Annotated in this window: 50 protein-coding genes and 1 pseudogene; 26 read left to right on the forward strand and 25 right to left on the reverse strand. The window is 70.3% G+C overall.

Annotation, left to right across the window (positions count from 1 at the left end):
* Window positions 1–932, forward strand: a 932-nt coding sequence (sbnA, locus tag ACFVFQ_RS27210; protein ID WP_383420631.1) for a 2,3-diaminopropionate biosynthesis protein SbnA, incomplete at its 5' end; no start/stop codon positions are given.
* Between the two features lie 259 nt (window positions 933–1,191).
* Here the strand turns inward: sbnA and ACFVFQ_RS27215 are convergent.
* Window positions 1,192–2,523 carry a TrmH family RNA methyltransferase gene (locus ACFVFQ_RS27215; protein WP_383420633.1) on the reverse strand — a complete coding sequence of 444 codons (1,332 nt, stop codon included), beginning with the start codon at window positions 2,521–2,523 and terminating at the stop codon, window positions 1,192–1,194.
* A 31-nt stretch (window positions 2,524–2,554) separates the two neighbouring features.
* The gene (locus ACFVFQ_RS27220) at window positions 2,555–4,525 is read right to left on the reverse strand and encodes a LamG-like jellyroll fold domain-containing protein (protein WP_383420635.1); all 1,971 of its coding nucleotides are present in this window, start codon (window positions 4,523–4,525) and stop codon (window positions 2,555–2,557) included.
* Between the two features lie 278 nt (window positions 4,526–4,803).
* Here ACFVFQ_RS27220 and ACFVFQ_RS27225 point away from each other — a divergent pair.
* From ACFVFQ_RS27225 to ACFVFQ_RS27235, 3 genes and pseudogenes are all read left to right on the forward strand, one after another.
* Window positions 4,804–5,623: pseudogene (locus tag ACFVFQ_RS27225) on the forward strand (methyltransferase domain-containing protein).
* A gap of 323 nt (window positions 5,624–5,946) precedes the next feature.
* Window positions 5,947–6,651 (forward strand): DUF2470 domain-containing protein, encoded by a 705-nt coding sequence (locus ACFVFQ_RS27230; RefSeq protein ID WP_383420637.1) that lies wholly within the window; start codon window positions 5,947–5,949, stop codon window positions 6,649–6,651.
* Between the two features lie 559 nt (window positions 6,652–7,210).
* Window positions 7,211–7,420, forward strand: a complete 210-nt coding sequence (locus tag ACFVFQ_RS27235) for a hypothetical protein (protein ID WP_383420640.1) — start codon at window positions 7,211–7,213, stop codon at window positions 7,418–7,420.
* Between the two features lie 53 nt (window positions 7,421–7,473).
* On the opposite strand, the gene ACFVFQ_RS27240 is transcribed toward ACFVFQ_RS27235, so the two are convergent.
* On the reverse strand, window positions 7,474–8,187 hold the full coding sequence (locus tag ACFVFQ_RS27240) for a B3/4 domain-containing protein (RefSeq protein WP_383420642.1): 714 nt from the start codon (window positions 8,185–8,187) through the stop codon (window positions 7,474–7,476).
* A gap of 133 nt (window positions 8,188–8,320) precedes the next feature.
* The gene (locus tag ACFVFQ_RS27245; protein WP_383420644.1) at window positions 8,321–9,157 is read right to left on the reverse strand and encodes an EamA family transporter; all 837 of its coding nucleotides are present in this window, start codon (window positions 9,155–9,157) and stop codon (window positions 8,321–8,323) included.
* Between the two features lie 118 nt (window positions 9,158–9,275).
* Between ACFVFQ_RS27245 and ACFVFQ_RS27250 the strand changes: the two genes are divergently transcribed.
* Complete coding sequence (locus ACFVFQ_RS27250) at window positions 9,276–9,860, forward strand: helix-turn-helix domain-containing protein (RefSeq protein ID WP_383420646.1); 585 nt, start codon at window positions 9,276–9,278, stop codon at window positions 9,858–9,860.
* A 483-nt stretch (window positions 9,861–10,343) separates the two neighbouring features.
* Window positions 10,344–10,805, forward strand: a complete 462-nt coding sequence (locus ACFVFQ_RS27255; protein ID WP_383420648.1) for a VOC family protein — start codon at window positions 10,344–10,346, stop codon at window positions 10,803–10,805.
* 84 nt (window positions 10,806–10,889) lie between these two features.
* On the opposite strand, the gene ACFVFQ_RS27260 is transcribed toward ACFVFQ_RS27255, so the two are convergent.
* From ACFVFQ_RS27260 to ACFVFQ_RS27270, 3 genes are all read right to left on the reverse strand, one after another.
* Window positions 10,890–11,363 (reverse strand): flavodoxin family protein, encoded by a 474-nt coding sequence (locus tag ACFVFQ_RS27260; protein WP_383420650.1) that lies wholly within the window; start codon window positions 11,361–11,363, stop codon window positions 10,890–10,892.
* 90 nt (window positions 11,364–11,453) lie between these two features.
* Window positions 11,454–12,695, reverse strand: coding sequence for an NAD(P)/FAD-dependent oxidoreductase (locus ACFVFQ_RS27265; RefSeq protein WP_383420652.1), 1,242 nt, complete (start codon window positions 12,693–12,695; stop codon window positions 11,454–11,456).
* Window positions 12,696–12,747: 52 nt separating this feature from the next.
* Window positions 12,748–13,305: a DinB family protein gene (locus ACFVFQ_RS27270; protein WP_383420654.1), complete on the reverse strand. Its 558-nt coding sequence runs from the start codon at window positions 13,303–13,305 to the stop codon at window positions 12,748–12,750.
* A 236-nt stretch (window positions 13,306–13,541) separates the two neighbouring features.
* Between ACFVFQ_RS27270 and ACFVFQ_RS27275 the strand changes: the two genes are divergently transcribed.
* The gene (locus ACFVFQ_RS27275) at window positions 13,542–14,804 is read left to right on the forward strand and encodes an MFS transporter (RefSeq protein WP_383420656.1); all 1,263 of its coding nucleotides are present in this window, start codon (window positions 13,542–13,544) and stop codon (window positions 14,802–14,804) included.
* Between the two features lie 32 nt (window positions 14,805–14,836).
* Here the strand turns inward: ACFVFQ_RS27275 and ACFVFQ_RS27280 are convergent, their stop codons facing one another.
* Window positions 14,837–16,018, reverse strand: a complete 1,182-nt coding sequence (locus ACFVFQ_RS27280; protein WP_383420658.1) for an FAD-dependent monooxygenase — start codon at window positions 16,016–16,018, stop codon at window positions 14,837–14,839.
* Between the two features lie 340 nt (window positions 16,019–16,358).
* Between ACFVFQ_RS27280 and ACFVFQ_RS27285 the strand changes: the two genes are divergently transcribed.
* Window positions 16,359–17,378, forward strand: a complete 1,020-nt coding sequence (locus tag ACFVFQ_RS27285; RefSeq protein WP_383420659.1) for an alpha/beta hydrolase — start codon at window positions 16,359–16,361, stop codon at window positions 17,376–17,378.
* Window positions 17,379–17,548: 170 nt separating this feature from the next.
* Here ACFVFQ_RS27285 and ACFVFQ_RS27290 read toward each other — a convergent pair whose 3' ends face one another.
* The 3 genes from ACFVFQ_RS27290 to ACFVFQ_RS27300 form a co-directional block, all read right to left on the reverse strand.
* The gene (locus ACFVFQ_RS27290) at window positions 17,549–18,289 is read right to left on the reverse strand and encodes a class I SAM-dependent methyltransferase (protein WP_383420661.1); all 741 of its coding nucleotides are present in this window, start codon (window positions 18,287–18,289) and stop codon (window positions 17,549–17,551) included.
* A 137-nt stretch (window positions 18,290–18,426) separates the two neighbouring features.
* Complete coding sequence (locus ACFVFQ_RS27295; RefSeq protein ID WP_383420662.1) at window positions 18,427–19,248, reverse strand: class I SAM-dependent methyltransferase; 822 nt, start codon at window positions 19,246–19,248, stop codon at window positions 18,427–18,429.
* A gap of 113 nt (window positions 19,249–19,361) precedes the next feature.
* Window positions 19,362–19,964: a TetR/AcrR family transcriptional regulator gene (locus ACFVFQ_RS27300; RefSeq protein WP_383420663.1), complete on the reverse strand. Its 603-nt coding sequence runs from the start codon at window positions 19,962–19,964 to the stop codon at window positions 19,362–19,364.
* Window positions 19,965–20,177: 213 nt separating this feature from the next.
* On the opposite strand from ACFVFQ_RS27300, the gene ACFVFQ_RS27305 reads away from it, so the two are divergent.
* Together ACFVFQ_RS27305 and ACFVFQ_RS27310 are read left to right on the forward strand one after the other, a co-directional pair.
* On the forward strand, window positions 20,178–21,026 hold the full coding sequence (locus tag ACFVFQ_RS27305) for an alpha/beta fold hydrolase (RefSeq protein WP_383420665.1): 849 nt from the start codon (window positions 20,178–20,180) through the stop codon (window positions 21,024–21,026).
* A 200-nt stretch (window positions 21,027–21,226) separates the two neighbouring features.
* The gene (locus ACFVFQ_RS27310; RefSeq protein WP_383420667.1) at window positions 21,227–21,610 is read left to right on the forward strand and encodes a VOC family protein; all 384 of its coding nucleotides are present in this window, start codon (window positions 21,227–21,229) and stop codon (window positions 21,608–21,610) included.
* A gap of 110 nt (window positions 21,611–21,720) precedes the next feature.
* On the opposite strand, the gene ACFVFQ_RS27315 is transcribed toward ACFVFQ_RS27310, so the two are convergent.
* The 4 genes from ACFVFQ_RS27315 to ACFVFQ_RS27330 form a co-directional block, all read right to left on the reverse strand.
* Window positions 21,721–22,656: a LysR substrate-binding domain-containing protein gene (locus tag ACFVFQ_RS27315; protein ID WP_383420668.1), complete on the reverse strand. Its 936-nt coding sequence runs from the start codon at window positions 22,654–22,656 to the stop codon at window positions 21,721–21,723.
* A 168-nt stretch (window positions 22,657–22,824) separates the two neighbouring features.
* The gene (locus tag ACFVFQ_RS27320; protein WP_383420669.1) at window positions 22,825–23,037 is read right to left on the reverse strand and encodes a hypothetical protein; all 213 of its coding nucleotides are present in this window, start codon (window positions 23,035–23,037) and stop codon (window positions 22,825–22,827) included.
* Between the two features lie 160 nt (window positions 23,038–23,197).
* Complete coding sequence (locus ACFVFQ_RS27325) at window positions 23,198–24,400, reverse strand: DUF418 domain-containing protein (RefSeq protein ID WP_383420671.1); 1,203 nt, start codon at window positions 24,398–24,400, stop codon at window positions 23,198–23,200.
* Window positions 24,401–24,655: 255 nt separating this feature from the next.
* Window positions 24,656–25,417, reverse strand: a complete 762-nt coding sequence (locus tag ACFVFQ_RS27330) for a TioE family transcriptional regulator (protein WP_383420673.1) — start codon at window positions 25,415–25,417, stop codon at window positions 24,656–24,658.
* Window positions 25,418–25,475: 58 nt separating this feature from the next.
* On the opposite strand from ACFVFQ_RS27330, the gene ACFVFQ_RS27335 reads away from it, so the two are divergent.
* Window positions 25,476–26,687: an erythromycin esterase family protein gene (locus tag ACFVFQ_RS27335; RefSeq protein ID WP_383420675.1), complete on the forward strand. Its 1,212-nt coding sequence runs from the start codon at window positions 25,476–25,478 to the stop codon at window positions 26,685–26,687.
* 60 nt (window positions 26,688–26,747) lie between these two features.
* Here ACFVFQ_RS27335 and ACFVFQ_RS27340 read toward each other — a convergent pair whose 3' ends face one another.
* A complete protein-coding gene (locus ACFVFQ_RS27340) occupies window positions 26,748–27,986 on the reverse strand; it encodes a cytochrome P450 (protein ID WP_383420676.1) in 1,239 nt (412 codons plus the stop codon).
* 279 nt (window positions 27,987–28,265) lie between these two features.
* On the opposite strand from ACFVFQ_RS27340, the gene ACFVFQ_RS27345 reads away from it, so the two are divergent.
* Window positions 28,266–28,832 (forward strand): methyltransferase family protein, encoded by a 567-nt coding sequence (locus tag ACFVFQ_RS27345; RefSeq protein ID WP_383420678.1) that lies wholly within the window; start codon window positions 28,266–28,268, stop codon window positions 28,830–28,832.
* A gap of 106 nt (window positions 28,833–28,938) precedes the next feature.
* Here ACFVFQ_RS27345 and ACFVFQ_RS27350 read toward each other — a convergent pair whose 3' ends face one another.
* Window positions 28,939–29,502, reverse strand: coding sequence for a CGNR zinc finger domain-containing protein (locus tag ACFVFQ_RS27350; protein WP_383420680.1), 564 nt, complete (start codon window positions 29,500–29,502; stop codon window positions 28,939–28,941).
* A gap of 94 nt (window positions 29,503–29,596) precedes the next feature.
* On the opposite strand from ACFVFQ_RS27350, the gene ACFVFQ_RS27355 reads away from it, so the two are divergent.
* Window positions 29,597–30,289 (forward strand): haloacid dehalogenase type II, encoded by a 693-nt coding sequence (locus tag ACFVFQ_RS27355; protein ID WP_383420682.1) that lies wholly within the window; start codon window positions 29,597–29,599, stop codon window positions 30,287–30,289.
* A 17-nt stretch (window positions 30,290–30,306) separates the two neighbouring features.
* On the opposite strand, the gene ACFVFQ_RS27360 is transcribed toward ACFVFQ_RS27355, so the two are convergent.
* The 3 genes from ACFVFQ_RS27360 to ACFVFQ_RS27370 all read right to left on the reverse strand — a co-directional run bounded on the left by ACFVFQ_RS27360 (window position 30,307) and on the right by ACFVFQ_RS27370 (window position 32,589).
* Window positions 30,307–31,134, reverse strand: a complete 828-nt coding sequence (locus ACFVFQ_RS27360) for an SAM-dependent methyltransferase (RefSeq protein WP_383420684.1) — start codon at window positions 31,132–31,134, stop codon at window positions 30,307–30,309.
* 138 nt (window positions 31,135–31,272) lie between these two features.
* Window positions 31,273–31,671, reverse strand: a complete 399-nt coding sequence (locus ACFVFQ_RS27365) for a GNAT family N-acetyltransferase (protein ID WP_383420686.1) — start codon at window positions 31,669–31,671, stop codon at window positions 31,273–31,275.
* 54 nt (window positions 31,672–31,725) lie between these two features.
* Window positions 31,726–32,589, reverse strand: a complete 864-nt coding sequence (locus ACFVFQ_RS27370) for an LLM class flavin-dependent oxidoreductase (RefSeq protein WP_383420688.1) — start codon at window positions 32,587–32,589, stop codon at window positions 31,726–31,728.
* A 297-nt stretch (window positions 32,590–32,886) separates the two neighbouring features.
* Here ACFVFQ_RS27370 and ACFVFQ_RS27375 point away from each other — a divergent pair, with 297 nt between their 5' ends.
* A complete protein-coding gene (locus ACFVFQ_RS27375) occupies window positions 32,887–33,255 on the forward strand; it encodes a hypothetical protein (protein ID WP_383420690.1) in 369 nt (122 codons plus the stop codon).
* A 244-nt stretch (window positions 33,256–33,499) separates the two neighbouring features.
* Window positions 33,500–33,970: an SRPBCC family protein gene (locus ACFVFQ_RS27380; RefSeq protein ID WP_383420691.1), complete on the forward strand. Its 471-nt coding sequence runs from the start codon at window positions 33,500–33,502 to the stop codon at window positions 33,968–33,970.
* Window positions 33,971–34,057: 87 nt separating this feature from the next.
* Here ACFVFQ_RS27380 and ACFVFQ_RS27385 read toward each other — a convergent pair whose 3' ends face one another.
* From ACFVFQ_RS27385 to ACFVFQ_RS27395, 3 genes are all read right to left on the reverse strand, one after another.
* Window positions 34,058–35,401, reverse strand: coding sequence for an aspartate aminotransferase family protein (locus tag ACFVFQ_RS27385; RefSeq protein ID WP_383420693.1), 1,344 nt, complete (start codon window positions 35,399–35,401; stop codon window positions 34,058–34,060).
* A 208-nt stretch (window positions 35,402–35,609) separates the two neighbouring features.
* Entirely contained in the window at window positions 35,610–37,703 is a 2,094-nt protein-coding gene (locus ACFVFQ_RS27390) for a hypothetical protein (protein ID WP_383420695.1), read from the reverse strand.
* Window positions 37,688–39,292 (reverse strand): toll/interleukin-1 receptor domain-containing protein, encoded by a 1,605-nt coding sequence (locus ACFVFQ_RS27395; protein ID WP_383420697.1) that lies wholly within the window; start codon window positions 39,290–39,292, stop codon window positions 37,688–37,690. The genes ACFVFQ_RS27390 and ACFVFQ_RS27395 overlap by 16 nt, the downstream gene beginning before the upstream one ends.
* Window positions 39,293–39,840: 548 nt before the next feature.
* Here ACFVFQ_RS27395 and ACFVFQ_RS27400 point away from each other — a divergent pair.
* The 9 genes from ACFVFQ_RS27400 to ACFVFQ_RS27440 all read left to right on the forward strand — a co-directional run bounded on the left by ACFVFQ_RS27400 (window position 39,841) and on the right by ACFVFQ_RS27440 (window position 49,704).
* The gene (locus ACFVFQ_RS27400; protein ID WP_383420699.1) at window positions 39,841–40,758 is read left to right on the forward strand and encodes a class I SAM-dependent methyltransferase; all 918 of its coding nucleotides are present in this window, start codon (window positions 39,841–39,843) and stop codon (window positions 40,756–40,758) included.
* Window positions 40,759–40,909: 151 nt separating this feature from the next.
* On the forward strand, window positions 40,910–41,839 hold the full coding sequence (locus tag ACFVFQ_RS27405) for an alpha/beta hydrolase (RefSeq protein ID WP_383420701.1): 930 nt from the start codon (window positions 40,910–40,912) through the stop codon (window positions 41,837–41,839).
* Between the two features lie 23 nt (window positions 41,840–41,862).
* Entirely contained in the window at window positions 41,863–42,648 is a 786-nt protein-coding gene (locus tag ACFVFQ_RS27410; protein ID WP_383420703.1) for a class I SAM-dependent DNA methyltransferase, read from the forward strand.
* 17 nt (window positions 42,649–42,665) lie between these two features.
* Entirely contained in the window at window positions 42,666–43,466 is an 801-nt protein-coding gene (locus ACFVFQ_RS27415; protein WP_383420705.1) for a class I SAM-dependent DNA methyltransferase, read from the forward strand.
* Between the two features lie 4 nt (window positions 43,467–43,470).
* Window positions 43,471–45,138: a carbamoyltransferase N-terminal domain-containing protein gene (locus ACFVFQ_RS27420; protein WP_383420707.1), complete on the forward strand. Its 1,668-nt coding sequence runs from the start codon at window positions 43,471–43,473 to the stop codon at window positions 45,136–45,138.
* On the forward strand, window positions 45,135–45,704 hold the full coding sequence (locus ACFVFQ_RS27425) for a GNAT family N-acetyltransferase (RefSeq protein ID WP_383420709.1): 570 nt from the start codon (window positions 45,135–45,137) through the stop codon (window positions 45,702–45,704). Before ACFVFQ_RS27420 ends, ACFVFQ_RS27425 begins: the two co-directional genes overlap by 4 nt.
* Entirely contained in the window at window positions 45,667–46,872 is a 1,206-nt protein-coding gene (locus ACFVFQ_RS27430) for a hypothetical protein (RefSeq protein WP_383420711.1), read from the forward strand. The genes ACFVFQ_RS27425 and ACFVFQ_RS27430 overlap by 38 nt, the downstream gene beginning before the upstream one ends.
* The gene (locus ACFVFQ_RS27435; protein WP_383420713.1) at window positions 46,869–48,341 is read left to right on the forward strand and encodes a pyridoxal phosphate-dependent decarboxylase family protein; all 1,473 of its coding nucleotides are present in this window, start codon (window positions 46,869–46,871) and stop codon (window positions 48,339–48,341) included. Before ACFVFQ_RS27430 ends, ACFVFQ_RS27435 begins: the two co-directional genes overlap by 4 nt.
* A 277-nt stretch (window positions 48,342–48,618) precedes the next feature.
* Window positions 48,619–49,704, forward strand: coding sequence for a lysozyme (locus tag ACFVFQ_RS27440; protein ID WP_383420715.1), 1,086 nt, complete (start codon window positions 48,619–48,621; stop codon window positions 49,702–49,704).
* A gap of 123 nt (window positions 49,705–49,827) precedes the next feature.
* On the opposite strand, the gene ACFVFQ_RS27445 is transcribed toward ACFVFQ_RS27440, so the two are convergent.
* Window positions 49,828–50,223 (reverse strand): VOC family protein, encoded by a 396-nt coding sequence (locus ACFVFQ_RS27445; RefSeq protein WP_383420717.1) that lies wholly within the window; start codon window positions 50,221–50,223, stop codon window positions 49,828–49,830.
* A 1,078-nt stretch (window positions 50,224–51,301) separates the two neighbouring features.
* On the opposite strand from ACFVFQ_RS27445, the gene ACFVFQ_RS27450 reads away from it, so the two are divergent.
* Both ACFVFQ_RS27450 and ACFVFQ_RS27455 read left to right on the forward strand, forming a co-directional pair.
* Window positions 51,302–54,073 (forward strand): AAA family ATPase, encoded by a 2,772-nt coding sequence (locus tag ACFVFQ_RS27450; protein WP_383420719.1) that lies wholly within the window; start codon window positions 51,302–51,304, stop codon window positions 54,071–54,073.
* Between the two features lie 66 nt (window positions 54,074–54,139).
* Entirely contained in the window at window positions 54,140–54,739 is a 600-nt protein-coding gene (locus ACFVFQ_RS27455) for a transposase (RefSeq protein ID WP_383420721.1), read from the forward strand.
* 138 nt (window positions 54,740–54,877) lie between these two features.
* Here the strand turns inward: ACFVFQ_RS27455 and ACFVFQ_RS27460 are convergent, their stop codons facing one another.
* Complete coding sequence (locus ACFVFQ_RS27460) at window positions 54,878–55,975, reverse strand: FAD-dependent oxidoreductase (RefSeq protein ID WP_383420723.1); 1,098 nt, start codon at window positions 55,973–55,975, stop codon at window positions 54,878–54,880.
* Window positions 55,976–55,997: the final 22 nt, after the last annotated feature.

The raw sequence follows: 55,997 nt of genomic DNA on the forward strand, positions 1-55,997 counted from the left end.
TCGTGGGGCACGACCTGTTCCTCAAGTGCGAGGGATTCAACTTCGCCGGCTCGATCAAGCTCAAGGCGGCGACCGAAATGGTGGAGGCCGCCGAGTGGAGTGGCCTGCTCAAGCCGGGTTCCATCCTGGTCGAGTCCTCGTCCGGGAACCTGGGCGTGGCCCTGAGCATCATCGCCGCCAGCAAGGGATACGGCTTCCTGTGCGTGACCGACGCGCGCTGCAACCTCTCGGCGCGCCGGTTCATGGAGGCCATGGGCAGCCAGGTGCACATCATCGCCGAACCGGCTGCCTCCGGTGGGCTGCTCGGCGCGCGGATCGCCCATGTCCAGGCACTGTGCGCCTCCGACGACCGGTACATATGGCTCAACCAATACACCAACGCCGACAACTGGCGGGCCCATTACCGCACCACCGGGCCGGCCATCGCCCGTCACTTCCCGCGCCTGGACGTGTTGTTCATCGGCGCGGGCACCACGGGCACGTTGATGGGGTGTGCGCGCTATTTCCGGGAGTTGCGCAGGCAGGTGAGGATCGTGGCGGTGGACAGCGTCGGCTCGGTGACCTTCGGCGGCGAGCCGGGTCGCCGGATGATCCCCGGCCTGGGCACCAGCGTCCGCCCCGCACTCCTGGACGAGTCCTATGTGGACGACGTGATCCGCGTCGAGGAGGCCGACACCGTCCGGGCCTGCCACTGCCTGGCCCGGCGCGGGTTCCTCTTCGGCGGCTCGACCGGCACCGTGGTCAGCGGCGCCCAGGAGTGGCTGGCCAAGCAGGGAGCCCACAACCTCACCGCGGTGGCCATCGCCCCGGACCTCGGCGAGCGCTATCTCGACACCATCTACCAGACCAACTGGCTGCACGCACTCTACGGCGAGGAGGTGCTCAGCCCCGACGCACCGGACACGCTCGCCGCGGACCTCAGATCGGCCTGAGGTCTCGAATCCATCCCGTCCATCTCCTCCAACTCCATTGCACACGGGCGGTATTACGCGCGGATTTCCCGCTCGTGAAGACCCGGTACATGGAGCGGCCGCCGACCCAGCGGAGCTCACTCGCCACGGAGCGGTGGCACCACGCCGGCCCGGCCGAACTGGCCGCGGCCGGCGCGAAGCGTGCCAGCGCCCGCCCAGGTGACGAGTTCGGCCCGCTGTGTGCCTCAACTCGTCATGACACCCACCGTCTCTCGCCGGCTCAACTATCCATGCAACGGGCGGCGTTGGCTCGGATCTTCCCGAGAAGCTCCCGGAGCGTCTGCCGCTCATCCGCACTCAGCCCCGTCAACAGTTGCTGCTCGACCTGTTGTTGGATGGGCCACAGGGCCGCGAGCGCCTGCTCGCCCGCCGCGGTGCGGAGGTAGGCGTTCTCCTGCCGTTCCAGCCAGCCGCGTTCCGTCAACGGAGCCATCAGCGCGTCGAGTTCACCGGCGTCCACGCCCAGATCGCGGCGGAGTTCGTCCCCGGGCGTGTGCTGTTCGGCCGTGACCACCATCAACGCGATGACCTGGGCCGAGGAGAGTCCGGCCGCCTCTCGTGCGGCCCGGTCGAGGGCGTCTCGGATGAAGCGGCCGGTGAGGGTGACGTCGCGGCCCAGGCTGTTGCGGATGCGTTCGGTCAGCACGGCAAGCACCATCTTCGTCCGTAGTTCGTACAGCGAAATGCCGGCGGCCACACCGACGTTGAGCGATTCCACCGCCCCGGCCATCGGGATGGCGACCAGCAGGTCCGCCGCATCGATGACTTCCTGGCTGACCCCGGCGGTCTCGCCACCGACGACCAGGGCCACCGGGCGCCCGTCCAGTGGGGCCAGTGCCTGGAGTTGGCGGCCGCGGGGGCTGGTCGCCACGATCTGGAATCCGGCTGCCCGCAGCGCCGCGACCGCCGCGGAGGGCGACTCGAAGCGTCGGGTGCGGGTGGTGAGCACCGTGCCGCGCGAGGCGTCGAGCACCCGGCGGGACGTCACGTCCGTCGTGGCGTCGGTCAGGACGACGTCCTCGATGCCGAGTGCCCGGCCGCTGCGGACGAGCGTGCCGAGGTTGCCGGGATCGGCGACCCCGTCGCAGACCAGCGCGAAGTCGCCCCAGGGCGTGGTCACTTCGGCGTCGGCGGGCAGCGCCGCGAGCGCCAGCCACGCCACCGGGCGCGCGGTGCCGGCCACCTGCCGCAGCACCCCGTCCCGGACCCGGTGCACGACCACGCCCCGGTCCCGCAACCGCCTGGCCAACCCCTCGTCCTCGGCGCCGGCCGCGCCCTCGGCACGCAGCACCTCCAACAGCGGTGTACCGGCGGCGAGCACCTGATCGATCAGCGCCCGTCCCTCCAGCACGCAGGCGCCGGCCGCCGCACGCCCCGCCCGAGTGCCCAACGCCCGTACCGCGGCGAGTCGTTCGTCCTTGACCGACGACACGACGGGACCCGCACTGCCACCACCGGCCTTGTCCTCGGACTGGCCGCCGCGCCCCACGTGTTCGCCGTCTTTGCCGTGCCTGTTGGACTCGGTCCCGGTCCTCTTTCTGGCCCTGCTCACGATGCGATGCTCTCACAGGGACTGGCCGGGCCTAGTTCAACTCCGCGACCTGGTCGGGGGTCAGGGCCCGGTCGAAGACCTGGACGTTCTTGATGCCGCCGGAGAAGAAGTCGACGGGTCGGCCGTCGAAGGTGGCGCGGCCGATGATGAGCGGGCCCGGGGTGGAGTTGGGATGCGCATCGGTGGCGGTGCCCTGCTGCACGCCGTTGACGTAGAGGTGCAGCCGGTGGGTCGTGGCGTCGCAGACCCCGACCAGATGGGTCCAGGTGTTGAGGGCGGGCGGCTTGGTCGCGAGCGTGCGGACGCCCCGGGAGAACGCCCAGCGGCGGTCGGCGCCCGAATACTGGAGGTAGAACGCGCTGCCGCCGGAGGTGCCTTGGCTGACGATGGTGGCGAAGCCGTTCGCGCTGGTGAGGTAGGCCCAGGCGGAGATCGTGAAGCTGTGTCCCGGAGTGGTGTCGAGCACCGGGTCGCGCGTGATGATCTGGCTGCTGACACCGTTGAAGAGCGCGGCGCCGCTGTTGCCCACGCCCCAACGGACGTCGGACGCGGTGCCGTTGTGCGTGCCTGCTGAGTCCGTGGCGGTGGTGCCGGCACCCTCGTCAAGTCGCCATGCGCCGACCGGCTTTGGGGCAGCGGGACGGGGCGGGGTCGGGGCCGGTGCGGAGTCCTGCGTGGTGTCGTCGTTGCTGCGGGTCAGGGCCACGGGGACACCCACCGCGGCGACGGCGGCCGCGGCGGCGGCCGAGATCAGGAGCACACGGCGACTGGGGCCGCGCCGGCCCGCCGAGCCGGTCGGGCTGGGTTGCGTCGTCGCCGTTCCTGGTGGGGGAGTGCGGGGCCCGTCGTGAGGGGCGGCGGGCGTGGGGCCCGTCGGCGGCGTGACGGGAAGCGGAGCCGGCGGAGTGTCGGGACTGGCCGGTGGTGGGGGTTGGGGGGCGATCGGCGGCGGCGTTGCCCCGTCGGCGTCGGTCGGCCGTCGGCCCAGGTAGGCCGTTTCGGTCCGCGCGCCGGGGGTTGCGGTGCCGCCGGGGAGGGCGCCGGCGCCGTGGGCACCACTTGCGCCCGGGGAGTGAGACGGGCTGGTGGAAGGTCGGCTGCCGGCGTCAACCCCGGTGCCCTGACTGGGAGTTCGGTCGGATGGTGCGAGGTCGTGCGGCGCCCCGTGAGTGTCGGCCGCGGGCGGTGCGACCGCCCCCGCACCCGCCCCACACCACGTCAGCAGCTCCCGGGGCGTGGGGCGTTGGGCGGGGTCCTTGGCCAGGCAGTCGGCGATGAGGGCGCGCAACGCGGGGTCGGTGATGGTGTCGAGTTCGGGGGTGTCGTGGGCGACCCGGTAGAGGAGGGAGGCCAAGTGGCCGTTGCCGAACGGGTTTTCGCCGGTGGCCGCGTACGCCAGGACCGTCCCGAGGGAGAAGACGTCACTGGCCGGGCCGATCTCCTCGCCGTTCACCTGCTCCGGCGACATGAATCCCGGCGAGCCGAGCGCGTACCCGGTCACGGTGAGGGAGCTGCCCTCGACGACCCGGGCGATACCGAAGTCGATGACCCGCGGGCCGTCTTCGGCCAGCAGCACGTTGGAGGGCTTGAGGTCGCGGTGGATGAGATGCGCGTGGTGGATCGACACCAGTGCCTCGGCGAGCCCGGCGCCCAGGGCGAACACGCGGGGCGCGGGCATCGGTCCCCGGTCGGCGACTTCCTTCTCCAGCGAAGGGCCGGCGATGTAACTGGTCACCAGCCAGGGCTTGGCCGCGTCCGGGTCGGCGTCGATCACCGGTGCGGTGAACGCCCCGCTCACCGCGCGGGCCGCCTGCACCTCCCTGCGGAACCGGGAGCGGAAGTCCGGCTGGTCGACCAGGGCGGCGTGCACCACCTTGACCGCGACCTGCCGGCCACCGGGCGAGCGCCCGAGGAAGACCCGCCCCATGCCGCCGACGCCCAGCCGCTCCAGCAACTGGTATCCGCCGATGGACCGCGGGTCGTCCGGATCCAGCGCTGCCACAAAACCCTCCCGCGTCGTCGACCCGGCCAGTTTCGGCCGGGCGGCCTCCAGCATAGGGGGCCGTCGCCGCGCCGGACCGGGCGACCTCTGCCGGTCCGCACGCCTGACCTGGTGTCACGGGCGGCGCGGGGGAACACCGATGCGGCGGACCGACGATGGGCGGCAGGGTGGATTCGGCGAAGTCGGGCCGCGCGTCGGCTTTCGCGCCGGGTTTCGCGCCGGTTGTCTCTGCTGTCTCTGCGCGCAGCGCCTCGTCGCGCACTTGTTATGTTCGGGCGGTGACGGACTACGAAGCGGCCGAGGCCCGCGGCAAGGGGTATCTGCTCGACAACCGGCAGGCCGAGGCGGGGGAGCGGTTTGCGGCCTTGTCGGAGTTGTTCGACCCGGTGACGTTCCGGCGGTTGCGGGCGCTGGGGGTTGCGGACGGGTGGAACTGCTGGAGAGGTCGGGGCGGGCGGCCCGAGCGTCCCCGCGTGGCTGGCCGAGCGGGTCGGCGCGAGCGGCCGGGTGCTGGCCACCGATCTCGATACGTCGTGGATGCCGCGGACCGGGGCTCCGTACGAGGTGGTTCGGCACGACGTGGGTGCCGACGAGGCGCCGGAAGGGCCGTTCGACCTGGTGCACGCCCGGCTCGTCCTGGTGCATGTGCCGCAGCGCGAGGCCGCGTTGCGGGCCATGGTGCGGGCCCTGCGGCCCGGCGGATGGCTGCTGGTGGAGGACGCCGATCCAGCGCTGCAGCCGCTTGCCTGCCCCGACGAGTACGGCCCCGAGCAGGAGCTCGCGAACCGCATCCGGCGCGGCTTCCGGGCGCTGCTGGCGGAGCGGGGCGCGCAACTCGCCTTTGGACGCACGCTGCCTTGGCTGCTGCGCACGGCCGGGTTGGCCGATGTCGAGGCCGATGCGTACTTCCCGATCACGTCGCCGATCGGGAGCGCGCTGGAAGCCGCGACCGTACGGCAGATCCGCGAGCGGCTGGTTGAGGCCGGGTTGGCGACGGCCGAGGAGATCGAGGAGCACCTGGCGAACATCGCGTCGGGACATCTCGACACCGCGACGGCACCGTTGATCTCCGCATGGGGCCGCAAGCCGGTCGGCTAGAGCTGCCGTGCCGTGGCCTCTGCTGTCTGCCGCGCAGGGTGCAGCTCGTTCGTCCCCCGGGGCTTTGCCTCGGGGGATTTTCCGTGCTTGGGGTGATTGTGGTGGTGAGCGGGTGTGGCGGTGGGTGGGCGCGGGTGCGGGGTAACGGGGCTCGGTGGTCGCCGAGTTGTCTCGACAGCGAGGCCGGCCTCGAACGACAACCGCTCCGGCCGAAAGCGAACGTCGTGCGGGCTGTCATGGCAGGGGGGTGCTCGCACTCCGAACGCCGGTGAGTTAGGTTAGGCAAACCTAAGTAACCCACTGCTCGCTCTGGGAGAAGCCGGATGCCTTCATCTCGTGCCCGCGCCATCGCACCGACCGCCGCCGAGCGCGTCCGCTCGATCCTGACCGTCTCCCACTCCATGACCGTGGTGAGTGACGGGCTCCGCAGCGAAGTCCACCGCCTCAACGGCGCCGGGACCACGGGCCTGTTCCACCTGCACGCCCCGTGCGAGGGCCCCGACGCTCCCTCCACCGGACGCGTTCCGGTCCGCCTGGAACTCACCGACATCGCCCCCACGCCCGTGCGCGACCGGCTGCGTGCACGGGTCACGCTGGCCGGGCTGCTGGATGCCCCGTACGACCCCCAGTCCGAGCAGAGCGCGTGCCTGGAGTTCGGCCAGGCGGTCCTGGAAGACGCGACGGGGCGTAGCTATGTCACGCTCCGGGAGTTGGAGCGCGTCGAACCCGACCCCTTGGCGAAGAGCGAGGCGGAGATGCTGACCCACCTCGTCGACGCACACGCCGAACTCGTCCCGCTCCTGCTCCGACTCGTCCGCCCGGTCCCCAACGACGGTGTGCAGCGCGCACTTCCGGTGGCCATGGACCGCTACGGGATCACCCTCCGCCTCGAATACCCCAGCTCGCACCGCGACGTCCGCCTGCCGTTCACCACCCCCGTGACCCGCGTCGAACAGGCCGGCCCCCAGATCCACGCCCTCTCGGCCGCGGCCCGCCGCATTTCCCACACCAGTCACCTCCTGGCGTGAGCGCGGGCGCCGCCGGCCGTGTTGGGCCGGGCCGCGCGACAGGGAAAGTCGCCGAGTCGTTCCGTCTGGGGCGCGCCGAAGGTCGGCGGCGGGGTCAGTGCGCCTACGGAATCCAGGGGTTGACGCTGGCGGCTGCCTCGGCGTTGCGCTTGACGGGCGCTAGGTGTGCGGCGGCCACGGCGGTGGTGAGTCGAGCGGCCCGGGGCGCGCGGAACGGGGCCGTGCATGCTTCCTCGTTGCCTGTCGCACTGTTGCGGGCAGTGTCCTGCGAAGTGGTGCCGTGTTCCGCCATGATCTTTGACCTTTCTGGCGTCCGATTTCGCCGGCCCACATCCTGCAACGATCACCGATACGTTGACCGGGAAATCAGCCAAGTTCCCTCCTGCGGGGGTGTGTTGGCGTGAAATCTGTCCCGGTGTGGCCTGGGACGTTCTTGCGCTGTGCGCGCGGGAGTTGACGGATTCCTGGCGCGGTGGCGACAGGGTGCGCCATGGCGTGCAACGGGGCGCTCTGGCGCGCGGGTTGCCGCATCGGATCGCGGCGCCGCACCTTCGACGGAATGCACCGATTGCGCCCGACTGGACCTCGGCCGCAGCGCCCTGGCCGCGCCACCGATGTCGGTGACCTCTACGAGGTCCTGGAATTCCTGGACCAGGCCGGCTGCTCGCGCCGTGTGATCACCGACGTCGCCCGTGAAGGGGCGTTGTATGCGGGCACGCTCAGCCTCCCCCAGTCGTTGGCGACCGTCGCCGCCACGGTCCAGGCGTAGCGGCAGTTGCGGATTGGCCTGGGCGGGGTGGACGCGTTGGGATCCGGCCGTGGTCAGGCGGTCGTGGTTGCCTGGGGCTGGGTCGACGTCAGGTAGGAGACGGTGGTCTGTTCGGCGTGCGGGGCGAGCAGGGCCCGGAGTTCGTCGGCCGCGGTCTTGACGAGGTGCCCGTCGCGGTCGGCGTGCAGGGTTTCGAGGGCGAAGACGACGTGGCTGGAGTCCTCCGTGACGCGGGTGCGGTGGGAGTCGCGGTGGTTCCAGTGACGGGTCAGGACGCCGGTGGTGTCCGCGTAGATGACCTCGCCGGGCTTGGGGTGCTCGATGGTGTCCGGCTCGCCGAGCGGAGTGAAGGACTCGGTGCCGTGGGCGGGGCGGATCTCGATGTCGCCGGCCACCCGGTCGAGGTCGAAGGCGCCGGCGGGCAGGCCGTGCCGGACGGAGACGGCGTTGTAGGAGTCGACGGCCGGGTTGATGCGCGGCAGCGTGCCCTTCTTGGCGAGGCGGCGGCCGAGCGCGTCGACGCTGGGACGGATGCGACGGGGGTTGGTGCCGAAGGAGCGGTAGGCGGTGTGCCATGCCTGGATGCGGGGATCGGTCTCGTCGGCGGGCTGCCAGGCACCGTCGGCGAGCTGTCGCTCCAGGTCCTCCAGGGCGGCGACGGTGTCGGGCCAGGCATCGTGGCCGCGCAGGCCGGACGCGGTGACCAGGGCGATGAGGGCGTTGGGAAAGGCTTCTGCGACGGCGGGGGCAATGCGGACGGCAGGCATGGGCGAACTCCGTTTCCGTTGGGGCGTCTTGAGCGCGTGTGGGACTTGGGGGCTGGAGAGCTTGGGCGTTGGAGCTTCTGGCGGCCGGCCCCATAGCCCGGCTGTGTGGGGTGAGTTGGACCGTAGCGCGTGCTCAGGTCAGGGCGAGGAGGCTGACGGCGACGGCGGCGGTGCCCAGGCCGATGAGTTGGCCGCGGTGGATACGTTCGGCGAGCACGCCGCGGGCGAGCAGGACCGTTCCGGCCGGGTAGAGGGCGGTGATCACGGCGACGACGGTCAGGTCCCCGCTGCGGGCGGCGAGCAGGAAGAGCAGGTTCGCGAGGGAGTCCAACACACCCGCGGTCGCCGACACCGCGTACGCGGGCCGTTCGGCGCCCAGTCTGCGGCGCATCAGTCCCGCCGCGGTCAGGGTGACGGCCGAGGAGACCGCCCTGCCGACGATCAGCGGAGCCACCCCGCTGTCGGACGGTGCCTGGTGCAGGCAGACCAGTTGGAGGGCGATGGCGGCACCCGCACCGAAGGCCAGCAGCAGCGCCGGGCGCGAGGGGCGCGTCGAGCCGGCGCCGTGTCCGGCGCTGACCAGCACCACCGCCACCAGCGCCAGCGGCAGCCCCACCAGTCCGGCGGTGGCCAGGCGCTCGCCCTGCACCAGGCCGACGGTGACCGGCAGCGCGGCGGACACCAGCGCGGTCACCGGCGAGAGCACGTTCATCGGGCCGATCGCCAGGGTGCGGTAGAGCAGCGCGAACGCGGCGGCGGAGGCGACGCCGGACGCGGCGCCCCAGGCGACTGCCGCGTTGCCGAACGAGGCGCCGAGCACGGGCCACAGCAGCAGCTCGACCGCGAGACTGGCCGGCGCGGCGATCATCACGGTGCGCAGCACATGCGCCTTGCGGGCGCCGAGCCCGCCGAGGAAATCAGCGCACCCGTAGGCGAGTGAGCTACCGAGGGCCAGCAGCAGAGCGATCACAGCACATTCCCTTACCGTTCAGCGGAGCGACCACACCGTACAATGGAACGACCGGCTGATGTCAACCAAACGACCGGGCGGTACATTCAAATGGTCAATCGGTGAGGATGGTGATCAGGTGGCCGAGACGGCCGCGGCCCTGCGGACGGTCGCACACAACGTCAAGGCGGCCCGGGTCCGCGCGGGCCTGTCCCTGGACGAGCTCAGCCGGCGCGCCCAGGTCAGCAAGGGGGCCCTGGTGGGACTGGAGAAGGCCCAGGGCAATCCCAACCTGGCCACCCTGGTCAGACTGGCCGACACCCTCGGCATTTCGGTCTCCGCCCTCATGCAGGGGCCGTCCGAGGGGCACGTCCGGATCGTGGCCGCGGACAAGGTGGCACCGCTGTGGACCGGCAGGCAGGGCAGTCAGGCCCGGCTCATGCTCACCACCTCGGGCCCGGCCCCCGTCGAGGTCTGGCGCTGGCAACTCGAACCGGACGAGGAGTACCCCAGTCACCCCCACCAGTCCGGGGTCGTGGAGTCCGTCAGCGTCACCGCAGGCCGGATGACCCTGGTCGTCGACGGCACCGAGCACACCGTCGAGGCCGGACAGACCGCCACGTTCGACGGCGACGCCCCCCACGCCTACCGCGGCGCGGGCACCGGAACCTGCCACCTCATCATGACGGTCCACCTGCCGCCCGGCCCGAACCCCGCAGGCTGACAAGCGAGTTGCGGGCACCCGCTGTGACCTTTGTCCCGCAACTGGCCTGGGGGCGCAACCCTCTTCCTCGTCAGCGGTCGCGTGTGCGCACATGCATCGCTGCGCAACCGCCGGTTGCCCATGGACCGGCAGCTCGGGTGACAACTCAGGAAGGCCCCCTTGACGGCAGGGCCGCGCCACGGCGGGCCCGACTGCGGCGCGCGACCTCAAGCCGCAGGGTGGCCAGGAGCCCGCTGCCAAGGGCGAGTTGGCCGCGACCGGCTCGTCCGCCGTGCTGCCGACGATCGCGCTGGGGGCCGCGTGGCGATGGCCGTGGGAGCGGGCGCGGTCGTCAGTGTGCGGCGGCGCCGGGTCGGCACGGGCACCGGCGCCGCAACGTAGGGACCAGAAGGGCGGGAGGGCGGTCGTGGCCGATGTTGGAGTGGGAGCGGAGCGCGCGCCCGAAGTTGCGACGGAGCCCGTCGAAGGCATACAACCAGTTACATGACATTGGGTTGGAAACTGGTCGTCGACAGCACGAACGCGCCTGCGCTCGCGGACTTCTGGGCCGCGGCGCTCGATTACGAGGTGGAGGACCCGGGCGCCCTGATCGAGCAGTTGCTGGCCGCCGGGCACATCGGGGAGGAGGCGATCGCCGAGCACCGCGGCCGCAAGACCTTCCGTGGCTACGCGGCGATCCGCCACCCCGAGGACCCGTTCGACGCGACCAGCGGCGTCGGCCGCGGACGCCGGCTGCTCTTCCAGGAGGTGCCTGAGGGCAAGACCGGCAAGAACCGCCTGCACATCGACGTCCACAGCGAGCCCGATGTGTCCGGCGGCCGCGACGAGTTGGTGGCACGACTGGAGGGACTGGGCGCGACCCGCGTCCGCGAGGTGAACCAGGGCCCGGCCGGCCACTGGTGGGTCATGCAGGATCCCGAAGGCAACGAGTTCTGCGTCTCGTAGGGCCGATGGTCGTCGCGGCCGGGGGCGTTCGGCGGCGGTCCGGCTCGGGTCCAGCCCGGCCCGCCGTTCCCGGCCGCGCGCCAGTCAGGACACCGCGCTGACCTGCGCCCGTAGCCCTTGGGCGTACGCTCGCGCGGCCTCCAGGTCGACGGTGTTGGGACGCCCCTTGTTGATGCCGCCGAGGAGCTTGAACGGCAGCCAGGTGTCGTAGGCGCGGCACGAGAAGGCGCTGCCCACCTCGAATCCCTTCTGTTCGAGAAGCTGGACGAGAGGGCGGGTGAAGGGCCGGAACGGCAGTTCGGGCAGGCCGCTGGTGGCGAACACAAATGCCGTGCCCCGCTTGGCCGTTGGCAGTGCCTGGACGAACTGGCGCAGCCGCGGATGGAACTGCATGGAGAAGATCCCCGAGCCGAACCCCACCAGGTCATAGGTGGCGAGCTCGGCCACGTCGACCTCATCGGGGTCGACGACGGGGGCTTGCAGGACCTGCCCCATGACGTCGGCGACCCGCTTCGTGTTGCCGTGGGACACGGAGGTGCACACGATGATGGCCTTCACGATGGTGTTCCTTTCGGTTGTGCGACGTGGCGGCGTGCCAACTCCGCGGTCTTGGCGTTGCGTCGATTGTGGCTGTGGCTGTCTCTGCGGCTACCACTGTGGCGGTGTCCGCGAGGTCGCCGCTGCGGGGGCCGGCACGGGAGTGGTCGTGGTCGGCGTCGGGCCGGGGAGCCACCGGTAGGTGCGCGCATGGCGCATCGACGACACGGTGAAGCGACAGACACGTTCCTTGAGTACCGCCGCGGCCCGGCCCGAGAAGGCGAGGCCACGAGGGGTGTCGTCCCGGTGCGTAGCCTGGATGAATCCGTCGCGCCGCCCGAGACTGATCCCCTGCCCGACCATGCCGATGGAGACTGGCGCCGGCCGTTCGCCCCGTATCAACGCCAGGACGGTGTCGGCGCCGTGCGCACCCATGGGCATCGCTGCCTGGCAGCTCATCCGGAGGTGACTGCCGACGCTGTCGGGCGGCGCAACCGCATCGCCGACACCCACGATCCGTTCTTGGCCGACGCACACCAGGGTGTCGTCCGTGCACAGGCGTCCGTCGGCGGTCACCGGCAGGCCACTGCGCAGCGCCAGGTCAGGCACTGCGAACGAACCGGCCCAGACCGTGCAATCGCTCGGCACCCAACCGGCCTCGGTCTGCACGCCGTCGGGGCGGATCCCAGTCACCCGTACCCCGGTGCGCAGGGCGACCCCGGTGTTCACCAGCCTGCGGGCGATGCGCGCCCGGCTCGATGCCGGCAACCACGCGGCAACCGACGGCGAAACCAACTCGACCGTCAACGACGGGTAGGCGTAGGCGATTTCGGCGGCACTCTCGATCCCGGTCAGTCCGCCCCCGACGACCACGACGCGTGCCCCGGCAGACAGGCTCCGCAGCCGCGTGCGCAGCGACTCGGCGCCGTCGAGGTCGGCGACGCCGTAAGCATGCTCCAACCCGGCCGAGCCCTGGGCCGCGGTGCTGCCCACCGCGTACAGCAGATAGTCGAAGTCGAGCCGGTCACCGTCATCGAGCCGGACCGACCGCTCGGCGATCGTCTCCACCGTCGCCACCCGCAGACGCACCTCACGGTGCAGCAGGTCGCGGAGCGGTCGCACCGCCTCAGACACACCCGCCGCGTGCTCGTGCAGCCGGACGCGTTCCACGAACTCCGGCCGCGGATTGACCACCGTCACCGTCACGCCCGGCCGCCCCGCGGCCGCCAGTCGGTTCGCCGCCACCACACCTGCGTAGCCCGCGCCGACAACCACTACCCGTGCCAACACCCACACCTCCGATCGTGTCGAGCTCACGCGGTGTGGACGCCGCAGGGGCGGCAACTGTGACATCGGAGGAATGTGGCTCCGGTCACAGGCGTTCCGTAGCCGGTTCGCGGCCGGCCTATCCCATGCTCTTGGCGCCGTCCAGGGCCTCGCGGATGATGTCGGCATGGCCGGCGTGCTGAGCGGTCTCGGCCACGATGTGCATCAGCACCCGGCGGGCCGACCACCGCGCGTCGGCCTCGAACCACGGGGCCTTCGGCAGCGGCCACGCGACGCCGAGGTCGGGCAGCGTCGCCACCAGGTCGTCGGTCCGGCGAGCCACCTCCGCGTATGCGTCCAGCACACCGGCCAACGTCTCGTGCTCCAACAACCTGAACTCGTCCGCCCGGCGGGCCCAGTCGGACTCCGTCAGCGCCGTGAAGTCCGGCATCGCCGAGGGGCCGTGCAGGATGAAGTCCACCCAATGCCGCTCGACCGAGGTGACGTGCTTGATCAGACCGCCCAGACACATCTCGCTGGCGGTGGTCCGCAACCTGGCCTGCTCGTCGGTGAGATCGCGGGTGGTGAAGCGCAGGAAGTGCCGGTGCTTGCCCAGTACCTCAAGCCATTCGGCGCGCTCACCGGTGACGGCCGGAGCCTCGGTCTCAGCGTTCGTGGTCGACTCATTGCCAGTCATGGTCTCCGCCTTTCGGTTCGGTGTTCCTCGTCCGTCGGTGGACACCACGTTAGAGAGGGTCGAGGTCAGGATGTGTCCTATATCCACGTGCTCGCTATCCGAGGTGGACGGGGCGCAGTCCGCACAACGCGTGGTTGTGGTTCCGGGCGGGTCGGTTGTTTGCCCTGGGCGGCCGTCAGTGGCTTGGATGCCGTGGTCGGTGGCGGCTGTTCGGACTGGTGAGAGTGGTGTGGGGCATGGCAGGTGGGCGGGCGCTGGGGCGGCGCTTCGGGTGGTTGTGGTCGGCGTATGCGGTCAGCGCGTACGGCACCGGGTTCGGGTTCGGCGCGTTGCCGCTGATCGCGGTGCTCGTGTTGCACTCGGGGCCGACCCAGGTGGCGACGTTGGCCGCCGCGGGGCGTGCGGTGGGGGCCGTGGCGGCGGTGCCGCTCGCGCCGTGGGTGGAGTTCCACCGCAAGCGACCAGTCATGATCGCCGCAGACCTGGCCCGATGCACGGCATTGCTGAGCATTCCCGCCGCATACGCGCTCGGGTGGCTCGGCTTCGCCCAACTCCTCGTCGTCTCCGTCCTCGTCGCCACGGCCGACATCGCGTTCAAGGCGGCCAGCGGCGCGTATCTCAAGGCACTGGTGCCCCCGGAGGACCTGCTCGTTGCGAACGGCCGGTTCGAGTCCACGACGTGGACCGCGACGGTCGTCGGACCGCCGCTCGGCGGCGCCGCGATCGGGGCGTTCGGACCGGTCACGACGGTGGTGGCCGATGCGGTGAGCTACCTGCTCTCGGCCCTGGGCATCCGCGCCATCGGCGGGAGCGAGCCGCGCCCGGCCCGGACCGGTCCGGCCAGGCTGCGCCCGGGCGATCTGCTGGAGGGCTGGCGCCACATCCTCCGCCACCCCACGCTGCGCCCCCTGCTCCTCAACGCGGTCCTGGTCAACGGCCTGATCCTGGCCGCCGAGCCGCTGCTCGCCGTGCTCCTGCTGGGTCACCTCGGGTTCGCGCCGTGGCAGTACGGCCTCGCCTTCGCGGCCCCCTGCATCGGCGGCCTCATCGGCTCACGCCTGGCGCACCGACTCGTGACCCGGTACGGGCAACACCGGGTGCTGCGCACCGTTGGGGCGCTGCGCGCGTGCTGGCCTGTCGGATTGGCGTTCGTCCAGCCCGGTGTCCCCGGGATCGCCCTCATCATCGTCGTCCAACTCGGCCTGGTGACGTGCTGCGGCATCTTCAACCCCGTCCTGGCCACCTGCCGGCTCGACCACACGGCCCCCGACCGGGTCGCCCGCACCCTGTCCGCATGGTCGATCAGCACCAGCACCACCATCGCGGCCATGACCGCCGCCTGGGGGCTGCTCGCCGCCGCGACCAGCCCCCGTATCGCGATCGCCCTCGCCGGAGTGCTCCTCCTGGCCACCCCGCTACTCCTCCCACGCCGCGAGAACGCGCCCCAGGCGAGGGGAGAAGCGGGGGAAAGGGGGAAACGCGCCCCGGGACTCACCTGACGCGCCCATCGCCCGACCACCCCGGACGAGCTCTAATACTCCTTCAAATCAAGGGAGTTGATGAACTCGTAGAACGCCCGCATGTCACGGTCGCCGATCGCCTGCGCCGCCTCCTCCTGATCCCGCGTGGCGGCGGCCATCGCGTCCTCCCTGCGCTTCTGGTTGTCCAGCGCGAACTGCTGGGTGCCCGCGACGTGTTCGCGCAGCTCCCGTTCGTAGGCGGCGAAGGCCGCCACGTGGTCGCCGCCTGCGGCCTTCAGCTCGCCCGCCAGTACGTAGGCGCCGATCAGTGCCAGGCTCGTGCCCTGCCCCGTCATGGGGGAGCCGCAGTAGCCGGCGTCGCCGAGCAACACCACGCGGCCCCGCGACCAACTGGCCATACGGATCTGGCTCATTGAGTCGAAGTGGAAGTCCGGCGCGTCCCACATGTACGTCAGCGCGCGCGGGAGCTCCCACCCCGCGCCAGCGAAACGATCGGCGAGCAGGCGCTTCTGGGCGGCGACGTCGCGGTAGTCGTACTCCAACGGCTCCTTCTGCTGGAAGCCCAGATACACCCGGGACTCGGTGTTGTGCCGGGCGCTCATGATGAGACCGCCCACTTCGCTGCCCTGGTGGAAGGTCTGCCAGTGGTCGAGACCGAGGAAGTTGGGGGCGGTGAACAGGCCGATGTAACTGCCGAGATGGTGGAGGTAACCGGATTCCGGGCCGAAGGCCAGTCGGCGCACCTGGGAATGCAGCCCGTCGGCGCCCACGACGAGGTCGAACGTGCGGGGCGCGCCCCGTTCGAAGGTGACGTGGACCTCCCGGTCGTCCTGGGTGAGGGTGGCGATGGAGTCGTCGAAAAGGTAGTCCACATGCTTTTCGGTGATCCGATGGAGGATGTGACACAGGTCGTCGCGCATGATCTCGACGTCGTCGTTGTCGATCTCACCGCCGGTGAAGGTGCGATCGGTGCTGCGGTACAGCTCCGCGCCGGATGCATCCACGACCGACATACCGCGGATATCGGTGGCGAGTTGGCGTATCTCGGACAGGACACCCATGCGCTCGGCGACGTCCAGCGCCGGCCCTCGCACATCGATCGCCTGCCCGCCCGGGCGCACCCCCGGGGACCGCTCCACCACCGTGACCTGGTATCCGTAGCGGCTGAGCCAGTACGCCAGGGCCGGACCGGCGACGCTGGCACCGGAGATGAGGACACGTGCATTCTTCATGTGGGGATTCCTCCGCATCAGTTGGACCTGTCCGATTGGACGCGAATCGCGCGCACCAAGGTTCCCCGAGCGACGCCGTACCGGCGCCGGTGAGCACGCGCACGGGAGCCCCAACCCGCATAGCCCCGCCCAGGATTGACAGGCAACTTCCCGACGCCATGTCATCGCGCCATGTCATCGGGATTTCACCACACGCGGTCAAACTCTGCGCAGTGCGGTCGCGGTCTGAGACCGTGACGCCAAGGGCCCATCAGTTTCCGGGCCCAACGGGCTTACGGGGACTACTGTCGAACGTCCCGTGGTCGGACTCAAACGCCTACAACTCCCCTTCCAGGAGGACATGTTGAGTGAGCAGAAGCACCCCACGCGTCGGGGTGTCTTGAAAGCCGTCGGTGGGATCTCCGCGGCGGTGGCCCTGGGCGCCGGGGGAGCCCTCGCGTCGGCGTCGCCGGCCCGCGCGGCCGGCGACGGCTCCGGGCTGCACATCGTGGAGCGCGGCGAGTCCGACCCCCGCATGTGGTACTACCGCTTCCAGACCGCCGAGGTGGGCGGGTGGAACCCGGCCGTCAACGTCCTGCTCCCCGACGACTACCACACCAGCGGTCGCACCTACCCGGTCCTCTACCTGCTCCACGGCGGCGGCGACGGCCAGGACTTCATCGCCTTCGACCGCCCGCCCCGGACGGACATCCGTGCCTGGACCGCCGGCAAGCCGCTCATCGTGGTGATGCCCGACGGCGGGCACGCCGGCTGGTACTCCAACCCGGTCAGCACCAACGTCGGCGCCCGGAACTGGGAGAACTTCCACATCAACCAGTTGATCCCGTGGATCGACGCGAACTTCCGGACCTACAGCTCCCCTGACGGGCGGGCGGTGTCCGGATTCTCGATGGGCGGCTTCGGAGCGCTGAAGTACACCGCCAAGTACTGGGGCCACTTCTCCTCGGTGAGCGCTCACTCCGGCCCGGCCAGTCTGCGCGGGACCGTCGCGGGGGTCCCCGGCGCGGTCGTCCACTGGGCCAACGTCTCGTCCGCCGCCATCGAACTGGGCGGCGGCACGGTCTACGGGGTGCCGTGGGACGAGAACCGCGTCAACATGGACAACCCGTGCCAGCGCATCGAGAGCTACCGCAACAAGCGGATCTTCATGGTCGCCGGCACCAGTCCCGACCCGATCAACTGGTTCGACACGTTCAACGAGGTCGGCGTGCTCACCACCCAGCGCGAGTTCAAGGGCCTGCTCGACAGGGCCGGCATCCCGCACGAGTCGCACGAGGTGGCTGGCGGCCACTTCGTGCGCGGCGACATGATGGTCCACGACATCGAAGGCATCATCGCCCACCTCCGCAAGGCGGCCTGAGCCCACCCGGAACGTCTGCGGATGCATGGCCACTTCGCCACCCGCGCTTGCCGACGCTTCGGTCAGTGGACGCCCCGGCCCCGGCTGCCGCGTACGAGAGACGACGCGGCAGCCGAGGCGCTGCGCCACCCCAAGGATTCACGCCGCATCTCTCGCTACGGTCACCACCGTCACATGCGCTCGGCGGCAACGATCAGGAAGTTGGGCAGGTGGACATAGCTTTCGATGCCTGGTGTGGTGTCGTGCGCCTCATGCGCCGCCTGGGGATCGAGCCCCGGCTCGGCGACTTCGCGCAGTCGGCATCCGAGGGCGGCGAGCTCGTTGAGGTAGGTCGAGAGCGGGCGGTGGAAGTCGGCGGCGTGGGACTGGGGGATCGGATACTCCTCCAGGTAGCGGTGCAAGCGGTAGTCGCCGTGCTCGCGCCACGTCGACAGAAGCTGTTCGAACGCCGGGTGGTTGACGGAGAAGATGAACAGACCCCCGGGCCGCAACGCCTCGACGCATGCCCGCATCGCCGGTTTCCAGTCCGGAATCGCCGCCAACACCATGCTGCAGACCACCGTGTCGAACGGCCCGTCAAGATCCGGCAGTTGGGTCAGGTCGGCCTGCACGTACTCGATGCCCTGGCGGAGGGCGTGTTCCTTTTCCGTCGCGTAGCCGAACATCCGGTCGGTGGGTTCGACACCGGTGACACGGGCTCCGCGGGAAGCGAGCATGCGACTGAAGTAGCCGTGCCCGCACCCCGCGTCCAGGATGCGGCGTCCACTCACCTCGCCGAGCATGCGCAGCAGCACCGGGTTGATCAGATGGCGTTTGGCGAAGTCGCCATAGGGCTCCATCGCCTCCAACGCCTCAAGAGGAATGGTGTTCCACTGTCGAATCGCCGCGTCGTTCGTCGGTTCTGTGCTCACCCGCGGGAGCGTAGCCGAGCCAGCACGCCCCATCGCGAGGCAAAATCAGCCAGTTGGTGTGCCGTCAATAGTCGGTGTAATGGGGAGAGTTGGCGGGCGCGGAGATCGACACCGTACGCAACCTGCCGGCGAGCTCTCTATCGCAGCCGCGCCGTCGCGACGTGCACCTTGACCGCGCAGGGGACCCGCCCGTCCGGCGTCGTCAGATCCGTCACCTCGGCGAGGAAGGCTTCACGTAGGCGCTCCACGGTGCTCCGATCGAGCGGGCCAAGGTCGTACATGCCGGAGACCGTCGTCCACACCTGCCCCACCGGTCCGCTCAGGTCGAGGGGAACGGTCTCCCAGTCCACCGCGCCGAAGCCCGCTGGGCCGAGGACGCTGTCCAGCCCGTTGCGGCTACGCGCCCTGCCGTCGCCCAATGCAGGAATACGCTGCGTGGCAGGCAGTTTCGCGACCGTGGACCGCAACAGTCCGAGGAAGCGGTCGTACGCCTCGCCACCAACGGCCCCGCCGCCCACCACGCATGCCAAGATCCCGCCGGGTGACAGAACCCGGGCAACCTCGGCTGCGACCTGCTCGATCTCGCCCATCAGCATCAGCGCCAGATGGGAAACGCAGGCGTCGAAGCTGTCGTCGGCGAAGGGCAGTTCCTGAGCCCGGCCCTCTTCCAACCGGGCGTCGGACAGCGCCGGTCGACGCCGCGCCAGCGCCAAGGATTCCGGGGACAGATCCACCCCCGCGAGCTGTCTGCCGTCCTCTCGGGCCAGGTACTCAAGCAACAGGCCATCACCACAGCCGAGGTCCAGCACGCGTCGGCTTCCGGTTACCCGGTCGCGCAGGATCTCGTAGCTGGTCCGACCGTCCGACGCCCGTCCGCGGTCGAATACCTCCGCGGTCACTGACGGATGCTCAGCGTGGAACGTCTGGAGGAACGCTTCCTGCGATGCGGTAGTCGTCACCCGCCCAACGTACGGTGCGGGCCGCGCCCGTGACACCCACGTGACACCCATGAGAGCCGTCAGCTACAAGAGGGCCGCACCAGCGCGCCAGCTTCCCGCCCCAGCAACCCCGGTTACTCGCCGGCCAACGCCGCGCGGACGATGGCCGCGGCCGCCTTGCCCGCCGTGCGGACAGGGGCGGTGCTGCGCGCGGCGCGGCCCAGCATGAAGGCCCCCTCCAGCAGCGCGATCACCGAGCTCGCGGTCTCCCGCGCGGCCGGTTGTGGGATGCCGCCCGCCGTGTAGTAGGCGGCGAGACCGTCGATCCAACTGTCGAAGACCTCCGAAGTGGCCTGTCGCAGCGTCTCGTTGGTGCTCGCCACCTCCATCGCCACGGTGGCGATCGGGCACGGGTCGGCGAAGTCGAGCTCGCTCAGGGTGTCCGCCGCGGCGGCGAAGGCATCGGCGGTGGCGGCCACCCTGTCCTCGTACGGTTCCATGAGCGCGGCGACCAGGCCGAGATAGACGGCCCCCGACGTGCGGATCACCTCCTCGCCGAGCTGGGCCTTGCCGCGGGGGAAGAAGTGGTAGATCGACCCGAACGGGGCGCCGGCGGCCTCGGCGATCTGTTTCATACCGGTCCCGGTGTAGCCCCGGCGGCGGAACAGCTCGGTGCCGGCGGTGACGATGCGCTGCTTGGTGTCCGGTGTGGTGCCGGTGTCCTTGCCCTTGCTCACGGTGGAGCCTCCCGGTGGCGCCTGTTGTCGGTGGCGGGGGTCTGCGCCTATTCTGTCACTACAGTCACTAGAACGATCTATCTAGTGGTGTGTGCGGCCAAGGCCGAGGCCAATACCCAGGCCAAGGCCAAGATCAAGGCCAGCGTCAAGGTCAACCGCCAATGCCAGTCCCGAGGTCGACACCGACCTCAACACCGAGCCGGAGGCAGTGACATGCCCGAGATCGAGCTGAGCGCAGGGACCATCGACTACGTGGACACCGGCGGTGACGGCCCCGCCGTGGTCCTGGTTCACGGCCTCGGATTCGACGAATCGGTCTGGGCCGAGGTCGTCTCCGCCCTCCGGCCCGACTTCCGGGTGCTGGTCCCCGTGCTGCCGATCGGCAGTCACCGGCGCCCCATGCGGCCGGACGCGGACCTGTCCGCACACGGTGTCGCGGCGCTGCTGGCCGAGTTCATGGAACGCCTGGACCTCCGCGACGTCACCCTCGTCCAGAACGACGCCGGCACGGCCCAACTCCTCATCGGCGTACGGGACGAGCGCATCGCCCGGCTGGTGCTCACCCCGTGCGAGGCGCTGGACAACTACCCGCCAGGCATCCAGGGCAGGACGCTCCTCCGCGCCAGCCGGATCCCCGGCGGCCTGTTCCTCCTCATCCAGTCCTTCCGCTTCCCGCTCCTGGCCCGTATGCCGATGTCGCTCGGTGGCATGGCGAAGAAGCGACTGCCGAAGGAGTCGATCGCCCGCTGGTACCGGCCACTGCTGGCCAATCGTCAAGTCCGCCGCGATTTCACCAAGTTCTGTAACAATCTGGACCTGAACTGCTATCTGAAGGCGGCCGAGAAGCTACCCTCCTTCACCCGCCCGGCGCTGGTCGCCTGGGGTGCCGAGGACCGCATGATGCCGCCCGCCACGGGCCGTCGCCTCGCGGATCTCCTGCCGAACGCGCGCTACGTCGAGATCCCCAACGCCCGGACCCTGGTCCAAATCGACAACCCGGCTGCCCTCACCGACGAGATCCGCCGCTTCATCAAGGAACACCCACTGCCTGCCGAGAACTGACCGCAGCCGCCAGGGCCGAACCCGCGAGGTCACCGTCACACGGGGGACTGCCAAGCAGGAGGGGAGTGTTCGTGAGGCGAGCCATCCGGATACGGCCCGCTCACCGCCGACGCGGGCACCGTCATCGGCCCGGTCCGGCCTGGCGCCCGACCTCCTCGGCCGACGATCGACTTCCGGGTCGCGTACGTACACTGGCCAACATGGCATGCCGCATCAGTGAGTTGGTCCTCGACGCCGCCGACGCCGATCGGCTCGCCGCATTCTGGAGCGAGGTCCTCGGCTACGTCGAACTCGGCCGGGAGGACGACGGAAGCATCGAGATCGGGCCGCCCGACGCCGGCTTCGGCGGCCCGCAGCCCACCCTCGTCCTCAGCCCCAGCAGCGACCCGCGGCCGGCGAAGCTGCGACTGCACATCGACGTCAACGCCACCGACCGAGACCAGGACGCCGAGTTGGCGCGGCTGCTCGCGCTCGGCGCCAGGCCCGTCGACGTCGGCCAGGCCGGCAGCGAGAGTTGGCACGTCCTGGCCGACCCGGAAGGCAACGAATTCTGCCTCCTGCACGCCCGGCTTCAGCCCCTCTGACCACTCGCGTTCCGCCGCCAGGCGCCCAGTCGCCGCACTTGCCCCCCGCCACGTCCCGCGACGTCGAGGCGGGGGGTGGAGCCGGTGGGAGCCGGTGCTTGAGTCGGCCGCTATGCCGGTGTCTCCGGGGGCGTCGCGTTCGGGCCCTCGATCTCGGGGCGGTGACGTTGCATCAGCTCCAACATCGTGGCGACCGCCGGGTCGGCCGCCGGTCGGCTGAGCGCCGCCACCGTGGTCACCAGCCGATCGGCGTCGCCTTCGAGCGGGACGAACCGGACCGAGGGGTGACCGAGCGCCGCAACCCGCTCCGGGACGAAGCTGACGCACATTCCGGCCGCGGTGTAGCCCAGCATGCTGGTCAAGTCCTCGGCCTGGGCGCGACTGCGCGGTTCGAAGCCGGCTTCCCGGCAGGCATCGTGCACCAGCTGCCGCAGCTCGGATATGGCCCCCGGGGAAGCGGTGACGAACTCCTCGTTACGGAGCCGGGAGAGCGGCACCGAGGCGGCCCCGGCGAGCGGGTGGCTGAGCGGCACGGCCAACACGGTGCGCTCCTTTGCGACTTCGTGCACCTGAACGCCGGCGAGATCCGCGACCGGCATCCGGACCAGGGCCAGATCCGCCGCACCCTCCCGGACCTGCTCGGCCAGTACGACCGAGGCCAGCTGACGGATGCTCAGCCGAATGCCCGGCAGCTCCCGGGCGGCCACCGCGAGCAGTTGAGGCAGGTGCCAGTACCCGAGGCTGCTCACGTAGCCGAGTTGGATGGTGCCCTCGACGCCCCGGGCAATCCGGCGGACCCGTTCCATCGCCGCGTGCTGCGCCTCCAACAGTCGCTTGGCGTCCGCCGCGAAGGCGACCCCGGCCGCTGTCAACTTCACGCCCCGGCCGGTACGTTCCAGTAGTGACGCGCCAAGGCCACGCTCCAGGCGTTGGATCGCCTGGCTCAGCGGTGGTTGACTCATCGACAGGCGGCGCGCTGCATGGCCGAAGTGCCTCTCCTCAGCGAGCACCACAAACTGCTCCAGCAGGCGCGGGGTGAGCTCCATGCGCGTCACCATATGGCGGGATTCGAGAGTGGATCAAGAATGCGTGCGGGGCCGACCGGTGCCGCGGTGCCGCCGAACCACCGCGTCCACCACCATCGAGGGGTGAACGGTCCACTCGTCCACCCCCGAGGTCGCCAGCCGTACGGATCACTCGCGGTCGGTGGATCGCTAAGCGTGTTTGGCGATGTTCAGGTGCTCCGCGTGCCAGCCGCTCTCGTCTTCCACGGGCACATAGGTGACCCGCAGACCTTCGACGACGAAGGTCCCGTCCTCGATGGCAGGGCTGTCCACCCGCACTTCGCGGCCGTCATCCCCGTCGATATACCCCATGCCGCGGGCCTGGTTGTACCACCGGACCACGCCGCTGACCCTGTCAGCCATCAGTTCCCCTTCAACTTCAGTAATTGCGCAACTAATTGACTGTTGTTGTCTGAGGTCATTCCCTCCCCGGTGGCATCGCCACCCTGGCTCGGTGTCTTAACTTCGCTACAGTCGCCCGCTGCCGGCATCCCGTAGCCCCGCCCTCCGCCGCCCGCCCGCTTCAGTGGCCTACGGGTACGTACCGGGCGAGATCGGTAGCCCTGCTCATCAACCATTCGAGCGGCCCGCGCCGGGAGATCCGCGACCAGGCGGTAGCGAGAACCATCGCGACGGCGACGAAGCCGAACAGAACGCGCAGCGGCGATCCAGGGACCCGCTCGATGCCCAAGAGCCCGATCGCGACAAGGTGGCAGACATACGCCGTCAGCGACATGGATCCCACCGCGATCACCGGCCGGGCCAGGGCGAGGAGGCGTGGGCTGGCGTCCATGGCGATGAGGCAGGTGGCCAAGACGGCGAGCGCCACCCCGGTGTTGCCAATGATCGACAACGTCGTCTGGCTGTGCGGAGAGGCCACCAAGAGCCAGGCCGGGGTGTCGTAGGTCGGGTAGCCGGCGATGTCCGACCACCACGCACGCGCCGCACCTGGCCCGGCGACGCCGATAAGGGCGTGCGCGGCACCGGGGACGGTCCGCAACGCCAGCCAGGACCCCCCGTAGCCTGTCACGGCGAGACAGACGCCGACGAGGGCCAGGCGCACGCGGACCGTGGCGCAGGTCAACTCAAGACGGGCGACGGCCATACCGGCGATCACGAACGGGACCCAGGTGATGGCCGGGTAACTGCCGCTGACGAGAAGGGAGAACGGGTCGTCCACTCCCACCTGACTCCCGTACCCGTGGCCACCCGTCGCGTGTGCCACGACATACAGCACCTGAGGAAAGACGACGGCGGTCCCCGCCGCGATCCAGGCCAGCGGCCTGGCGCCGAGCCGGTACAGCGGCAGCACGAGCAGGAAGTACACACCGTAGAAGGACAGGATGACATCGACGGGGGTGTCGGTCAGGGTGACGGCGGAACCGCCAACTACCAGTAGCGCGGCCCGGATTGTCACCTTGACGACGGCCTCACGGCCGGCGGCCCCCCTCTTCGGTGTGCTCCGACCGGTGATGAGAACGACGGTGAAGCCCGCCAACAAGGCAAAGAGCGCCGAGGATCTCCCGTGCGTCCATTCCATCAGGAAGCCCGTCGTGCCGCCCCGGTTCGGAGCAGGCCCCACATGGGCTGCGTACATCCCGAACACCGCAAGGCCGCGGGCCAGATCGACGCCGAACAGCCGCCCCGTCGAAGGGCGTTGAGACCTGTCGACCGGGGCCGATGCGCCAACCGCGGGCAGGACCTCTGTCTGTCGCACGGTGCTCACGGCGTCCACGGTGCGCACCGCCGTCGTGCCCGCCGTCCGGTACGGCCCCGGCCAGGCCCTCTTCCCCTGTGCTGTCTCTCCCCACCGCATGCGTGCCTTAACGATCAAGGCGCGATACGGTCACTCGCCGCCGGATTCGTCGTCTAGGGCGTCAACAGATCGGTGGGCGGCCGTAATTGGCAAGGTGCGCCACCGACCGGCGGGGGCCGGCGGGGGCCGGCGGGGGCGGGTCACTGCCGGTATGCCGCGATGTCCTCAGCTCCGCTCGCGGAGGTACGCCTCCAACTCGGCCGCCCCAGTCAGCATCGCCCGCCCGCGGGCGGACAGCCGGCCGTGCCAGTCGTGCAGTGCGGCCTCCAACGGCTCCAGCCCACCGGCCGTCCGCACCTGGGCGATCAGGGGTGCGATCTGTTCCAACAGATAGCCGCCCCGCCTGAGTTGGTGGACCAGTTGGGCCTCGCGCACGTCGGCCTCGTCGTAGAGACGGTATCCGGTGGCTGGGTCGCGGCGCGGGCGCACCAGTCCGGCGCGCTCCCACTTGCGCAGCGTCGCGGGCCGGATGCCGAGCTTGTCCGCCAGTGGTCCGATGAACGTGCCGCCGGTGCCGGACAGCGGGGTGGGTGCGGTGGACTTGGACCCCATGCCTGGCCCGGTTCTGGTGGCGGTGGGCTCCAGGTCGCGGAGGGCGCGCTCCACGGCCTGGAGCGTTCGGCGGTCGTCCAGGAGTTGGGCGTGACGCTCATCGATGAGCCGCAACGCCTCGTCGGTCGCGTCCTGGTTCACCGCCCGCATGATCGCCGTCGCGGCCTGGTGGCCGTGGCCAGGCACCAGGGCCAGGAACGCGCGCAGTGCCGCCGCGTGCAGCGGCGTATAGGTGCGGTAGCCGTGCGGCGTGCGCCCGGCGACCGGCAGGATGCCGGCCTCCTCGTAGTTCCTGATCGCCTGGGTGGACAGACCGTGCCCACGCGCCAAATCCACCGGCCTGAGCCGTTCACGGCTTTGAAGGTTTCCCCCCATTGTTCCGCCAATCCAGCACATAAGTTTCCACCGAAGGTTCAACGATACCGTTGAAGCCATGGAAGCCAAGGCATCTGACATCCAAGACACCGCCCATGCCGTGGCGGCCGCGAACGTCATGCGGCTGCTGTCGTCCCGGCCGCAGATGCTCGCCCTGGGCGAGCCCACCCACGGCGAGGACACCCTGCTCGATGTGCGCAACGACCTCTTCCGGCAGCTCGTCGAGGAGGAGGGCTACCGCGCGATCGCGATCGAGAGCGACTGCATGCGGGGCCTCGTCGTCAACGACTACGTCACCTCGGGCACCGGCACCCTCGACGACGTCATGGAGCGCGGATTCAGCCACGGGTTCGGCGCGTCCGCCGCCAACCGCGAACTCGTGCGCTGGATGCGCGCCCACAACGACGGCCGCCCCGCCGCCGAAAGGGTCCACTTCGCCGGTTTCGACGGCCCGTTGGAGATCTCCGAGGCCGCGAGCCCCCGCCAGGCCCTTACCGCACTCCACGCCTACCTTTCGGCGCACGTGGACGCGGACCTGCTCCCGTGCACCGCGGACTCGCTCGACCGCCTGCTCGGCGCCGACGGCCGATGGAGCAACACCGCCGCGATGATGGACCCGACCCAGTCCGTCGGACAGTCGCCCGACGCCGCCCAACTACGCCCGCTCGCCGATGACTTGAGCTCTCTGCTCGACGAGCAGTCGCCACACCTGATCACGGAGACCTCGCGGGAGGACTGGGACCGGGCGCGCGGCTACGCGCGCACCGCCACCGGCCTGCTGCGCTACCACTTCTGGATGGCCGACACCTCGTCGGCCCGCATGACGCGCCTGGTCGGCATACGCGACCAGATGATGGCCGACAACCTCCTCGCCCTCGCCGAACGGCGACCGACACTGGTCTTCGCCCACAACCTCCACCTCCAGCGGCACAAGACCATGATGCGGATGGGCGAGCTGCCGTTGGAATGGTGGGGTGCCGGTGCGCTGGTCAGTGCCCGCCTGGGCGAGGAGTACGCCTTCCTGGCCACCGCCCTTGGCACGATCCGGCACCAGGGCGTGGACACCCCGCCCACAGACACCATCGAAGGCCGCCTGTACGCGCTTCCGGAAGACCGCTACGTCATCGATGCGCCCGGGCTGGCCACCTCCCTTGCGGAAACGCAGCCCTCCCCTCGCGTGTCCCCGTGGTTCGGCTACTTCCCCCTCGACCCGGCCCACTTGGCCGGCAGCGACGCCGTCGTCTTCGTCAAGGACGTTCCGCAGACGTGACGCCGTCGTGCCTGGGCGCCTCGGACACGTGCGCCGAGGCGCCCAGGGGCGCCGTCATCATCAACCGTCAGCAGCCGTTCGTCGTGGGCCGGTGCGAGCGGCGGCGTCGACCTCCACGACGCAGTGGCGCAGTTCGTAGCTTCCGATGCCGTCGACGAAGCCGATCGTGGGTGGCGTCGCCATGCGCACTCCCGGAAGGGCGAACAGCCTGCTGAGGAAGGTGTCCGTCTCCAGGAGCGCGATGTGCATTCCGGGGCACTTGTGCGGACCGTCGCCGAAGGACAGGGCGGGAGAACCGGTGCCCTCGGTCATGGCGCGCCCGGGACGGATGCGTTGCGGTTGTCGGCCCACGGCCCGTTCGTCGAGGTTGGCGTAGTCGATGAGGATCTCGATACGGGCGCCGGCCGGTACCGTGAGGGCCTCGTCGCCGTTGCCGGACAGGTCGAGGGGCTCGGTGGTGCGGCGGCTGAGGCGGCCGATGACCGGGTCGAGACGAAGGATCTCGGCGAGGACCGCGATCCTGCCGTCTTCGTCGGACGCCTGATAGTGCGTCAACAGTGCGGCGTCGGCGAACAGATGCCAGGCGGCCGCGCTGATGAACTCGCGGGTGGTCACCATGCCCGCCGCGGCGAAGGTGAGGCACTCGCCGAGGATCTCGGTGGTCGAGCAGCCCTCGTCGAGCAGGTGGGAAATCAGGTCGTCGCGGCGACTGCGGCGCCGACCCCGTACCGCGGGCCGTACGTCGCCCAGGTAGACACGCAGCCAGTTGGTGATCTGCCGCGTCATCCAGTAGATACCGTGCAGGCTCGTCAGCCCGGGCGTTCCGAACTTCTCGGGGAAGAAGCGTTCCAGCCGCTGCTTGATGCCGGGCCGGCTCTCGGTCAGGCCGATGACCGCGCACGCCACCTCGATCGCCACGTTGAAGGTCAGGTCGGAGAGCAACGCCCGGCCATTGGAGGTGAGTTGGTGCAGTTGGACCTGCGTGGCACGGTCCATGACGTCGCGGTAGTGGTGGTCGACGCGGCGCGGTGTGAAGAAGCGGGCAGTCTGTCGACGGTGCTCGCGATGTTCCGGTCCGTCTCGGTAGAGCACCGGGCGTCGGATGCGGGAGGGGAGATTCTCGACGGTCTCGACGCCGAGGCCGGCCTGCACGGTGGCGGTGCTGCGCAGCGCGGTGCGGGCTTCGGCGTACCCGCGCACCTGCCAACTGCCGTCGTCCGTACGCGAAACGGGGCAACCGGACGCCGTCGTCTCGCGCTCGATCCTGCGGTACCCGTAACTTCTGTCCTCGCCGTTCACGAGCGGCACCTCCGTTTCCCGAAGCCGGTGTGACGATGCCGGGTGCGCCGCCGACCGGACGCGACCGCACCGTGCGGTGGGCTTCGTGAGTCCTTCCCACGGAGGGCCTTCCGGTATCCCCGCCGGTGCGGTGTCGGTGGCGGGGACCGCTTCTCCACCCGGGCTCCACCCCTGAGTTGAGCCGCTCCGCCTGGGTTGGGTGCGATGGTGGAATCGTGCGACTCCCTGGCGGGGTACGGAAACGCGGAACGGACGGGAGGTGCTGCGATGCACCACGCTATGAACACCGCACTCATCATCACCGTCTGGCTCTGGGCGGTGGCCGAGGTCCTGCTCCAAGTCCGACAACGCGTCCGCAGCGAGCGAACCGAACGAACCGAGTGGATCAGCCTGCTGATGTTTGCGGTGCTGATCGGCGGTGGAATCGGGCTGGCGGCGCCGATCCGGCACGCATTGCCCAACCTGTCGTACTCAACGCGCGCAGCGGGCGTGCAGGTGGTGCTACTGCTCGTGGTGTGGTGCGCGTTGGGGTTCCGGTTGTGGGCGATCGTCACGCTGGGGCGCTTCTTCCGCGGCACCGTGCACATTCAGCACGGTCACCGGGTCGTCACCGCGGGCCCGTACCGATGGGTGCGACACCCCGCCTACACCGGGATCCTGATCGCCGGCGTGGACCTCGCGGTTCTGACGGACAACGCGGCTTCCGCGCTGGTGATCACCGCATGTTGTCTGCTCGCGCTGGCATACCGGATACGCGTCGAGGAACGGATGTTGCTCGATGCGCTGGGGGAGGAGTACGGGGAATACGCCGCTCGGACCCGCAGGCTTGTGCCCGGTGTGTGGTGAGGTCGGTCGTGGCGAGCTGGCCGGGGTCTCGCCCCGAGGCGGGTCCCATGCGTCGCGCTGCGTTCCGGTCGGCCATCGAACGAACGCCGTTGGCCCGCCGGGTGGTTCACTCGGCTCCGTGGGCCGCGGTTGTGGTGGAGGCCCGTCGGCGCGCTCGGTAGGCGGCGGCCTTGATGCGGTTGCCGCATGCGTCCATTCCGCACCAGGTGCGCCGGGCGCCGCGCGAGCGGTCGAGGTAGAGGCGCGTGCAGCTGTTGCGGCCGCACTCCTTGAGGCAGGCGTGGGGATCGGCGAGCAGGGTGATCGCGCTTCGGGCGATCTGGGAGAGGACTGCGGGGAGCTCTCCTGACCTGTGTAGTCCTGCGTTGCTGAGCCTGAGCGTGGGCAAGGGGGACTCGGCCGTGTCGTTGAGGATCTTCAGGCTGGCCGGGGTGAAGGGCTGGTCGAGCACGCGGTCAAGGGCGAGTTGGTAGATCGCCTCTCGAAGCGTCAGGGCGGAGTCGAAGGTGGTGACGTCGGCCGTGACGCGGTCGGGGAGTTCGTCGCATGCGGTCACCCACCGTTCGAGGTCCGCGGGCGCGGCCAGGATGTCGATGGGCTCGTCTCGACGGGACAGGACGGTGCCGGCCAGATCGAGTCCTGGGTTGCCGCTCACGAATGCGAAATCCACGTCACCATCTTGACTGGTGACGTGGCTGACGGCAAGGTCGTTACGGAAGGCGTCACCTGTTAAGACGGTGACGTCGTGGCGAGCGGGAGGGTGCATGACTGGGATGCGCGATATCGAGGTGGTCGTCTTCGACGTCCTCGGAACATTGGTTGACGAACCCAGTGGGCTTCGGGCGGCAGTTCGTGAGGCGGTGCCCGGGGCCGACGACGCGTCCGTCGAGGAGTTGCTCACCTTGTGGCAGCAGCATCGCGAGCATGAGCTGTGGCGCATCGGGCAAGGGCATCGCCCGTACGCCAACAGTGAGGTCATCGACGAGGAGGCCGCTCAACGGGTGGCCGAGCGTGCGGGGTTCGATGATCCGGTGGCCATCGCCCGCCTGGCGACCGCGTGGCAGCGGCTGCCTCCCTGGGACGACTCCGTCGCCGGCCTTGAGCAGTTGGCACGGCAGTTGCCCGTCCTCGGACTGTCCAATGCCAGCCGCACCGCGCTGCTGCGACTGAGCGCACATGCCGGACTGCGCTGGCACCAAGCCCTGTCTGGCGAGGCCGCCATGGCCTACAAGCCGGCGCCGGAGGTCTACCAGCTCGCCATCGATGCTGCCGGTTGCCCACCAGAGCGCATGCTCATGGTGGCCACCCATGCCTGGGACCTCCGTGGGGCCCAGGCGCGCGGCATGCGGACCGCCTACGTTCGGCGGCCGGTGGGGGACCCGCCGACGAGCTCCGATACCTTCGACGGGCAGTTCGACGGGCTGGGCGGACTGGTCGCCGCGCTGACGGCGAGGTAGCCAGTAAGCCGTCGCATTCAGGGCTTGCGGGCCAGGCCCCCTACGATGAGCCGCTCCCAGACCGTCAAGTCGCGCTCTGCCGGCCCGATGCGGGTGAGCCCCTCCGCCGTCTCCGTCACCTCCGGCCGCCACAGGGAGCTGGGGACGATCCCCGGTTCCAGGATTTCCAGGTCGCCGAAGAGGTCGCGGATCTCCTGGTCGGTGCGCCACCGGCCGCGGCCGAAGGTGGCCTGGAGCACCGCCTCGGCCTCGGCGGTCTCGGGGTTGCCGCCGCTGCGGAAGTGGGAGATGAAGAAGTAGCTGTCGGACGGGACTTGCTGCTGCCAGTAGTCGACGAGGGAGCGGGGGCCCTCGTCGTCGTTGATGTGGTGCAGGATGGCGCTGTGGATCACCGCCACGGGCCGGTCGAAGTCGATCAGGTCGATGGTGTCCGGGTGTTCCCGGATGCGGTGCGGGTCGCGGACGTCGGCCTGGATGACGCGGGTGTGTTGGCTCTCCTCAAGTAGGGCGCGGCCGTGGGCCAGGACGATGGGGTCGTTGTCGATGTAGACCACGCGGGCGTCGGGGATGTGGCGCTGGGCGACCTGGTGGACGTTGTCTGCCGTCGGCAGCCCGCTGCCCATGTCGATGAACTGCTCGATGCCCGCCAACGCGAGCTCCCGCACGGCGCGGACGAGGTTTTGCCGGTTGGCGTGCGCGATGGCCACCGAGCCGGGCAGGTCGCGGGTGAACTTGTCTCCGATGACGCGGTCCACCTCGTAGTTGTCCTTGCCGCCCAGGAGATAGTCGTAGACCCGGGCGATGCTCGGCTTCGACTGGTCCACGCCGGAAAAGCCCTCGGTCATGTCAACTACCTTCCTGCCAGCGGAGTTTCTGGCGGACATGGTAGGCGAGGGGGGCGTCTTGGGCGATTCATGCGGACGCCGTGGTCGGGTCCGTGAGCGTGGTGACCCTTCCGGCGCTGGGAGGCTGCGGCCACTCACTCAGCGCAGTGCGATGAGTCCTGCGTCGGTTGGTGTGAAGCCGCAGGCGTCGAAGTAGAAGGGACGCAGCTGTTCCTCGAAGTCGACGTGGAGCCATTCGCAGTGTGCCGCGCGGGCGTTGCGGGCCGCGGCCGCCACGAGTTCGGTTCCGACGCCAGTCTTGCGCAGGTCCGGAGCGACCATCGTGTCGAGGACGAAGGCATGGACGCCGCCGTCCCAGGCGACGTTGACGAATCCCACGAGCCTGTCCCCTTCTCGGGCGCAGACCCAACCGAGGCTGTGGCGGTGCAGTCGTGTCTGCCAGTCGGTCGGTGTCGGGGCGTGGCCGAACGCCTCCCCGTGGAGCGCGTTGACGGCCTCGTTGTCGAAACCGCCTCGCCATTCGTACGTGAGCGCCATGGCCGCATCGTAGGTCAGGGGCGGCCGCTCCAGCGGGTGTTGGGGCCAAGACGGTCAGAGCGCAGGCGGCCCCGCCTCGATGCGGCGCAGCACTGGGGGGAGGCGGTCCAGGTCGGGGCCGGTTTGGAGTTGGCGTTCGTCCCACCAGGTGGCGCCGGCGTCGTGGAGCGGACCGAGCACGTCCCTGGCCCTGGCCGGGTCGGAGGGCGTGGCGCCGCCGAGCACGAGCTCGAAGGGACGCTCGGTCGCGGCCGTACGGTGTTTGCGGACGTAGTCGACCAGCTCACGCACTTCCGCCACCTCGGGCACCTGTCCGTGCCGGGCCGTCTCGAACAGCGGCACCGCGCCGTCCCATCGCGCCGCCCGCCGCATGGGTGCGCGATGCGGCCAGAACCCGCCGATCCACACTGGGGGATGGGGCTGCTGCACGGTCGCAGGCAGCAGCGTTACGTCGCGGGCCTCGTAGTGCTGGCCGTGGTGGTCCACCGGCTCGCCGGACCAGAAGCGCCGTAGCAGCTCCAGTCCCTCGTCCAACCGCTCGGCGAGGAGACGCGGTTCGGCGGTATCGCCGAAGCTGCGGTACTCGTCCTCGATGGGACCGCCGAGGCCGGCGGCGAAGATCACCCGGCCGTGGGTGAGGTGGTCCAACGTGGCTACCTGGCGGGCGAGTTGCTGTGGGCGGTAGCGCGGGACGGGCGTCAGTAGTGGGCCGAGCCGGATACGGGAGGTCGCCAGCGCGGCCGCGGTCAGCAGCATCCAGGGATCGCCGAAAGGGCGCCCTTGGTGCTGCCTGTGCAGTACGTGGTCCCAGACGAAGAGCCCGTCCCAGCCGGCCTGTTCGGCGGCGGTCGCCACCGTCGCGACGTTGCGGGGGTCGGCGAAGTCGCCGAAGTTGGGGATGTTGAGGGAGAAGCGCATGCCAGCAAGGATGCGCAACCGGCCTTGCCGGGGCAATGGGGCGTGCCTGCCGTCGACGTCCGGGTGACTGAACGGCAATAGCGGGAGCCAGGGGGGAGCCGCCCTGCCGCGGCCGTCGTGGCCCATAGGGCATTACATCGGGCATGCCGGGAAGCGCCAGAAGTCTCAGTAGAAGGCCAGACTTGCGCCAGTAATGTCTGATTCCGCACTGGGGGATACGGAGCCGTTCCACGATGCTGAGGAGCCAGCCGGCCCGGCGATCGAAGCTCGGCCGGCGCCACTAGGGAGGGGACTTTCATGCGAACCATGCTTCGTCGCGCCGCCGCGCTCGCGGCCGGCACCGCCGCGGCGGCTGTGCTCACCATCGGCGCCGCCAGCGCCGCACCCGCCAGCACCTGGGCCGGATGCCCGGACGGCGCGGTCTGCGTCTACCCACAGGACCAGAACCCGGCCGCCTCGCCGAGCCTGACCTTCTGGAGCTACGGCGCACACAACCTCAACAACCAGTACGGATACCACTGGGTCCTCAACAACCAGTACGGCGGCGCCCACGCCAAGCTGTGCACGGGCTACAACGGCACCGGCAACTGCTACGACGACATGGCACCGCAGAACGGCTGGTGGGCCGACCTCACCCCGGTCAACTCAATCGTCCTGTACCAGTAAGCCACTCCTCTCCCCGGGCCTTCGCGGGCCCGGGGGCCTATCGGAGGCGTGCCCGGTAATGGGGTGGTGTTCGGCACTGTTGTCTGGGTGGTGTCACGGTTTTGGGGGCTGTGGCGTCTGGTTGGCGAGCGCGGGCGTACGGGCCTACGGACCCAGGGGTGGATGGGCGTAAGGGCGTACTGCCGGTGATCCGGGCGCGGTGGTTGTTCCGCGCGGGCTGGCCACGAGGAGGGACGGGAACGGCATGGAGACCTTGACCGTGCGACGGGTCATTGCAGCGCCGATCGCGGAGGTTTTCCGTTGGTGTGCCACGACGACCAACTACGCTCGCACACCGTTCGTCCTCAAGGCACGGTTGGCGAGGCCGGGCCAGGGTGCCCCCTATGGGGTGGGCGCGGTGCGGCTGCACACGTGGTTGATCGGCTGGTTCCGCGAGCGGATCACCGTCTACAACCCGCCATACGACTTCGACTACGCCGTCGAACGCAGCTTTCCACCGGCCCGGCACGAGCTGGGCCGGATGACCTTCACCGAGGTGCCCGGCGGCACCCTCGTCGCCTGGACCACCGCCTTCCAGCTCCCACTTCCCGTCGTCGGCGCCGCCCTGACCCGCGCACTGGCCAAACCGATCGTCGCCCATGTCTTCGGCAGGATCCTCGATGCCGCGGACACAGCGCTCACGGAACCTGGAGCGAACGGCGCCAACGGTGGTTAGCGGAGGGGGTGTTGGGCCGCGTTTGTGTCGTGCCAGGCGCCGTGTGGCACGCATCGCGCACGGGAAGTGCAAGGGGCGTCGGTAGGCTCACAATGCGGCGCAGGCGTCACCAAGAGCCCGGTCGAGGATCGTCAGGCCGAGCGACAGCTCGTCCTCGGTGGCGGTCAGTGGGGGTGCGATCCGGAAGACCCCGCCCATGCCGGGTAGTTGGACGATGTTCATGTGCAGGCCGAGTTCGAGGCAGCGCTGAGTGACCTGAGCACCCAGTTCGTCCCAGCTCTGCTTCGTCTCCCGGTCCACGACGAGTTCGATGCCGGCCAGCAGGCCCCGGCCGCGGATGTCGCCGACGACGGTGTGTCGTTCGGCGATCTCCGTGAGGCCGTGGCGGAGGAACGCGCCGAGCGAGCGTGCCCGTTCGTCGAGTTCGTCGTCGATCAGGACGTCGAGGACGGCGTTGCCGACCGCCGCCACCAGCGGGTCGGCGACGTGCGTGGTGAAGAACAGGAACCCGCGGTCATGTGCTTCCTGCTCGATCTCGGCGCTGGTGATCACGGCTGCGAGGGGCAGCCCGGCGCCGAGCGTCTTGGACACCGTGAGGATGTCGGGGACGACACCGTCACGCTCGAACGCGTACCAGGTGCCGGTGCGGCACAGGCCGGTCTGGGCCTCGTCGAAGATCAGCAACATGCCGCGTTGCCGGCACTTTTCCTTGAGTGCCGCGAAGTACCCCTCCGGTGGCTCGATGATGCCGCCCGAGCTGAGGATCGGTTCGACCAGGCACGCGGCCAGGCTGCCGGTCGACTGCGCGTCGATCAGGTCGAAGGCGAAGTCCAGTTGGCGGCGCCAGTCCAGTGTGCCGTCGGGCGTGGTGAAGTCGGGGCGGTACGCGTTCGGCACCGGGATGGCGAAGTTGCCTGGCGCGGTCGGGCCGTAGCCCTTGCGGCCCGTGCTGTAGGTGGCGGATGCGGCGGCCTGCGTCATGCCGTGCCAGGACCGCGCGAACGAGACGACCTCGTGCCGGCCGGTGACCAACTTGGCCATCCGGAGGGCCGCCTCGTTGGACTCGGCGCCGGTCGTCAGCAGCAGTGCCTTGTCCAGCGGGGCCGGCAGCGTGCCGGCCAGCCGCCTGGCGAGGTCGACCACCGGGCGGCTGAGCATGCCGCTGTAGAGGTGGTCGAGGGTGGCTATCTGGCGTTGGACGGTCTCGACGATCCTCGGGTGGGAGTGGCCGAGGATCGCGCTCATCTGGCCGGAGGTGAAGTCCAGGATTTTCCGGCCGTCCGCGGTGTAGAGGAAACTCCCGGCGGCGCGGTCGATGATCTCGCGGGTGAACGCGCCGCCGTAGCGCACGAGATGACGATCGGCATCCGCCCAAAAGGACTCGGCGGTTGCGGTTGCGGTGGGCGCGGAGGTGGGGATCGAAGTAGCCATGCTGCTGACGGTAAGCCGCGCCGGAGCGGCACGTCACGGCCCTGTCACGATGCGTTTTGCGCCGTGGGGGAGGTCGGTTGGTGATCGACCGGCAGGCGCGGGCGCCTGGGGCCGGGTGTGTGCCTGGGCCCGGGTGTCTCGCCCGTGGCATGGGGGCCGTCGGCATCGGTCAGGAGGGGCCGTCGCTCCCGCGTGGTTCCGCCCACCGTCACGGTGTGCTGCACGAGGCCGGGTAGCGTTCGTTGGGGGCCGTTGTTCGCCATTCGGTTGTGGTGAGGCGGCGGTTGGCGAAGCGGCAGAGTGATTTCTGCCAGTTGGTGGGGTCGAGGTCCACGGAGACGAGCGTGTGCGCGCCGGCGAGGATGGCCCGGGTGCCGGTGGGGGTGATTTGGGGTTGGGCGTGGCCGCCCAGTGCCGCCAACCGCGGCCCTACTTGCTTGCGTTGGTGCAGGTCCCACAGCCAGAGGCTGCCGATGTTGAAGTCGCCCTGCGGGTGCGTGACGACGAGGAGATGGCGGCCGTCCGGGGCGAGGGTGATGGCCTGCACGGCCGTCTCGTCGGGGTCGGCGACGGCGAAGGCGGGGGTGCGACGGGCGCCGGTGTGGGCGTCCCAGAGTTGCACCGCGGCGTTGGAGGACACGGTGGCGAGGGTCTGGCCGTCGGGGGAGTATGTGACGAACAGGCCGGATTTCGTGGGCTGTTGTTGTCTGCCGGTCGCGGTGTTCCAGAAGTGGATGCGTGCCTGGCGGTCCGCGGTGGCCAGGGTCTTGCCGTCGGGGCTGAGCGCCATGGAGTCCAGATGGCCGTTCTGCCGCAGCGAACCGTAGGTGCGGATGCTGCGGCCGTCGGACAGGCGCCAGCGTTCCACCGTGGCCTCCTGGGAGAGGGCGAGGTAGAGCTGCCGCCCGTCGGGAGAGAAGGCCAGTCCGCTGGCGGCCTCCCCGGGGTTGGGGCGGACGGTACTGCGGAGGGTGGCCATGCGGCGCCCGGTCGTGGTGTCGAAGAGGTCGGCGTAGCTCTGCCGCATCTCGCCCGAGATGAGCTGCTCTCCGGTGCCGACGGTCCGCGCGACGGCGACGCGGGAACCGTCGGGGCTGTAGGCGACGGCCCAGCCGGTGCCGTGGAGGGGCATGGCGTGGCGCCGTCGCCCGTTGGCACTGTCGATGAGGGTGAGGGTGGTGCCGTGGACGACGGCGAGGGTGCGGCCGTCGGGGCTCAGGGCGTTGGCCGCGACGGTGGTGACGGGGGCGGGCAGGTGCGAGACGATCCGGCCGTGGCCGTCCAGGCGCCAACCCATCAGCTCGCCCCGGTCGTTGACGGTTGCCACGCGACGGCCGTCGGGACTGTGCAGCACGCCGGCTTCGGCCCTGGGCAGGACCGTGCCGAGCGCCGCCAACCACATGCCGTACTGTGGCGGGCCGGTGACCAGGTCGGGGAGCCGGCTGTCCCCTTCCGTGTTGGTGTAGACCTTGAACAGTCCGGCTTTGCGCAGCTTCTCGAAGTTGACCGGGCCGAGCCTGCGGTGGGACGTGAGGTCCCAGACCTCTGTACGGGTGGGACCCGTTCCGGCGGTTTCCAGTACTGCGCGGCGCCCGTCGTCCGAGACCGCGTTCGGTGTCATCTCGGGATCCGGTACCCAGGCGTCGTGCTTGACCGGGTCGAGGACCTTGGCGATGCGGTGGTCCCTGACGACCGGTTCGTCAGCGGCGGTCCAGCCGTACAGCGCACTGTCGTCGGGTTGCGTGGTGGCCTCGCGGGTGACGCGGGCGCCCAGGGGGCGGCCGGTTGCCTGGCGCAGGGTGCCCGCGTCCGGGTCGTTGCACCACACCCGGGTGCCGCGCGGACTGGGGGCGGGGTCGGTGCAGGGGTAGTGGGCAAGGTCGCGGTGGTGGGTTACGTCGCGCAGGAGGGTGGTCGGTGAGCCGGCAGCGGCGGCCACCACCTGGTTGCCGTCCCCGGACAGACCGCCGGACCACGTACCGGAGGCGGACGGGCGCGCGGCGGTGTGGAAGGCGTCCACCACGCGGAGCGAGGCGGTGTCGCGGACCTCGATCCGGTCTGCCCGGCCCACCACGATCCGTCGCCCGTCCGCGCTGAGGCCGCGGCGGGCATCGGACGGCAGCGTGCCGGGCAGGGTTCCGCGCGGCCACCAGGTCGTGGCGTCCCAGACGAGGGTCGTGCCGCCGGTGAGCGTCACGGCGAAGATCCGGCCGCGCTGGCTGAAGGCCATGTTCGGCTGACGCTCAGTGCCGGTTGCCAGGAGGGTGACGGCCTGGTTGATCCGCATCAGTTGGGTGGCCATCGCGTTGCGGCCTCGTAGGTGTCCGCCTGCGCGTAGGAGGCCGCGGCCAGCAGCGAGGAGCCGATGAGCCCGGGGTAGGGCGGCGCGTCCGCCGCGGTGGCCAGCCGCTGGGAGAGGGCGGTCCTGCGCTGCTGTTCGGCGTCCGCCTGGCCGGTCAGTACCAGCGCGGTCAGTCCGGCGAGGGCCGTCACCATCGCCACGGTGATCAGCCACCACCGGCGGGCGCGGAGCCGGACCGCGCTGCGGCTTCGGTCGATGAACTCGTGCTGTTCGGTGGTGGGTTGGGCCCGGAAGCCGGGGATGTCGGGGGTGTGCGCGCGCCACGCCTCGGCGATCCGCACCTCGTGCGGGCGCAACAACAGCCCCTCGCTGAATCCGCTCACCTGCCAGGCACGGGCCTGGTCGGCAAGCCGGGTGCGCAGATCCACCCAGGCATGTTCCTGGGCGACGAACGCCAGGGTCTCCCGCACCCCGCGGTCGAAGTCGGCCGCCCCGGTCATGGTGAGCCGCTGGTAGTCGGTCAGTGGCCCCCAGCCCGCCTCGCGGAGTGCGGTGGTGACGCTGCCCGCCGGCTCGGGGGAGATCAGTACCGGGAGGATGCGCTTGCCCAGTGCGATGGCTTCCTGGCATTCGCGCCAACACCACTCGGACTTCAGCGAGTTGCGGCTGACCAGAACGATCACCGCGTCGGAGGCGCGCAGCATGTCGAAGATCTTCCGCCGCCACTTCTCCGATGCCTTGATCCCCTGCCAGTCCACCAACACCTCCCGTACGTGGTGTGCGAGCGCGGCCACGTAGCGGGCGGCGAAGTCGGAGTCGGCGCGGGAGTAGCTGAGGAACACCTGGGCGGTTTCCCGTAGTTGAGGTGGGCCCTCGTCCTCCGGCGCGTCGGCGAAGGGGTTGCGGAGCCGGGCCCGGCGCGCCGGCCACTCCCGTAATGCGGCGCTGCCCCCGCCGATCACCAGGCCCACCGCCACGACCAGCAGCGGCCAGTACCACCGCGCGAACGACGGGCCGAACAGGGAGGTGTGCACCTGCTGGTCGAGTCGCCCCAGCAGCTCCGCGCCCGGGGACGCCCGCTCCCCGGGCGGGAACTCCCCGCGGACGAACGGCAACGTCCAGTGCCGCACGGCCCAGGCCACGCTGCCGAGCACACCGGCCACGACGAGCGCCCAGAGTGCCAACTGCCTTACCGGCATGCGTAGTTCCGGCACCCAGTGTCCGGCCCGCCTCCGGTACACCAGGCCCTGCGCGACGGTCGAACCCAACCCGAGCACCGTCACCGCCCCCACCAGGACCCAGCCGTACGGGGGCGGCAGAGCGGGGCGCAACGGAACGGCCAGCGCGGCCAGGCCCGCCGCGGACAGCAGCCACACCAGGCTCTCAGGGCGCAGGAGCCGGCGCCCTCGCCACTGCGGTCGCCGGGCCCCTGCCGGGCGCCTCCGCAGTTGCCCCGCCGTTTCCACCAGCGGGCTGAAGACCAGCGTGACCAGGGGTATCCCGATGAGCCCGCCCAGGGACCCGAAGAATGGCCGGCACAGTAGCCAGGCCAGCGCACAGGCGAGCAGCCACGCGGCGCGGGTGCTCATCGCCCATCGTCGTAAGCGCGAGACCATGAACCCTCCCGAGAGAGTGCGTCAGGGTGCGTCTTCCTTCTTCCCGTGGGAGCGGAGGGTCACCCGCGGGGCGGGGCTTTCGGCGGCCGGCGGGCGGCTTGCGCGCGGCGCCTGGTGGGTGCCTGTCCCCGCGCGGGTGGGAAGAGGCGACTTCAGCCAGTTCTGCGGATTTCCCTGTCTGCGGGCGCAACGACTTCAGGCCACGCCGGACCGGTGCCCGATGAATGTGAATCTCCGTCAACTCAGGGCCGGTGAACGGATGTTGTCGGAACGGGCGAGGGATTTGCCGTTCTTTGGTGTGGCGACAAAAAGCCCCGTGCGGGCGCGCAAAAGAAGCCAAGGGATCACGGGGCTGCATGGCGCCCCGAGGGACGGGAGAAGCATGCTGTTGCCCCTCGGGCCCGCCGAATGTGACATCGAACTTTCATGGAAGGGACGGCATGGCCGCCAGCGCAACGCGTCGCCTTTATGAGACTTTCCCCTTTCCCTCGCCCGGAGTTGAGAGGCCGCTGATCGATGTGGTGGGGAGCGAGCTTCCCCTGGTCATCGAGGGCGGACTGGCCGACGGCTGGTCGGTGCTCGACGCCGGGTGCGGCACCGGGCACACCCTGATCGGGCTGGCGCGCGCATATCCGAAGGTGCGCTTTGTGGGGCTCGAACCGTGTTATGCCTCGCGCGAAATCGCGCAGCGGCTGGCCCGGCGGCACGGGGTCAGTAACGTGGAATTCATCGACGGCGCGATATCGGGCGCCGCACTGTCCGAACGTTTTGAATTCATCTATAGCTACGGCGTCGTCCATCACCTACCGGACCCCCGGGCCGGACTCCAGTGGCTCGGCGACCACCTGGCCGACGACGGGTTACTGCACGTATGGCTGTACAACGCCATCGGTGAGGCGCAGCGCATGCGCGACCGCGAACTGGTCCGTCTGATGGGCGCCCGCGAGGACGCCACGGGTCTCGACGTCGTCAGGGCGCTGGGGCTCTCCCTCTCGCTCGACGCCTACGGCATGCCCGGTGCCTGGGCCGGTACCGCGCTGGACCGGGCCGAGCAGGACGTCTTCGACGCGGACGCCTATCTCAATCCCGTGGTGCACACCCTGCGGTTCGGCGATCTGCCGAGGCTGTTGGACGGGGCGGCCGACTGGGTGGCGGCCGATCGCGTCTACGGGCCGCACGGCGCCCCCTACCTGGACCTGGCCGGCGCAGGCGACTTCCCGGCCCAGGGGCCCGAACTGCTGTGCCCCGAGGACCTCTTCGCCGACCCCGGGCTCCGGGCCCGGATCGGTGAGCTCGACAACCTCGACCGGCTGCGGGCGGTGGAACTGCTCCAACGACCCACCGGATTCCGCGCGTTGGCCGGCCGAGGAGCCGCCCTGGAGCGGTGCACCCCGCGCATCGCCGGCAACCTCCTGACCCGCGTGGCACCGCGGGATTAGCCCCCAACGCGCCAGCCCAGTACCGCAGTTACGGACAACGCCGCTGACGGCGCTGACACCGCTGACGTCGACGACTCCGCCGGCTCGGCCGGCTCGACGACGAGGCCGAGGGCGCGTCCGCTGCGGCTCCCGAGGAAAGGGCCAGCTCCCCGTGCTCGACCCCCGCATCAAAGAACGCTTCCTCGACGTACTCAACGCGACTCCGCTGCCGGAGCCGATGACCCCCGATGTGCTGCGCGCCGCGGTCGAGGGCATGGTCGCCTTCTGCGCCCCGCCGCCCGCCGTCGCCCAGGTGACCGACGGCACGGCCGCACACGGCACGAGCGAGGTGCCGTACCGGCTCTACCACCCCCGGCCAGGCACCCTCCTCCCGCTCGTCGTGTACTTCCACGGCGGCGGTTGGACGGCCGGCAGCATCGCCTACATGGATCCGCCGCTGCGGGCCCTGGCGGTGGAGGCCGGGGTGGCGGTGCTCAACGTCGACTACCGGCTCGCGCCCGAACACCCCTTCCCGGCCGGACTGCACGACGCGCAGGCCATCACGGCCTGGGCCCACGAGAATGCCGCCGCGCTCGGGTGCGACCCCGCCAGGTTGGCGGTCGCCGGGGACAGCGCGGGAGGGGCCCTCGCCGCCGCCGTCGCCCTCGAAGCCCGCGGCTCGGCGACGCCCCTCGCCCACCAGCTCCTGATCAATCCGGCGCTGGACCCGCGGCGGAACGCCCCCTCGTACCGGGAGTTCGCCACCGGCTACCAGAACACCGCGGCGATGATGGAGGCGTGCTGGCGCGCGTACCTGGGCCGCCCCGAAGGCCCGTTGGACGACGCGCCGTGGCGGGCCGCCCCCGCCCTCGCCCCGGACCTAGCCGGCCTGCCGCCGGCCACCGTCATCACCGTCGAGTACGACCCGCTGCGCGACGAGGGTGAGGCGTACGCCGCGCGGATGGCCGCCGCCGGCGTGCCGACCACCCTCGTGCGGTGTCCGGGACTCGTCCACTGCGCACTCCACCTGGACGGCGTGGCTCCCCGCGCCGCCGCCCTACGGCAGCACGCGGTACGGGCGTTGACCGCCGCGTTCGCCTGACCTAAGACAGCAAAGGACCCCGCATGGCAATCGACGAGGATGCCCCGATGTACCGGGCCATCGCCGAAATCTACGACCGACTGGACGACTGGATCGTCGCGAACTGGCACGAGAAGCCGGTCCCCGAACGGGTCGCGTTCCTGCGCGAGCAGTGGGCGCGGCGCGACGGCGACGTGCGGGACGTGTTGGACCTGTGCTGCGGCACCGGCAGCGTGCTGCACGACCTCGCCCGGGCCGGCTACGCGGTCACCGGGCTCGACCAGTCGCCGCAGATGCTCGCCCTCGCCCGTCAGCGCCTCGGCAAGCAAGTGCCGCTGATCCAGGCGCAGTTGCCCGAACTCCCGCTGCCCGAGGCGTCCGTCGACGCGGTGAGCTCCACCGGTTCGGGGCTGAGCTACACCGCCGGCGAGGAGGAGCTGACCGAGATCTTCCGGGCCGTGCACCGGGTCCTGCGCCCCGGCGGCGTCTTCGTCTTCGACGTGCTGTCCCGCCACATGGTCACCGAACACGCGGGGCATCGGGTATGGGCCGCAGACCAGGGCGACTTCGCCTTCATCTGGGAGTTCACCAACTCCGACGAGCGCTACAGCGACGCCTTCTACACCCAGTTCCTCCGCCGCGGTGCGGGCGAGGGCGCCACCTATGTGCGGACGAGCGAGAAGCACCGCCTGTACGTCCTGGACCACCCGCTGGTGCGCCGCAGCGCCGAGCGGGCCGGCTTCGCCCGCGCCGAGGTCTTCGACAACTACACCAACGCCCCCGCCCACGCGACCACGCTCTACGACACCTGGTCCCTCACCCGCAACTGACGTAAAGGACACCGCACATGATGCAGGGACAGCCACACGAGGACGCCGGCACGCCCGAGCCCTACGCCGCGACCGCCGACGTGTACGACCGGCTCGTCGACTACGCCATCGCCCAGTGGGGAGAGTCGCCCCGGGCAAAAATGGCGGACTTCATCGAACGTCTCTGGGCCGCCCGCGGGCAGCGCGTGCACCGGGTGTTGGAACTGTGCTGCGGCACCGGCCTGATGACCGAACAACTGGTGGGCCGCGGCTACGAGGTCACCGCCCTGGACCGCTCCGAGACCATGCTCGCGCTGGCCAAGAACCGGGTCGGCCGGGCCGCCGACTTCCGGCAGTTGGAACTGCCCGCACGGCTGCCGACCGCCGCGGACGCCGTGGTGTGCACCGCCGCCGCCCTCAACTACCAGCCCGACGCACGGTCGTTGGGCGAGACTTTGCGCTCCGTGGCCGAGGTGCTGCCGCCCGGCGCGACGTTCGTCTTCGACATCGAGACCGCCGCCCTGCTCAAGGGGCACTGGGGCAACCGCATGTGGGCCGCCGACCAGGACGACCTGGCCTTCATCTGGAACTTCACCAGCGAACCGGACACCCCCTACTGCGATCTGCACTACACCCAGTTCACCCGCCACGGTGCGGTGGACAGCTACGCCGGCACCCGCGAGGTGCACCGGTTGTACGCGTTCGACCACGACACCGTCCGCGCCCAGGCACGCACCGCGGGCTTCGTCAGGGCAGAGGTGTTCGACAACTACACCGAGCGCCCCACCACCGACACCACCCACTACGAGACCTGGGTCCTGACCCGGGGCGAAGGCTAGGGACATGCTGATCTGCGGACTGAAACTCACCCACGACGGCGGCCTGGCCGTCGTCGAAGACGGCAGGCTCCGCTTCTCCGTGGAAATGGAGAAGGTGGACAACAGCCGGCGCTTCCAACCGCTGGACCGACTGGAGCGGGCCGAGGACGTGCTCGCCAGGGAAGGCGTGGCCCTCGGCGACATCGACCGGTTCGTGGTGGACGGCTGGTTCGCCCCAGCGGGCCAGGACCAGCGGAACCCGTTGCTGCACGTCTCCCACCAGGGGCGCCCCGTGGTGCTGCCGGTGGCCGCCTACCAGGACGTGCCCGGCGCCGACGTACTGGCCCGGCACGACTTCATCGGGCTTCCGCTCGGTTCCGCCAGGCACGCCTACAGCGGCTACCACCACAGCACCCAACACCTGATGGGCTCCTACGCCACCAGCCCGTTCGCCCGGCGCGGCCAGGACGCCCTGGTCCTGGTGTGGGACGGCGGCATGACCCCCGTCCTGTACCGGGTCCAACCCCAACCCCTCCGCGTCACGCGCCTGGGGGAGCTGTTCCCCCTGTACGGCAGCATCTTCGCGGACTTCTGCGCCGCCCTGCCGCCGTTCCGCGGCGCCCCCCAACCGACCACGGATGACCAGCAGTTGATGCCCCGTAACCTCGACGTGGCCGGCAAGGCCATGGCGTACGCCGCCCTCGGCACGGACAACCCGGGCTTCGACACCTTCCTCACCGAGCAACTCGACGCCATGGAACTGTCGTTCACGATGGGCGACGACCTCGCCCGCGCGCTCAAGGGCGACGCCGCATCCGCCTGGCCCGACGCCACGGACGCGGACCTCATCGCCACCTTCCAGGGCTATGTGGGCCGTCGACTGCACGCCGCCCTCGGCGCCGCCGTGCGCGACCGCGACCTGCCGCCCCGCCTGTGCCTGGCCGGCGGCTGCGCGCTGAACATCAAGTGGAACAACCTGCTGCGCTCCGCCGGCCTGTTCGAGGAGGTGTGGGTGCCACCGTTCCCCAACGACTCCGGGGCCGCCCTGGGAGCCGCCGCCACGGAGTGGGCCCGGACCAGCGGCCGGCCCGTCCTCGAATGGTCGGTCTACCAGGGCCCCCGCCTGCGGCCGGCGCTGGACGACCCGCCGGGATGGACCTCAACCGCCTGCGACATCAACGGACTTGCCCGCGAACTGCACGACACCGGCGCGCCCGTCGTGGTGCTCACCGGTCGGGCCGAACTGGGCCCGCGCGCCCTGGGCCACCGCAGCATCTTCGCCCCGGCCACCGACGCCGGCATGAAGGAACACCTCAACCGCATCAAGGACCGCGAGGACTACCGACCGGTCGCCCCGGTATGCCTGGAACACCGGGCGCCGGAACTGTTCGCCCCCGGCACCCCAGACCCCCATATGCTCTTCGACCACGACACCCGGGTCGGTTGGGAGGCCAAGGTCCCCGCCGTCGTACACCTCGACGGCACCGCCCGCCTCCAGACCGTCAATAGTCGCCAATCACCGTTCGTACACGCACTGTTGACCGCCTACGAGAAGCTCTCGGGCATCCCACTGCTCTGCAACACCAGCGCCAACCACAAGGGCCGCGGCTTCTTCCCCGACGTCGCCTCGGCCGCGGCCTGGGGACGGGTACCCGCCATCTGGTCCGAGGGCCGGCTCTACCGTCGCACATGACCGCCTTCCGGCCCGCCACGGCCCGCGACCTCCCCGATGTCGCCGCCACCCTCGCCGAGGCGTTCGCCGCCGATCCGCCGACCCAGTGGGTCTTCCCGGACGGAACGGCAGCCCTCACCCGCTTCTTCTCGGGCGTCGCCGGCCGCGTCCACGCGGCCGGCGGGATCGTCGAACTGTCGCCCGGCACCGCGGCGATGCTCGCCCTGCCCCCGCACGCCCAACTCCCCGACGACCCCGCCCCCGGCCGGGAGGGCGAGATGCGCAACCGCCTGGACGCACACCATCCGCACGCCCCGCACTACTACCTGCTGTTCTACGGCGTGCGCAGCGCCCACCAGGAGTCCGGTCTGGGCGGACGGATGCTCTCCCGCCTCACCGCGCTGGCCGACCGCGACCGCGTCGGCGCCTACGCCGAGGCCAGCACCTGGCGCGGCGCACGACTGATGCTCCGGCACGGATTCCGACACACCCGGACGCTGCACCTCCCCGACGGACCACCCATGTTCCCCGTATGGAGAAACCCCATCGATGACGACCCCGACAGACCACGCGGAACGGGCAGTTGACGCCTGGCTCCAGCGCATCCGCAAGGGCCCACCCGGACCGTTCCCGCACCGCCCGGTCACCCGCGTCATACGGGCCCACGGCACCGCGGCACTGCCCGGCGGGCTTCAGACCCGACTCCTCGATGCCTGGGACTGGGCCCGCAGTCGCCCCCTCGAACCAGGCACCCTGGAATGGGCGACCGCGGCCTGGCTGACCTGCCTGACCAGCTCCCTGCGCAACGCGCCCTCCTACGGCGCCTACACCATGACCGCGCTGTTCGGCCAATGGTGCCGCCTGGGCGACTTTGCTCGACGCGCCGCGCGACTGTCCGCACTGCTCACCGCGGACCTGGTCCGGCACGAACTGCGACGGGCCGCCCGCGAGGAACGCCTCGGCGAACGCCGCTTCCGCTCCACCGCAGCCAGCCACCTCGCGCGCCACCTGCACGCACACCACGGCTGGGCCGACGCCGACACCAAGCCCCGGCACACCGGTATCGCCGAGGCCATGCACCGCTGCAACCGACTGCTGTCCGCAGGCGGTGCCGGACTCCCGGGACCGCTGGAGCTGCTGGTGGAGTCGTCCCTCCCGGTGGCGACGGCGCAACCGGACGAACCCCTGTTCCTCCGTAGCGTGCAGATCATGGAACTCCTCGCCGAACAGGCCGCGTTCCACACCGCACAGGCCCACCAACAGGCCCTGGCCACCAACCCCGACAGCGCCGCGCTGACCGCGTCGCTGCACGCCACCGCTGCCCATCTCGCCCGTGCCCAGCACGTCTTCCGCCTGGTCGCCATCATCGACCCCGACCAGTTCGCCGCGATCCGCGCGGCCACCACAGGCACCGGCGCACTCCAGTCACCCGGCTTCGCGCGCCTGGAGCGACGCTGCCGCGGCGAGGCCGCCCTCCGCCCCGAACCCCTCGCCGCGGTCGGCCCGGAGACGGCCCCGCCCCACACCCCCTCCCTCGCCACCGCACTCGCCCGCGTCACCGGCCGCCTGGAAACGCACGACCAGGCCGCCGCCGAGGGCCTACGCCTGGCCGTCGACGCGGTCAACGACCAGTGGGCGCGGTGGAAACGCACCCACCTCGGCGTCGCGAAGAAGACCATCGGCGATGTGCCAGGCACCGGCGGCACCGACGGCATCCGCTACCTCGCCCGCCATCTCAAGGAGCCGCTGCTATGAAGCCCACCGACGCGCAGTCCCCCCGCACCCCGCACATGGACCACGACACCTTCCGCGCCCTGGGCCACCAGACCATCGACTGGATCGCCGACTACTGGCAACACCTGGAGGACCTACCGGTCGCCCCACCCGTCGAACCGGGCAGCATCCGCGCCCAACTCCCGGCCACCCCGCCCGAGCACGGCGAGGACTTCCCGGCCCTCCTCGCCGACCTCGAACGGATCGTGCTCCCGGGCCTGATGCACTGGCAACACCCCCGATTCTTCGGCTACTTCCCCGCCAACGCCTCCGGCCCCGCCGTCCTGGCCGAACTGCTCTCCGCCGGCCTGGGCGTCCAAGGCATGAACTGGAGCACCAGCCCCGCCTGCACCGAGGTCGAACAGCAGATGCTGGACTGGTTCGTGCACCTGCTCGGACTGCCCGACAACTTCCGCGGCAAGGGCGTCATCCAAGACACCGCCTCGAGCGCCGTACTGGTCGCGCTGCTCACCGCACTGCACCGCACGAGCGCGGGCCGCACTCGCGAAAACGGCACCAGCGAACGCCGCTACCGTGTCTATCTGACCCGCCAGACACACTCCGCGGCCGCCAAGGCAGCCGTCATCGCCGGACTGGGACTGCGCGCCGTCTGCGAAGTGGCCACCGACGCAGACGGCGCCATGGACCACGCCGACCTCGAATCCCGCATCCGGGCCGACCTGGCCGCCGGCCTCACCCCCCTCATGGTGGTCGCCACCCGCGGCACCACCTCCCACCTCTCCTTCGACCCCCTCGACGCCATCGGCCCGATCTGCCGCAGGCACGGGGTCTGGCTCCACGTCGACGCCGCCTACGCCGGCGTGGCCGCGGTCTGCGACGAACTGCGCTGGGTCAACGACGGCGTGCACCACGCGGATTCCTACTGCACCAACCCGCACAAGTGGCTGCTGACCAACTTCGACTGCGACCTGCTGTGGGTGACCGACCCCGACGCCCTCGTCGGCGCCCTGAGCGTGCTCCCCGAATACCTACGCAACGCCGCCTCCGAGTCGGGCCGGGTGACCGACTACCGACACTGGCAGATCCCCCTGGGCCGCCGCTTCCGCGCCCTGAAACTCTGGTCCGTGGTCCGCTGGTACGGAACGGAGGGGCTGCGCACCCACATCCGCACCGGCGTACGCCACGCCCGACTCTTCGCCGAACTGCTCCGCACCGACGGCCGCTTCACCCTGCTCGCCCCACCCACCCTGGGCCTGGTGACCTTCCGCCTCAACGGCTCCGAAGCCGACAACCGCAACCTCCTCCACACCGTCAACGCCGACGGCACCACCTTCCTCACCCACTCCGAACACCACGGCGTCTTCTTCCTCCGCCTGGCCGCCGGAGGCACCCGCACCCAAGACCGCCACATACACCAGGCATGGCACGCCGTCCGCCACGCGGTCCCCCACCACATCACCGCGGAAACGGTCGAGGCAGAGGCGAGTTGACGGTGCGTTCAGGCGGAGGCGAGGCGTGATGAAACGTGACGAGGCGGGATGAGGTGAGATGACATGGGATCGACCGGCCGGGGGGAGAGCACCTCTCCTTCAGGCCCCACGGGAAACCGCCGGGGATGGCAAGCGGGGCTTCAGGAGTGGCCCAAGAAGGTTCAAAGACGGGGCGGTTGGGGCCTGCGGGGCTCTTGACGGCGGCCTTGGTCTAGTCCAAATGTTGTCGGTGAACGGTCATGCTCTTCCCCTCCCCCCACGGAAGGACCGGACACTGATGAGGAAGTCGACCCGCATTGCCCTGGCCGCGGCCGTCGCCGGCACCATGTCCGCCGTAGGAATCACCGCCGCCAGCGCGAGCGTCGCGCATCCGCAGGCGCTCCGACCGGCCGCCCGCCTCGACGCGGCGGGGCAGTTCGCCCCGTACGTGGACATGAGCAACTCCGGTGTGGGCAAGCTCGATGGAGCCATCACGGGCCATGGCGTGAAGACCTACACCGCCGCCTTCACCATCGGCTCCGGTTGCAACAACGTCTGGGGTGACACGCTCCCCGTCGGCAGTGACCCGAACGTCGACCCGGTGATCGCCAAGGCCAAGAGCGAGGGCGCCAGCGTGATCATTTCCTCCGGGGGAGCGGGCGGTGCGCCGCTGGCGTTCACCTGCACCGACCAGGGCGAGATCGACGAGGGCTACCAGAAGGAGATCACCGCCTACGGCACCCACTCCCTGGACTTCGACATCGAGGGTGCGTCCGTGGCCGACACCGCGGGCGTGGCCCGGCAGATGACCGCCATCAAGGACCTGAAGGCGAAGAACTCCGGGCTGACCGCCTCGGTGACGCTGCCGGTGTTGCCCAACGGGCTGACGGGCGACGGCGTCAACGTGCTGAAGGCCGCCAAGGCGGCCGGCGTGAAGCTGGACAACGTCAACGTCATGACGATGGACTACGGGCAGGGCACCGGCGCGGACATGGGCGCGGCCGCGATCAGCGCGGGCAAGGCCACCCTGGCGCAGATGAAGTCCGTGGACTCCAGTTACACCTACGCCAACCTCGGCATCACGCCGATGATCGGCGTGAACGACGACGGCTCCACCTTCAGCCTGGCCAACGCCGCGTCAGTGGCGAGTTGGGCGGCGAGCAACGGGGTCGGGCGGATGTCCTACTGGTCCGTGAGCCGCGACCAGGCATGTACCGCGGCCGCGAAGAAGGCGTCGGGTGCGTCGAGGACGCCGGCTCCGTCTGCGGTGTCGGCCAAGGCGGGCCCGGAGGCCGCGCGGGGCGCGAAGCCGGCGTCCTCGCCGGTGTGTAGCGGGGTCTCGCAGTCGCCGTATGCGTTCACGGACGCGCTCGGCAAGGGCTGAGAGGCAGTCTGACGCGGGGCGTGCGGCCACCGTGGGGGTGGTCGCACGCTCCGCGGTCGCCCGCCGGGGTGGTGGTACCGGTCTTGATGCCGAGGGCGCCGTCGTAGGAGTCGACCCTGACCGTCAACGGCTTGGGGACTGCTCGAACAGCAACTCGTAGCCGTCGGGGTCCAGGCCCATGAAGATGCGGCCCCATGGGGCGTCCGCCGGCTCCAGTGTTACCGGCAGCCCTTCAGCACACCAGAGTGCGTGGAGGGCTTGGAGGTTCCTGGTGGGCACGGTCAGGACGAGGCCGTTGCCGAGCGGACCCGTTCTGGCCGCTTGGTCACGAACGGCGGTGTGGTCGCTGTGGATGAACAGGCCGGACAGGATCAACCAGGTGTGGCCGAAGGTCAGGTAACGGATGCCTGGGTAGGAGGTGTGGGGGACTTGCTTGAAGCCGAGCTTCCGGTAGAGCCCGCAGGACGCGTCCAGGTCCCGCACGCGCAATCCCACCTTGAGTTGCCGCGTTCGACGCATGCCATCCGATGCTAGGGGCGCTTCGGCGCCGTGGTCACACGGCGGGCGACGGCTTGGGGCGTGCGGAGACCCTGCCAATGGCTGGAGTGCTGGCAGGCGTTGGAGAGAGTGCGGACGGTCGTCCTCCAGTTCGCCGGCGAGTCGCGGCGGTGTGGGATTGACACGCGACCGGGGCGGGGGCGTTCGCTGCCGTGAGCGCAAAGTTGATCGCCGGATTTCGCTGGCGCCGGGTGACCCGCTCTCGATCTCGCCGCTCGGGGTGCATGAGCTGCCCCTTTTCCTCGGCAGGTTAGGGGGGTGTTTGGGGAGGGTTAGGGGTGGAGGGCGAGCTCTGGTCGAACATTGAATGAGCGGCGCGCAGCGGGCGCGTGCGGGGGGAGAAGGCGGGAGGCGTTCGCCAGAACATTGCGGGAGTTACCCGAGAACGGCCGAGGGAACCGGCGCTGCCGTGAGCACGGGTATGGCACGACCTGGGCGGCATCGCGGGCACCCCACCGCCCGGCCAATTCGCCGCGCACGCGCGCTTTCCCGCGGATGGCGCAATTGTAAAGCGACCCCGCCCCACCCGCACCATCGTCCCCCTGTGACACGCCCCGCTCCGGAGTTGGCTCCTTTGTGACGTGCGCATTTCCGCCGTCTGGCATTGCTTTTACGAAACGGGTTGTGAGCGTCTGACCAATGCGGGAACCTTAGTCAAGTAGCCGGCCGAAAAGCACCGTTGAGTGGCTTGATAGTGGCCGTGAGTGGGGTGTCCCCGTCGCGATGCGTGGTCGATGCCTCGGATAGTTCGTGACTGTAGCAATGACTGTAGGGATGACTGGAGGGGCGACTAGTGTCGCCCGCGAGCGCCTGGTTGATCTTGAGGGAGCCGGGCGGGCTGTGGTCGGATGCCGTCATGAGTTGCTCGGCCCCGAACGGAAGTCGCCCGGGCAATGGCGTTGCACCCGCACACGCCGCGACCCCCGACGGGTCGAAGAGTTCGGGTTCTGACGACAACGTGGTCGCCCCGGATGCGACTTCCGCACGGAGCACATCCGAGCCGTACGGGAACTGGGCCAAGCCCATCGCAGGAGGCGGAATGTACTTAGTCGAGCGGGACGCGCAGTTGAGCGAGCTTGCTGACCGCATGGGCCGGAACTCGGCACGGCGAGGAGCGTTCTTCGCCGTCAGCGCACCGGTCGGCTGCGGCAAGACCGCCCTGCTCGAAGCGGCTTCGGCACACGCCAGGACACGGGGCCTCCGCGTGCTGTCCGTTGGCGGCCCCGAACCCGAAGGGCCGGCCGTGGTCGACGTGGTGGGCGCGGTGCGGGACGCGCTGCGCGACACCACGGCCACCGAGCCGCCGACGACCCCCACCGCCCTCGCCGAACACCTCCTCGCCCTGGCCTCGGCCGAACCGCTGCTGCTCGTCGTGGACAACGCCCCTCTCGCCGGCCCGGACTCCACCAAGCTCCTGCGCGAACTGGCCCGACACCTCGACTCCGCACCGCTGTACGTGCTGGTCTCCGACTCCCGACGGGCCACCGACCCCCACGACTCCCGACCCGGCGTCCCCCTCTTCCCCCGCTCCCGCCGGCGCGCGTTCACCCTCGGCCCGCTGACCCGCGGGGGAGTGGTCGCACTGCTCCGCAGCCGGCTCGACCGCGAACCCCCGGCCGTCCTCGTCGACGAACTGCTCGCCGTGACGGGCGGAAACCCGCTGCTCCTCCAGGCCCTGCTGGACGACGTCGTGGCCGCGGGCGAAGAGGACCGGGACGAACCGGTCTACGGCCCCTCGTTCACGTGCACCGTCCTGACCCGCCTGCGCCCCGCCGACTGCCCGATCACCGCCGACGTCTTGGAAGCCGTGGCCGTCCTGGGCCCGTTCTGCAACCAGGAACGACTGGCCCGCGTTGCCGAGTTGGCGCCCCGCGAACTGCATCGTGTACTGGACGAGTTGACCGCCAGCGGCGTGCTGGCACCCGGACTGGTGCTGCACCCCCGCGTCCGCGGCGTGCTGACCGGGGCCATGGACCACGAGGCGGCGCGCCGGTTGCGGCTGCGCACCGCCGAGGTGCTCTACGAGGACGGCGCACCGGCCGAGCACATCGCCCCACACCTGCTCGCGGCCGGCGCCGCACCGCAGCCCTGGGCGGTGGGCATCCTGTGCGAGGCCGCGGACCAGGCGACCCGGCGCTACGACTACCAACACGCCATCGCCCTGCTCAAACTCGCCTCCGACGGCTGCACCGACCACCACACCCGGGTCGAGGTGCACGCCAAACTGCTGGACATCACCTGGTGGGTGGACCCGGCCCTGGTCTCCCGGCGCCTGAACTCCCTGGTGGACAGCGCCCGCGAGGGCAGCCTGTCCGGGCGGTGGCTCTCCCGGCTGTCCCGACGCCTGGCCTGGCAGGGCCGCGCCGACGAGGCCGACGAGGTGTTCACGATGGCCAGGGCCGGCCGCCCGAGCGACCCCGAGACCCACATCGAATTCGCCCTCACCGACTTCTGGCTCCGCCATGTCTTCCCCGGCATGCCGCACGCCGAGTGCTGCGACGGGTGCCAGCTGAGCCCGGAGATGATCATCGGCGGGTACCCGTGGCTGCCGAGCGCCAGCGAACTGCCCGGACTGCTCACCGGCGGCGAGCAGGAGCCCGTGACGCGCCGCGCCGAGGAGATCCTGCAACGCGCCCGACCCGACCACACCGACCTCGAAGCGGCGCAGGTCGCCCTGTTCTCGCTGCTGGCCGCGGAACGGCTGGACGCCGACGGACTCCGGTCCGTCCAGGCCGCGGCGGAGGCCGGCGGCGCACCGGTGCCCGCGCTGTGGACCGCGATGCTGTCGGTGGCGAGGGGCGTCGTCGACCTGTGGCGCGGCGACCCCGCCGGCACGGTGCGCTCGGTGGAATCCGCGCTGGAACTCCTCGACGCCCCGAAGTGGGGCATCCTGCTCGGACTCCCGCGCGGCCTGAAACTCCTGGCCATGACCGAACAGGGCCGGCACCACGAGGTCGAGGAGGAACTCTCCCGCCCCATGCCGGCGTTCTTCGCCCGTAGCCCCTACGGACTGGTCCACCTGCGCGCCAGGGGCCGGCACCACCTGGCCACCGGTGGCCTGCGGGCGGCCCTCGACGACTTCCGCAGCTGCGGGGACATCCTCCAGTCCTGGAAGACCGAACTGCCGGGCCTGGTGCCCTGGCGCCTGGACCTCGCCGAGACCCTGCTGCGCCTCGGCGAACGCGAGGAGGCACGGGTCCGGATCGACGAACACCTGGACCTCTTCCCGGCCCCCAACGCCCGCACCCGCGGCATCGCCCTCCGCCTGCGGGCCATGGCCTCACCGGTGGGACGGCGCGCGGCGGGACTCCGGGAGTCGGCCGTGGTGCTCGAACGGTGCGGCGACCCGCTCGAACTGGCCCGCACGCTCGGGGCGTTGACGCAGACCTACCAGCTCACCGGCGACCTCAACTACGGCCGCAGAACGCTGCGCCGGGCCGAACGGCTCGCCCGGGAGTGCGGCGGCGTCCGCGCCCTGGAGGAGATCCGGACCCCCGCCACACGGCAGATCCCGGCCCCCTCGCCCGCCCCCACGGTCCGTCCGCCGGCCCCCGCACAGCAGGCCCCCCGGACCCCCGTCGCGCAGGACAAGAGCGCCGCCGCCGAAGCCCCCTGGACCGCCGGGGGACCGGCGCTGACCCTCGCCGAGGGAAAGGTCGCCAGCCTGGCCGCCGAGGGGTACACCAACCGGGAGATCGCCGACGCGCTGTACGTCACCGCCAGCACCGTCGAACAACACCTCACGCGCATCTACCGCAAGCTCAACATCCGCCGCCGTTCCGAACTGGGAGCACGGGTGAACGTCCGGTGAACCACGGCCCGGCCGCCAGCCGTTGACACCGACGGCTGGCGGGCCGTCGCTCCGGAACAGCCCCCGATGCAGTTGATACGTGGTCTGTCGGGCCGTCAGGTTGCCGAAGTGGTCCGCTGTCGCATCGATTTCACGTACTCCCTGGCCATGGAGCTGGACGATCCCGGCTTCCATCACAGTGTGCTGGCCGACTTCCGCGAGCGCCTCACCCACGACGGTCGCGCCGACCGCCTCCTGGACTTGGCGCTGACCCGCCTGAAGGAGGCCGGACTCGTACGCGAGCGGACCACGCGGCGCACCTACTCCACCCACGTTCTGGCCGCGGTACGCGACGTGACCCGGCTGGAGTTGGTCACCGAGGCGGTCCGCGCCGCGGTGGAAGAAGCGACCCGCCCCCTCAGCCGCCACGAACGACGCCCAGGAGTTGCCCGGCATCCATACTCGCCTGGCGCGTCGCGGTCTCCGATGTGGAGGGCCCCATCAACGAGTTCGCCCACGGACACGGCATGCGTCACTGCCGCTACCGAGGACAGCGGAAAACCCACCTGCAACACGTGCTCACGGCCAGGTCGAAGTCCTGGCGAAACCTCAGCAGTTGACCTTGACCACCCCAAGATCCCCGACAGAATCAAGCAAGCCGAAGTGGAACCCTCCCGGCCGTCGTGACAGCATCCGCCAGGCATCCGTGGGGCTTGAAGTCGCAGACCGAGAGCTACGAACGGAATCTCTTCATGACTCGCAACGTTGAAGTGCGCCTGAACGCCTGAGTTGTTCGGCCAACACGCCATCCAGGGGCCTCCGATCTCACGATTCGCCGGACACGGCTAACGGTTGCCAGCCGCCCTCGTGCAGCAGTCCGGTCACTTGGCGGGCGGAGGCCACGCAGGTGGCGATCTTTCCGCCGAACAGTGCGACGGTGCGTTCGTCGAGGCGTCGTACCAGTGTCGGGCGGTCGTCGGTGGTCTCCACGTGGGGCAGGACGGCCCGTATCGTGAAGTACGAGCCCAGGTGGGTCGCTTCGGTGAAGCCGGTCACGAAGCAGCGGGCGAAGCGTTGGAAGTCGGGGAAGCGGGTCACCTGGGGTCGGTGGACCAGTCCCGCGTTCACGTACTGCATGAGTGGGCCGGGTATGAGTGGGTAGGGTCCGACCGTCGTCGCGTGGATGGCGTGGTCGACGTTGCCCAACAAGAAGCGGCGGGTGCCGGCGACCTGGTCCAGGCACATGAAGGGGCCGTCCATGATGACCAGGCTGTGGCCCAGGTACATGGGCGGGAGTGCGACCAGTGGCTTCTCGCAGACCTCGAACTGGTACTCCGGCAGGGCGGAAACGGGTCCGGGGTGTAGGGCGTTGATCGAGGAGTAGGTGGCCAGCACCACTTGGTCGAACTCCCGCAGCGTGCGCCGGTCCGCCCGGGTTCCCAGCCGCACCTCGACGCCCGCGGCGGCCAGTCTGGCCGAGCACAGTCGGCGCAGTTCGTTGATGTCGATGTGGGCCTCTGCGATGCGCACCGACAGTTCGACCGAGCGCCTGCGGAGGAACGGCGGGTACTCCTCGCGGTACGGCAGCCCGACGCTGTCGCAGAAGGCGAGATAGCGCTCCGCGGTCACCAGGCTGTTCCGCTTGGCGATGGCGACGTAGTGTGCGGATCTGTTGTGGATGGCCGCACCGTACTCGGTCTTGAAGGCGCCGAAGGCCCGCATCACCGCGGCAACCGTGTCCATCCCTCGTGGGTAGTGGTAACCGCGGTGCAGCCGGCGCTGGTTGGCGCTGCTCGCCGCCGACAACAGGGTGTGGGACTGCTCGAAGAGCACCACGGAATATCCCGTGCGGGCCAACTCCACCGCCGTGGTCGCACCGAATATCCCGCCGCCCACCACCGCGATGCGTTCTGCCTGCACCATGCTCCTCCGAATCCTTCGTGAA

This window comes from Streptomyces sp. NPDC057743 (assembly GCF_042798755.1).
GTDB lineage: Bacteria > Actinomycetota > Actinomycetes > Streptomycetales > Streptomycetaceae > Streptomyces.

What these genes read in the sequence shown, in the direction of transcription:
- ACFVFQ_RS27230 (WP_383420637.1), top strand. Translation starts at nt 5,947, where the DNA reads ATGCCTTCATCTCGTGCCCGCGCCATCGCACCGACCGCCGCCGAGCGC.
- ACFVFQ_RS27235 (WP_383420640.1), top strand. Translation starts at nt 7,211, where the DNA reads ATGCACCGATTGCGCCCGACTGGACCTCGGCCGCAGCGCCCTGGCCGC.
- ACFVFQ_RS27240 (WP_383420642.1), bottom strand. Translation starts at nt 8,187, where the DNA reads ATGCCTGCCGTCCGCATTGCCCCCGCCGTCGCAGAAGCCTTTCCCAAC.
- ACFVFQ_RS27255 (WP_383420648.1), top strand. Translation starts at nt 10,344, where the DNA reads ATGACATTGGGTTGGAAACTGGTCGTCGACAGCACGAACGCGCCTGCG.
- ACFVFQ_RS27265 (WP_383420652.1), bottom strand. Translation starts at nt 12,695, where the DNA reads ATGTCACAGTTGCCGCCCCTGCGGCGTCCACACCGCGTGAGCTCGACA.
- ACFVFQ_RS27270 (WP_383420654.1), bottom strand. Translation starts at nt 13,305, where the DNA reads ATGACTGGCAATGAGTCGACCACGAACGCTGAGACCGAGGCTCCGGCC.
- ACFVFQ_RS27275 (WP_383420656.1), top strand. Translation starts at nt 13,542, where the DNA reads ATGGCAGGTGGGCGGGCGCTGGGGCGGCGCTTCGGGTGGTTGTGGTCG.
- ACFVFQ_RS27280 (WP_383420658.1), bottom strand. Translation starts at nt 16,018, where the DNA reads ATGAAGAATGCACGTGTCCTCATCTCCGGTGCCAGCGTCGCCGGTCCG.
- ACFVFQ_RS27285 (WP_383420659.1), top strand. Translation starts at nt 16,359, where the DNA reads ATGTTGAGTGAGCAGAAGCACCCCACGCGTCGGGGTGTCTTGAAAGCC.
- ACFVFQ_RS27305 (WP_383420665.1), top strand. Translation starts at nt 20,178, where the DNA reads ATGCCCGAGATCGAGCTGAGCGCAGGGACCATCGACTACGTGGACACC.
- ACFVFQ_RS27310 (WP_383420667.1), top strand. Translation starts at nt 21,227, where the DNA reads ATGGCATGCCGCATCAGTGAGTTGGTCCTCGACGCCGCCGACGCCGAT.
- ACFVFQ_RS27315 (WP_383420668.1), bottom strand. Translation starts at nt 22,656, where the DNA reads ATGGAGCTCACCCCGCGCCTGCTGGAGCAGTTTGTGGTGCTCGCTGAG.
- ACFVFQ_RS27320 (WP_383420669.1), bottom strand. Translation starts at nt 23,037, where the DNA reads ATGGCTGACAGGGTCAGCGGCGTGGTCCGGTGGTACAACCAGGCCCGC.
- ACFVFQ_RS27330 (WP_383420673.1), bottom strand. Translation starts at nt 25,417, where the DNA reads ATGGGGGGAAACCTTCAAAGCCGTGAACGGCTCAGGCCGGTGGATTTG.
- ACFVFQ_RS27335 (WP_383420675.1), top strand. Translation starts at nt 25,476, where the DNA reads ATGGAAGCCAAGGCATCTGACATCCAAGACACCGCCCATGCCGTGGCG.
- ACFVFQ_RS27345 (WP_383420678.1), top strand. Translation starts at nt 28,266, where the DNA reads ATGAACACCGCACTCATCATCACCGTCTGGCTCTGGGCGGTGGCCGAG.
- ACFVFQ_RS27355 (WP_383420682.1), top strand. Translation starts at nt 29,597, where the DNA reads ATGACTGGGATGCGCGATATCGAGGTGGTCGTCTTCGACGTCCTCGGA.
- ACFVFQ_RS27360 (WP_383420684.1), bottom strand. Translation starts at nt 31,134, where the DNA reads ATGACCGAGGGCTTTTCCGGCGTGGACCAGTCGAAGCCGAGCATCGCC.
- ACFVFQ_RS27365 (WP_383420686.1), bottom strand. Translation starts at nt 31,671, where the DNA reads ATGGCGCTCACGTACGAATGGCGAGGCGGTTTCGACAACGAGGCCGTC.
- ACFVFQ_RS27370 (WP_383420688.1), bottom strand. Translation starts at nt 32,589, where the DNA reads ATGCGCTTCTCCCTCAACATCCCCAACTTCGGCGACTTCGCCGACCCC.
- ACFVFQ_RS27375 (WP_383420690.1), top strand. Translation starts at nt 32,887, where the DNA reads ATGCGAACCATGCTTCGTCGCGCCGCCGCGCTCGCGGCCGGCACCGCC.
- ACFVFQ_RS27380 (WP_383420691.1), top strand. Translation starts at nt 33,500, where the DNA reads ATGGAGACCTTGACCGTGCGACGGGTCATTGCAGCGCCGATCGCGGAG.
- ACFVFQ_RS27385 (WP_383420693.1), bottom strand. Translation starts at nt 35,401, where the DNA reads ATGGCTACTTCGATCCCCACCTCCGCGCCCACCGCAACCGCAACCGCC.
- ACFVFQ_RS27390 (WP_383420695.1), bottom strand. Translation starts at nt 37,703, where the DNA reads ATGGCCACCCAACTGATGCGGATCAACCAGGCCGTCACCCTCCTGGCA.
- ACFVFQ_RS27395 (WP_383420697.1), bottom strand. Translation starts at nt 39,292, where the DNA reads ATGAGCACCCGCGCCGCGTGGCTGCTCGCCTGTGCGCTGGCCTGGCTA.
- ACFVFQ_RS27410 (WP_383420703.1), top strand. Translation starts at nt 41,863, where the DNA reads ATGGCAATCGACGAGGATGCCCCGATGTACCGGGCCATCGCCGAAATC.
- ACFVFQ_RS27415 (WP_383420705.1), top strand. Translation starts at nt 42,666, where the DNA reads ATGATGCAGGGACAGCCACACGAGGACGCCGGCACGCCCGAGCCCTAC.
- ACFVFQ_RS27420 (WP_383420707.1), top strand. Translation starts at nt 43,471, where the DNA reads ATGCTGATCTGCGGACTGAAACTCACCCACGACGGCGGCCTGGCCGTC.
- ACFVFQ_RS27425 (WP_383420709.1), top strand. Translation starts at nt 45,135, where the DNA reads ATGACCGCCTTCCGGCCCGCCACGGCCCGCGACCTCCCCGATGTCGCC.
- ACFVFQ_RS27430 (WP_383420711.1), top strand. Translation starts at nt 45,667, where the DNA reads ATGACGACCCCGACAGACCACGCGGAACGGGCAGTTGACGCCTGGCTC.
- ACFVFQ_RS27435 (WP_383420713.1), top strand. Translation starts at nt 46,869, where the DNA reads ATGAAGCCCACCGACGCGCAGTCCCCCCGCACCCCGCACATGGACCAC.
- ACFVFQ_RS27440 (WP_383420715.1), top strand. Translation starts at nt 48,619, where the DNA reads ATGAGGAAGTCGACCCGCATTGCCCTGGCCGCGGCCGTCGCCGGCACC.
- ACFVFQ_RS27445 (WP_383420717.1), bottom strand. Translation starts at nt 50,223, where the DNA reads ATGCGTCGAACGCGGCAACTCAAGGTGGGATTGCGCGTGCGGGACCTG.
- ACFVFQ_RS27450 (WP_383420719.1), top strand. Translation starts at nt 51,302, where the DNA reads ATGTACTTAGTCGAGCGGGACGCGCAGTTGAGCGAGCTTGCTGACCGC.
- ACFVFQ_RS27455 (WP_383420721.1), top strand. Translation starts at nt 54,140, where the DNA reads ATGCAGTTGATACGTGGTCTGTCGGGCCGTCAGGTTGCCGAAGTGGTC.
- ACFVFQ_RS27460 (WP_383420723.1), bottom strand. Translation starts at nt 55,975, where the DNA reads ATGGTGCAGGCAGAACGCATCGCGGTGGTGGGCGGCGGGATATTCGGT.